This window comes from Streptomyces sp. NBC_00207, assembly GCF_045160965.1.
In the GTDB taxonomy this organism is placed as follows: domain Bacteria; phylum Actinomycetota; class Actinomycetes; order Streptomycetales; family Streptomycetaceae; genus Streptomyces.
In genome coordinates, this window is record NZ_CP130715.1 from 4,245,032 (window position 1) to 4,302,702 (window position 57,671).

The following is a 57,671-nucleotide window of genomic DNA, read 5'->3' on the forward strand; positions in this document are numbered from 1 at the left end:
TGGTGTCGCCATCGAGACGCAGTCAGGCCTGTTCCCAAGGTGCGGGATTCGGGCGGCGGTGCCACCACCAGCCGACCGGCGTCTGCTCTGCGGAGCTGCCGGTCAGCTCTCTGCGGAGACTCCCTGACGGGTCATCCTCTGTCGCAGCGGCAAACCGCCTGTCCAGCTGCTCCAAGGCCTCGTCGAGTAGCTCAGTGACATCACGCGGCAGGTGGGCACCAATTCCGGCCAGCTCGTCACGCGATTCCAGCCGCTCCCGGTAAAGGTCGGCCGGATACCACCCCGACGGCGCCCACCCGGATTCCATTTGCGTGATGACCCTCTCCCAAACCGCCAGGTTGCCCTTCGCGGTCCAGACGGGGCCGCCGGTGCCGTCGTCGAGGGAAAGCCTCGCGAGGCCCGAGGCGGCCTGCCGCACCTTCTCCACCGATGCCGCGAAGGCCCAGGCCACCGGCGTGTCCGGCCGCTGTTCCCGTACGATCTCGGCGAATCTCGTCACGGTCGCCCCGGGCAGTTGCGGCACTGGCGCCTCGACGGCGGTGATCGTGTAAAGGGGAGGCTCGTCGTCGGAGAGTTCGAGCCGGGCTCGGGTGAGAACGCCTTCCGGCGTCACCGCCCAGTAGGCACTGGGTGGTGCTTCCTCAGCGGGAAACAGGACGGTCGTCATGGCGGCCTTCGCGAACCCTGCGGCGAGGTCGGACTCGGGCGGCTGATCAGCGACGTGTTCCTGGGCGTAGACGTCTAGCGACCAGGCCACATCACCTTGAACTGCCCGGTATTCGCACGAGACGGGCGCATCCCAGTTGCGGAGGTCGGGGTCGCCGTCAGAATCCGCCACGTCCATGTCACCTACCGCGATACCGAGGCATCCGGCAAGTGCGAGGGCCATGGTTTCGGGGCTGACGGGGTCGACGGTAAGGAGGTTGTATGTCACGGATACGTCCCGTTGTAGATGGCCAGCGCTTTCTCGACGATGCCTGGATTGTTCGTGAATCGCGGATTCTTAGTCAATTGCGGCGCGGCGCTGAGGTCTCCTTTCGCTTTGGCTATCTGCTGCAAGGCGGCATACTCGTTCCTGTCGAGCTTCACAATGCCTGGGCCGGAGTCCGGATAGACCCTTCCCGAACCTTCTACGCCATAGGTGCGCCCGTTCACCTCATAGCGGTCAGTCTCCGGGACATATTTCGCCTTACCGCTGGCTATGTCAGCTATGTCCTTGGAAACAGACTCCTGTTGGCCCCGCAGGATGACGCTGTTGTCTTTTTTCACCTCGCCGCTGGCCGACCCCGAGACAGTGTGCCGCGCGTTGGGTGGTTTGAGCTCCTTCCCTGCGGCAGGTCCTGCGAGCTCGCTCGATGCCGGCCAGGGACCGCGGCCGGGGCCCGACCCGCTGGCAGCCCCGGAAGACGTCCCCGTTCGGAAGGCGTAGGGGTCACCAGCAGGGAGCCCATCGGGAAGACTGGCGAAGGCGGTCCGAGGCCCACCGAAACCGTTCGCCAGCCCAGGAAACAGCCCGGCGAGTCCGCCTCCCTCCTGGGCGAGCTGGAACGCCTTTCCGGCGCCGCCGAAGGCTCCACCAGTCAAGGTTCCGTAGAATGCTGCGTCCTTCGCCTCATCGAGATTGATGCTGGTCTGGATGCCGGCCGCTACCTTGAGCGGTTGGGCGACGGCGAGGTCGACGGTGACGGATTCGATGCCCGCGATGGCCGCAGTCGCGAAGACAGTGCCAGCGATGGTGGCGACCTCGGTGGTGAGGGCCACGCCCACAGTCGCGGCAAGCTCGACGATGGTGGCGGTGGCCGCAGCCGCGGCGACTTCGGTAGCACCCAGGGTGAAGAACGCCAGGCCTGTGCCGGCGACGATCACGGCGCCGGCGATCTCCAGTTCGCGGTCGAGCTTCTTCTTCGCGTCGGCCACTGCATCGGCGTACTTGTCGATCCCGTCCGCAAGCGAGCGGGGACCATCGACGAGGTCCTGGAGCCACCCCTTCTTGTCGTGGTAGTAGCGGGCCCAGAAGGGGTCGGCGAACGCGGAGATCGCCTCTCCGCTGTTGTTGTGAATCAGCGTCTGAGCCGCCTTGTTGGCGGCCGCCGTGACGTCTTCCATGTCGTCGGCGAACGTTCGCCACGCGTTGGCGATGTTACGCAGTTTGCCTACGTTGCCGGCAGGCCACTCGATTCCGGTGACGTCGGTGACGATCTCCCGGACCTTGTCACCGGTGCTCACTGCTGGCGCCCTGGGGCATCGGGCTCGCCGTGGGGCTGAGGTGTGATCTTGCGGAACATGGCGCCGATCAGAGCGTCGTTCTCTATGTGCCCGTCGGCCATGTCGGTCATCGCCGTGTGGATGCTCGCCAAGCCATCCCTGATGATGCCAGCAGACTCCTCGATCCGGGCCACGATCGGCCCGTACTTGTCGTGGAACTGCTTCCCCGGGTCGTCATCTCCCCAGGCCGCCCCCGCTTTCGCCAGCGACGTGCGAAGCGTACCCAGAGCCTTGCCAAGCGCCTCGCTCTGATCGTGGAACGTCGGTGCTGTCGCCTTCAGATCCGCCATCTTGATGTCAAGGATCTTGCCATCGTCGCCCACTTATGTCCCCTCCCGTTGCACTCGCGACCATTTGACCCTAACCGCGCCTGATCGTTCGCAACTATGAAGAGCTCAAAGAACAAGCAAAGATCAACTACGCGGACGCCGACGACCGCCGTGCCGACCCGTCGGGATGGAACGGACACCGAGGTGGGCCGAGTGGTCGCCTAGTTGTGCACCTGCCGAAGCTTGGTTACATCCGGGTCTGGGTCTTTGAGCGCTTGCGAGTTGTCCTGGCTGCCGGGGCCAGCACTTCATCAGGGCGTCCGAACTGCTCGACTTCGTTCCCAACCCCGCGGTGTCACCTGCTCCTGCTTCGCCTGCTCCAGCAGGCGCGCGCGAGCTGGACTACGGCTACTGGTGATTGATCACCCGGAGGAGCCGAAGGCAGTGTGCGCGTTCTCGCCGCCCCAGCCGGTCGGGCTGCGCCAGATGACATTGACACGGAAGACGTCGCGAATCGTGTCTACGGACCAGTCTTCGGCAGGCGGTTCGGAGAGGACAAGGTAGAGACCGTCGGCTGGCGCGGGCAGCGTGTGGTTGATCTCGAGCAGGCGGGTCGCGCCCGATCGCAGGTCCGCATAGGTGGAGCAGCCTGCGCCCAGGGCCTCGTAGAGGAAGAGACCCTGCTGGGTGACGCAGCTGACGTCGACGACCGAGGAGTCGGCCGGCTGGAGGTCCGCCCAGAGAAGTGATGCCTTCAGCGCATGACGGACCGCCTCGTGCTTCCTGCACGTACGGTCGGCCCCGGCAGCCGCTTCCAGCGCGCGGAGGAAACCGTCCTTCGTAGTCGCAGCCGGTGTTGCGGCGGCGGTGTCCACGGTGGTCATCTGCACCTCTTCCTTCTGATCTGGTTGCGTCGGGGCGACGGGGATCGGGCCGTCAGAGTTCGGCTTCATCGCCATGCTGAAGCGCTCCTGGAGCTCTCGCCGTGCTTCAGCGAGGGGCCCTGCCCAGCCGGAAGCATCCAACCCCTCCGCGAGCCGACCTGCGTCGAAGGTGCCCTCCTTGAGCGCACGGTTGGTTGTCGCGGCAAGGTCTCGAAGAGCTCCGAGTCGTTCTCTGTCCGGATCACCGAACAGGTGAAGGACGTCAACCCAGTCGGCTTGGTCCCGGCGAAGGATGCGGTTGGCCATGCCCTGGAGTTCGGAGAGGCGGCTGCGGGCGTCTGGAACGTCGCCGTCGCTGCCGGTCAGCTCTCCCAGCACGTCCAGCGCCGCGAGATAGCGTCCCGCCATCCGCTCCGAGACGGGCGACCGGCCGCGCTGATCGGCGGTGAGCACCGTCTGACTCGTGTCGTTCGCGAACACCCAGCAGTCCAGCGCGTCACCCCGCCGCGGGGGAACCGTGCCCTGGCGGACGGTGAGCACGAGCGGCCGACCGATCACCGGAGACAGCGGCCTGACCTTGTACCGACCGCCAGAGACGTGGCCCACGACCTCGACCCGGACATCGCTGCCGATCCGGGGAAGGCTTTCCGCCGCGCCCACAGGCCGGACGTCCGGTGCCGCGGGTTCAGAGTCGTCCGCGGGGGCGGTGAGCGCCTCCGGCAACGCGGCGGTGTGCAGGACGGTCAGGCTCTGGGTGCTGCGGGTGAGGGCCACGTACAGCTGGCGCAGCCCGGCCGGACCGCGGTCGGCGATCGTCGCGGGCTCGACGACCAGGACGTGGTCGTACTCCATTCCCTTGGCCTGCGCGGCGGCCAGTACGGACACGGCATCGCGATCGCGGTCGGCGATGTCGCCGCCCTCGTGGATCCGGTGGCTGATGGTGTCCAGCCAGTCGGAGTCGTCGGGGACGATGACGGCAACGGAGCGGGGGTTGCTGCCGTCGCTGGTGCGCACCAGTTGTGCCACGTGGGCGACGGTGTCGTCGAGCAGCTTCCACGGTTCGGTCGCCACGGTCCGCACGGCGTCCGCGCCTGCCTCACGGACAGCCTGTGGATAGGGCAGGGACGGGGCGACCACGCGGGCGAGAGGGGCGACGAACTCCATGATCTCGGCGGGGACGCGGTAGCTGGTGGTGAGCTGAGCCACGCTCCAGTCGCCGTGGTCGGAAAGGAGTGTGCCGAGCGGGTCCCAGCTTGTCGGGATATGGGCGCCCGTCGCCTGCGCGAGGTCGCCCAGGATGGTCATGGAGCCGCCCACCGCACACCGTCGCCGCAGGGAGCGGGCCTGCATGGGCGTGAGGTCCTGGGCCTCGTCGACGACGATGTGGCCATATCGCGGTGGGGTGTCGCCGCTGATCAGCACGCGAAGCTCTTCGAGGCAGACGTGGTCGTCGAGGGTCCACGGGTCGGCGTCGGCGCTGGCAGCGCGGGCTCGCAGCAGGGCCGCCTGCTCTTCCTCGTCGAGGATGCCGTCGGCGCAGTCCCGCAGGAGGTCGGCCGAGTCGTAGAGGCTGCGCAGAGCCTCCCGGGGTCCTGGGGACGGCCAGACGCGTTCGACGAGGCGCTCGACCCGGCGGTTGCGTTCCAGGTCGCGGCGGATCGTGCCGGCCTGTCCGCGGCGCGGTGCGACATCGGCGAGCTCTTGGAGAAGCCGGTCGACGAACAGGCCACGGAAGCGGTCGCGCCGCTCTCGGAAGGGCCCGTCGCCGGCGTGAGCCTGGTCGAGGAGGGCGAGGACCTCAGACTTCGGCACGCGGAGGGTCGTACTGCCGGCGGTGACGACGACCCCGGGCTCGTCGCCCTCGAAGGAGGGGACGACGGTGAGGGCGTCAAGAGCCTCTGGGCGGTAGTCGCTCTCGACCCGGCGCCGCAGCACGGCCGCCATGCCTTCACCCGACTTCGCCAGACGCGCCTTCGGCGAGTCCACACCTAGGATCTCGCCCTCCCACAGCCTGTCCAGCTGGACAGCGTTCACATCCCGGGTGCCGAGGGTGGGGAGGACCTGGCCTACGTAGTCGAGGAACCGCTGGTGGGGGCCGATGACGAGGATGTCCTGGGCCTTGAAGTGCTCGTTGTTGACGAGCCAGGTCACCCGGTGGAGACCGACCGCCGACTTGCCGGTACCAGGGCCGCCCTGCACGACGAGGATGTCCGAGGGCGAGCCGGTGACCAGCTCCATCTGGTCACGGCGGATGGTCTCGACGATGTCCCTCATCCAACCGCCGCGCGACCGCTGGAGCTCCTGCAGCAGGAAGTCGTCCGGCTGGAGTGCCTTCCAACGCTGCCGTCGGACGACATCGTCGGGCGTGGGGGCCGACGTGCGTTCCGGGGCGGGGGACGCGTCCGTCTCCTCCGCCGCGCTGTCGTCGGCGGCCTGACGGGGCACCGGTACGGCGGCGGGCTCGGGTACGGACAAGGGCACGGGAGCGGGCGTCGCCAGGGAGATCTCGTCGAAGTAGCTCTCGACGATCCGCTGTACGCAGCGGAGCTGCCGGCGCAGGACCACCTCGCCCGGGCTCTCGGGCCGGGTCTCGATCCAGGTCTTCGCCTGGGGGCTGGTCCACGGCAGCACCACCAGCTCGTGCGAGGCGTCGTGCACGCTGCGGCGCCCGATGTACCACGGTCGGGGCTCTCCGCCCGGGTCCTCCGGGGCGTCGATGCGGGAGAAGACCAGCGCCTCGTCGCCCAGTCCTCCGTAGGCCTCGGCCCGCGCCTCCGCTTCGGCCCGGTTGGCGATCCCGTCCTTGCCGCTCGCTGAGGCGGTGGCCGCCGAGCTGCCGCTCAGTTCGGCCAGTTTCGTGGTGTAGCAGTCGTACGCGTGGTCCACCGCCCGCTGCTCGCCGGCGAGGGTCTCGTCCCGAGTGGTGGTGCTCATGTGCGTCCTCCCTGCGGTGCCGGGGGACACCGCCACGGGCATGCGCCCGTACCCCGTGAAACAACTATCAGAAAACGGACGGTGACGAACAATCAGTTGCCGAGTTCCCGGACTAGACCGCCGGCCTCGGCCCGCCAGACCCGCACCTGGTCGTACGTGGGTCCGAGCTCGTACAGGTGGTAGTGGCATCCCAGACTCAGCTGGGACCAGAGGGCCTTCGCCCGCCGGGCCGTTTCGGCCGGCGCGACGGAGTGCAGGAGGAGCAGCTTGGCGCGCCCTGTGGTGCGGGGCAGACCGGGCATCACGGCGTCCAGCACCCGGTCGACGCAGAGCTCCAGCGCGGTCCGCAGCGCGAGGCAGGCGCCGCGGTGCCGGCCGGCGGTGGTGGCGTCGGCGAGTTCGCTGGCGAGGAGGCGGTCGGCCGTCAGCAGCAGACCTTCGACCGAAGCAGGGGCAGGGGTGGTCATGCGGTCACCTCCGGCTTGCGGATCTTCTGCGCCAGAGCCTCGACGTCCGAGACGAAGCGGTGGGGGTCGGGGATCGAGGCGCCGCTGGAGTGGAACCCCTTCTGGCACTGCTGGATCAGCGACCATGCCGTGCTTCCGTAGCGGCGGAGCACCTCCCCCGTGACGTCGGCACCGCGCGTCACGTCGCCGAAGAGGGCGAAGGCCGCGACCTCCAGGAACCTCTCCGCGCCGCCGATCGCGGTCTGGAGGTCGTGTTCCGATCCGCCGGTGCGGTGGTGGCGGATCCAGGCGGCCTCCAGGAACGCGTTCTCCAGGGCGATACGGCACAGGCCGGGCAGCACGTGGCTGTACGTCTCGGGGGGAAGCCCCGGAGTGGCGGCAATGGCCCGGGCGTCGCCGATGGCCTGCGCGACCGGGTCGTCGACGCAGTCGACCTTCACCCGGGACCCCTCGCCACGCGTCACCTGGAAGACCGTGACCGGCAGCTCCTGGTCGGTGAACGCCTTCTGCAGACGGGGGTCGTGGGTGAAGACGACGACCTGCCGGTGCCTGCCGATCTCGTGCAGCACCTGGGCGAGTCCGTGCACCTTGGTCGGGTCCATGGACTGCACGGGATCGTCGATGACGAGGAAGCCGAACGGGCTGTCCGCGGTCGTGGCCCTCGGCAGGAAGAGGGAGAGCGCGAGGGAGTGCAGCTCCCCCTGGCTCATGACGTCGAGCGCGGGGGCGTCCTGGCCGTCGACGGAGGCCGCCATGACGAGCTTGCGGACGTTCGCCTTCTCGCTGCCCTTCAGGCTCACGGCAGTGAGGTCGACATTGCTCTCCTGCCGCAGGCGCTCCCAGATGGCCTGCGTGGCGTCGGTGAAGCGTTCCATGCGCTGCTCCCTCAGCTCGGCGGAGAGGTCCTTGAGCCACTTCACCGCCTTGCGGAGGTCGCGCAACAGGGACTTGTCCCGCTCGGTCTCGCGGGCCTTGTCCGCCCAGGCGGCGAGCCGGGTGACGAGCGCGCGCCACCGCTCGTCGCGCGCCTCAAGCTCCTGGGCCGCATGCCTCCTGACGGTCTCGCAGGCGTCGACGAGGACCGTGGCGGCTTCTTCGGCGCTCCGGGCGAGTTCGGCGGGGTCGGTGATCTGCCGGCAGTCGGTCCACGCCTTCCACGGGCCGGCCAGTGCAATGGGGATCCGCTGGGGGTTCTCGATGAGGTTGTGGAGGTTCCGCTTACCGGTCCGGACGGCGGTGCGGGCGTCGTCGGCGGTCTTCGCCTCGTGGCGCAGCTCCGCGACCTGCCGGGAGGCGCGGTCGTACCACTCCCGTCCGAGGACCCGCTCCGTTCCGCACGTCGGGCAGACGTCGTCGTCGGGGTGCCGGTCGGCGTGGGCGAGGGCCTTCTCCAGCAGATCGGCGCGCAGCCGGGCGTTCTCGGCGTTGGTGCCGTGGAGGTCCTCCACGTCGGCGAGGGCGATCCGCAGCCGCTGGACGGCCTCCCCAACCTCCACCAGATCGGGTCCGTGCACCCCGGCCTCGATCTGGAGCTCGGCGAGCCGGCTGTCGTCGGCCGGGGGGAGACCGGCGACGAGCGCGTCGATGGTGTCGAGGTCCAGGTCGCCCGAGGTGTCCACGGCGAGCAGGGCCTGTACGGCACGGTCGTCGTCCTCCAGCGCGTAGAGGGCTTCCTTCAGGCCGGGCAGGGCTTCCCTCGTCTCCTTCGCGACGGCAGCGAGGGCCTTCTCCTGCGCGCTCAGCCGGTTGATCGCGGTGGAGAGCAGCTCCATGCCGAGGATGGTGGCGATCGCGTCGTACCGCTCGGACGGCTTGCCGGTGAGCATGAGGTCGAGGTCGGTGTAGGAGAGGAACGGCCGGTGGTCGGCGAGGGGCGCGTCCCAGCCGGCCTCGGCCACGGGGACGGCTGCATGACCCGGGCGCTTGAAGGTGGCCTCGGAGCTGCCGAACTCCTGGCTCCCCCAGGTGCGGGTGAGGGTGCTGTTGCCGGTGTCGCCCTCGATCGCGAGCTTGAGCTCGATCTTGGGGCTTTCGGCGTTGTGGAGGTTGTACCAGTGGCCGCCGCGCGCGGCGTCCTGGCCCGGCCGGTGGGCCCGGGTGCCGGTGAAGCCGACCTCGATGGCGTCGGCGAGGCTGGACTTGCCGGAGCCGTTGCGGCCCACGACGAGGTTGACACCCGGACGGGGGCTGAGGCTCAGCCGGGCACGGGGGCCGATGCCGCGGAAGCCGTTGACGGCGAGGGAGCCGAGGTAGACGCGTCCGACCGGGGAGGTTCCACGGGGCTCGTTCTCGCCCAGCGCCTCCTTCAGGAGCGCCTTCACGGGCTCGGTGAGTGCCGCCTCGCCCAGACGGGTCCGTACCAGATCAGCCAGGGGCGGGGGCTGGTCGGCGGGGTTCGGCCGAGTGGGGTCGGTGGGTTCGTCCGCGTTCCGCTGGGACTGTTCCGTCACGGTCATGTGCTGTCTCCCGGGGGCCGGATGCTGGTTCGGGGGATGGGGCGGACACCGGCACGCGGTCGGTGCGGATGGTGCCCCGGCGTTCGCGTGGGGGTGGTGGTGGGCGGCGTGGTCCCCCGTTGAGAGGGAGGGGACATGTGCGGTGGGTGGCGACTTCGGTGCGGAACGGATCCGGCGAGGGCGCGGCCCTGACGTGTCGCGTTGCGATGAGTAGGGACTGACAGAGATCGGATGCGTGACGCGGTACGGCTACAGGGCGCTCCACAGTTCGGTGGCGCAGTTAGCGTCACGCTTCCACTCGGAACCATTACTAGATAAGCATGGCACTGAAAGCACTGTCAAACGGCTTGACGAATTTGACGACCGTTGTAATGTGTTAACCGTCCCCGTCCGACTGGCCCGAGAGGTGCGGAACCCCACGCCATGCCCCAGCAGCCACCAGCCCAACCGGCACCCTCAGCGCATGTGACAGCCGCCGAGATCTCCCGTATCGCAGGGGTCACGCGCGCCACCGTCAGCAACTGGCGCCGCCGCCACGACGACTTCCCGGCTCCCAGCGCAGGCACGGAAACCAGTCCGCTCTACGACCTGCCGGCCGTCCAGGCATGGCTGCGGGGACGCGGGCACACCTCCACCGCCTCGCCGACCGAGGAACTGCGTACGGCGCTCCGGCTGCTGGGACCCGGCTCGGGAGTGGCCGCGCGACTGTTCCCGCTGGCGGCTGCCGCGTCCCGGCGCACACCGGAGGAGCTGACCGAACTCGCCGCCTTGCCCGACGACCAGTTGATCGCCCGAGCGGAGAAGACCACGGGCGAGCTTCCGGCCGCCGTGCCCGAGGCCGAGCCGGTCCGCTACGGTCCGGACGACGCGGACGCGGTCCGCGCGCTGCTGGGTTGCATCCGTGAGGCGGGGCCGCAGGCCGCCGTCGACGTCCTCGCCGAACGCGAACTGGACGAGGGCGCCGCCAGCGGCGTCTACCAGACCCCGGAGGGCCTGGCCCTCCTCATGGCACGGCTCCTGCCCGCCGACCCGTCCCGCGTCCTCGACCCCGCCTGCGGCAGCGGCACGCTCCTGGCTGCCGCCGCCCGGCAGGGCGCGCGGGAGCTGTTCGGGCAGGACTCGCTCCCCGTCCAAGGCCGGCGCACCGCAATCCGGCTGCTGCTCGCCGCACCCGAAGCCGAGACGACGACCCGCGTCGGCGACAGCCTGCGCGAGGACGCCTTCCCCGATGTCACCGTGGACGCGGTCCTGTGCAACCCGCCGTTCGGTGACCGGGACTGGGGTCACGACGAGCTGGCCTACGACCCGAGGTGGGCGTACGGACTTCCGCCGCGCTTCGAGTCCGAACTGGCGTGGGTGCAGCACGCTCTCGCGCACGTGGAGCCCGGCGGCTACGCGGTCATGCTGCTGCCACCCGGGGTTGCCTTCCGCTCGTCCGGCCGCCGCGTCCGCGCGGAACTCATCCGCGGCGGGGCCCTGCGCGCCGTCGTCTCCCTTCCGGCGCGTGCCGCGTATCCGCTCCACATCGGCCTGCAGATCTGGGTGTTCCAACGCCCCGAGCCGGGCGGCACGGACCGTACGACGGTGCTGTTCGTCGACGGGGAGGGCGAGCAGCGGGACGGCGCCCCGGGCACGGCGTCCGCCACCGAGACGGCCACGGCCGACGCCGGCACCCGTGGCGGCTCACGCCCCCGCCGCTCCGGCTCGTCCTCTTCCGCCGCCCCTTCCTCCGCCGCCTCCTTCGACTGGGCGGGGCTGACCGACCGGGTCCTCGGCCAGTGGGCCGCGTTCACCACCGGACCCGACACCTACGCCGACGAGCCCGGCGTCGCCCGCGCGGTGCCCCTCGTCGACCTCCTCGACGACGTTGTGGACGTCACCCCGGCCCGCCATGTCCGGGCGACCGCGGGCGACATCGACCCGGCCGGCCTGTCCCGCCGCGTTGACGACCTGTACGGGCAACTGGCCGAGCAGGTCGCCGCGCTGGCAGCCTCCTCCGCCTCCGGCGGGTGGCAGCCGTCCGGGGCCTCGGCCCGCGAGTGGCGTACGGCGACCGTCTCCGACCTGGCACGCGGCGGAGCCCTGACCGTGCTGCGGGCGGCGACGCCCGGCACACGAGGCTCCAAGGGCTCCGGCGCCCCCGCCGTGGAGCGGCCGGTCCTCGCCGCCCGCGACATCGCGGCCGGAAACCCGCCGTCCGGCACGGCTGTCGACATCCACGCGGACGCCGCGCAACCCGTAGCCGCCGGGGACGTCCTCGTACGCGCCGTCGCGAACGGCGGCAACGCGGCGGCGATGACCCGGGTGGCGGACGACCGGGACGCCGGCGCCCTGCTGGGTCAGCACATCCACCTCCTACGCCCCGACCCCGCCCGCCTCGATCCGTGGTTCCTGGCCGGGTTCCTCGGCGCCGAGGACAACATCGCCTCCGCATCGACCGGCAGCAGCCTCGTGCACGTCACACCGGGCCGCCTGCGCGTACCGCTGCTGCCCCTGGAGGAACAGCGGCGCTACGGGGAGGCCTTCCGCCGCGTGCACGAACTGCGCGCGGCCGTCCGCCGAACCGCCGACCTCGCCGCCGACACCGCGGCCACGCTCACCACCGGCCTGACCGCCGGCGTACTCCTGCCACCGGCCGGACCGACCAGCCCGGGCACACCGGGCAGCCGTTCTGTCTGAAACGCCCCACGAGTCCCACCGCACACGACCACACTGAATCCCAGCCGTCCCACGCCCGGACGGTGTTCTTCGGAAGGAAGCCGGGACCTCTTGAACAGCAGCAAGCACACGGAGCTGGCGAACCATGCCTGGTCCGTCGCCGATCTCCTGCGCGGTGACTACCGACAGTCCGACTACGGCAAGGTCATCCTGCCGTTCACCGTGCTGCGCCGCCTGGAGTGCGTCCTGGAGCCGACGCGCGAGAAGGTCGCCGAGACCGTCGACAAGTTCGCGGGCCAGGAGATCGACACCGACCACTTCCTGCGCAAGGCCGCAGGCCACTCGTTCTACAACAAGAGTGACCTCACGCTCAAGAAGATCGCGGCCGACCCGCAGAACGCGGCGAAGAACCTGCAGATCTACGTCGGCGCCTTCTCCGACAACGCCCGCGAGGTTCTCGACAAGTACGAGTTCAACCAGCAGGTCAGGAAGCTCGACGGCGCGAACCTGCTCTACCAGGTCATCGGCAGGTTCACCGACCTCGACCTGCACCCCGACGTCGTGCCCAACCACAACATGGGCTACATCTTCGAGGAGCTGATCCGACGCTTCGCCGAGCAGTCGAACGAGACCGCGGGTGAGCACTTCACCCCGCGCGAGGTCATCAAGCTGATGGTGAACCTGCTGGTGGCGCCCGACGCGGACGCCCTCAGCCTGCCCGGTGTCGTCCGCACGGTCATGGACCCGGCCTGCGGCACCGGGGGCATGCTCAGCGCCGCCGACGACCACATCCTGGCCCTCAACCCCGACGCGACGGTCGAGGTGTACGGGCAGGAGCTCAACCCTGAATCCTGGGCGATCTGCCGCTCCGACCTCATGATCAAGGGGCAGGACCCGGAGAACATCCGCTTCGGCAACTCCTTCTCCGACGACGGCCACGCGCGCCGGAAGTTCGACTACATCCTCGCCAACCCGCCGTTCGGCGTGGAGTGGAAGAAGGTCAAGGAGGAGGTCGAATACGAGCACACCTCGCTCGGCGACGCCGGCCGCTTCGGCGCGGGCCTGCCGCGCATCAACGACGGCTCGTTGCTCTTCCTCCAGCACATGATCTCGAAGATGAAGCCGGTGGACGTGAACGGCGGGGGCGGCTCCCGCGTCGCCGTCGTCTTCAACGGCTCCCCGCTCTTCACGGGCGCGGCTGACTCCGGCGAGTCCAAGATCCGCCGCTGGATCCTGGAGAACGACTGGCTGGAGGCGATCGTCGCCCTCCCGGACCAGCTCTTCTACAACACCGGCATCTCGACTTACTTCTGGATCCTCACCAACCGCAAGGACGCCGACCACAAGGGCAAGGTCGTCCTGCTCGACGCGCGCGACCAGTGGGTGAAGATGCGCAAGTCGCTCGGCGACAAGCGCAAGGAGCTGGGCGACGGGACGAACGGCCGCCCCGACCACATCGGTGACATCACTCGGCTGTACGCGGAGGCCGCCCACGTCGCCAAGGACCCCGAGCACCCGCTGCACGGCAAGGTCAAGGTCTTCGCGAACGAGGACTTCGGCTACCAGCGCATCACCGTGGAGCGGCCGCTGAAGCTGCGCTTCGAGGTGACGGAGGAGACGTTGGCCGCGCTGGCGGAGGCCAAGCCTGTGGCGAGGCTGGAGCGGAGCGAGGAGTTCGTGACGGCCGTACGTACGTTGCTCGGCTCGTCCTGGACGACGAAGTCCGACGCGTTCATCGCGCTCAAGGACGCGGTGGTCGCGGCCGGGCTGACGTGGCCGTCGGGAGCGCCGTTCGCGAAGGCGGTACGGGAGACGATCGGCGTCCGGGACCCGGAGGGCGAGGTCCAGAAGGTCAAGGGCGCGCCGGAGCCGGATGCGGACCAGCGGGACTACGAAAACGTGCCGCTCGGCGAGGACGTCGAGGACTACCTCAAGCGCGAGGTTCTGCCGCACGTGCCGGACGCGTGGATCGACCACGCGAAGACGAAGATCGGCTACGAGATCCCGTTCACGAGGCACTTCTACGTGTATACGCCTCCGAGGCCGCTAGCGGAGATCGACGCGGAGCTGAAGTCGCTGGAGGCGGAGATTCAGGCGCTGCTGGGTGAGGTGACCGAATGACCGTTGAACTTCCCGCGCTGCCTGCGCACTGGGGAAAAAGCCGAGTTGACCGGGTGGCGTCGGTCAACGCCCGGATTGGCTGGAAGGCTCTCACTGCGGCCGAGTATCAGCCACAAGGGTTCACTTTTCTCTCGACACCCAACATCAAGGGCCGTGAGATCGACTTCGATAACGTTAACTACATCACCGAATTCCGGTATCAAGAGTCGCCGGAACTGAAGCTACGGGAGGGCGATGTTCTACTCGCCAAGGACGGCAATACGCTTGGCATCGTCAACATTGTCAAGCATCTTCCTCGACCAGCGACGGTAAACGGCTCAATCGCGGTTATTCGACCCATTGGGGTTGACGGGGCGTTCTTGCGCTACGTCCTGGAAAGTCGAGTAACGCAAGCCTCGATCAATATGCTGAAGGGAGGGATGGGTGTTCCGCATCTCTTCCAATGGGACATTAACCGCCTCCCCATCCCCGTACCCCCGTTGAAAGAACAGCGGCGCATCGCCGAATTTCTCGACGCCGAGACGGCCACGATTGAGTCATATGCCAACCTGCATGAGCAGCTTTTCTCAGCCCTCCGGGAGAAAACCTCTGGAGTCATCGAATCCTTGCTCCTCTACGGCCACACCCAGCCGCAGAACGATGTACCCATCGCCGACTCGGCGCCGTTCCCTTCGAGGTTTCCAATTGGACGCCTCAAGAATGTTGCAGCGCGTGTGGACGTAGGGATCGCCGAAGCAGCGACACACGCCTACGCTAGTGACGGAGTTCCCTTGATCCGCTCGACGAACATCAGGTCGAACTCCCTAGACGTGCGTGACCTGCTCCACATCACCCCACCCTTCGCAGAGCGCAACCGGTCGAAGTATGTGTTCGCTGGGGACATCCTCACTGTGCGCACCGGGAACGCCGGAGTTAGCGCGGTAGTCCCGCAGGATCTCAACCGATCGCAAACATTCACTCAGCTCATCACGACGCTCAGAGATGAGAACTCCCCCGAGTATTTCTGCCAGTTCCTCAACTCTCGAGTTTGCCGACAATATTTTGAGCTCGTCAGCTGGGGCAGCGCACAGAAGAACATCAGCGTGCCGCTATTGGCCAACACTCCGGTTCCCATCCCCCCTATCGAATTGCAGCGGGAAATTTCCGCGTCAATTGAAAATTACTCTGAGGCGGCCTCATCGCTGGCTTCAAAAGTAAACAAGGCCAGACAGTTGGCCAGCGAACGCCGCCAAGCCCTAATCACCGCCGCCGTAACCGGCCAGTTCGACGTATCCACCGCCAGCGGGCGCAACGTAACGGACGGAGTCACCGCCTAGCCATGAGCCCCATCCACACGGAGTCCGCCTTCGGGGACGCCATCGTCGCCGCCATGGTCGAGCGCGGCTGGCGCGAGGCGCGCCCGCAGGACTACCAGGCCGATCTCGGCCTGGACACCAACGAACTCTTCACCTTCATCGGGGCGACCCAGCCCGACGAGTGGAGTGAGTTGCTCACCGTCTACGGCGGTGACCCGAACGAGGCACAGCGCGGGTTCGCCGCCCGCCTCGACCAGGCCATCGCCACCAACGGGCTCCTCGACGTCCTCCGCAACGGCGTCAAGGACCGCGGGGTCCTGCTCCGCGTCGCCTACTTCAAGCCCAACCTCGTCGCCCACGACTCCGTACTGGACGGCTACCGGGCCAACCGCCTCACCGTCGTCCGCGAACTCGAGTACGCGACGAAGCAGGCCGACTGGGGCAACCGGCTCGACCTCGCCCTCTTCCTCAACGGAATCCCGGTCGCCACGGCCGAGTTGAAGAACCCGCTGACCAAGCAGGGGGTGGAGCAGGCCAAGGAGCAGTACCGCACCGACCGCGACCCCACCGAGCTGATCTTCACGCGCCGCGTCGTCGCGAACTTCGCCGTGGACCCAGACCTGGTCTTCGTCGCCACCCAGCTCAAGGGCAAGAACACGCGCTTCCTGCCGTTCAACACCGGCTCCAACGGCCCCGGCCAGCCCGGCGGCGCCGGCAACCCGGCCCCCACCGCCTACGGCACGTACGCGACCTCCTACCTCTGGGAGCAGGTCTGGCAGCCGGACAACTGGCTGGACCTGCTCCAGCGGTTCGTGCACCTGCACAAGAGCAAGACGCCAGGCGGCGGCACGACGAAGGCGATGGTCTTCCCGCGGTTCCAGCAGTGGGACGCGGTCAAGAAGCTCACCGCGCACGCCGCCACCCACGGCGCCGGCCACGACTACCTGGTCATGGCCTCGGCCGGCTCCGGCAAGTCGAACACCATCGGCTGGCTCGCGCACCGCCTCAGCGACCTGCACACCCCGGCTGACCCGCGCGCACTCGACCCCGAGGCCATCGCCAAGGGCCTCAAGCCGGGCGTGCCGGTCTTCGACAAGGTCATCGTCATCACCGACCGCCGCAACCTGGACGCGCAGCTCCGCGAAACGGTCGGCAACTTCGAGCAGACCGCCGGCCTGGTCGTGAAGATCGACGAGAAGTACGGGGCGAAGGGCGAGCAGCTCGCCAAGGCGCTCTCCCGCGACACCGGGAAGATCGTCACCGTCACCCTGCACTCCTTCCCGGCGCTGCTCGACTACCTCCAGCGCAACCCCACGGAGATCCAGGGCAGCAGCTTCGCGATCATCGTGGACGAGGCCCACTCCTCGCAGTCCGGCGACGCCGCCACGGCCGTACGGTCCGCGCTGCGCGACCTCGGCCTGGACTCCGACTCGGACGACGCGGGCGCGACCACGGTCAAGGCCCCGGCCGCCGCAGCCCTCGACGAGCAGCTCAAGAAGAGGGCCGAGCAGCGTTCCCGCGCCGCAAACCTCTCCTACTTCGCGTTCACCGCCACGCCAAAGGCCAAGACCCTCGAACTCTTCGGCACGCTCGAGGACATCGACGGCAAGGCGGCCTACCGGCCCTTCCACACGTACTCGATGCGGCAGGCGATCGAGGAGGGCTTCATCCTCGACCCGCTGCGGAACTACGTCACGTACAACACGTACTGGAAGCTGGTGAACCAGAACCCCGACGAGCGGGAGGTCGACCCGTCGAAGGCGAACGGCCTGCTCGCCCGGTACGCGCTCACCCATGACTCGACGGTCGCCCAGCACGCCCAGGTGATCGTGGAGCACTTCGTGGCGCACAGCCGGGGCCGTCTCGGCGGCCGGGCCAAGTCCATGGTGGTGACCGCCTCCCGGCAGTCCGCCGTGCAGATGGCGCGCGCGATCAAGAGCTACATCAAGGATCGGGACTACGACACCAAGTACCCCGACCTGGGGGTCCTCGTCGCCTTCTCCGGCTCGCTCACCCTCGACGGCGAGGAGACCACCGAACCGAAGGAGAACGGCGGGCTGTCGGAGAGCGCGCTGCCGAAGGCGTTCGCGTACACACGTGTCGACGACAAGGCCGCCCGGGCCGGCGGTACGGGCCAGCGCGAGTACCGGATCCTGGTCGTGGCGGAGAAGTACCAGACCGGCTTCGACCAGCCGCTGCTGACGACGATGTACGTCAACAAGTCACTGACCGGCATCTCAGCCGTCCAGACCCTGTCCCGGCTGAACCGGACCGCCGAGCGCAAGAGCCAGGCGGACCTGGCGGTCCTGGACTTCGTCAACGACGCCAACGACATACAGGACGCCTTCCGCCCGTATTTCGAGGAGGCGAACACCCTCCCCTCCGACCCCAACCTGCTCTACACCGCGCAGAGCCGGGTCATGCAGGCGGCGATCCTGTCCGGGCAGGAGATGGACGAGTTCGCCGCCGCGTACTTCGCCGCCAAGGAGAAGGCCGCGGGCTCACAGTCCAAGTGGGAGAAGCTGCACGCCGAGCTGTACCGGCTGCTCTCCCCCGCCGTCGCCCGCTTCACGCCGCTGCTCGAAAGCGAGGAATCGGACGACCAGGAGGCCGCGGAGGACTTCCGCGCCGCCCTCAACGACTACGTCAGGAAGTACGGCTTCCTCGCGCAGATCGTCCCGTACCAGGACGCCGAGTTGGAGCGGCTGCACCTCTATGGCCGCTACCTGCTCAACCGGCTGCCGCGCCGGGCGGACGGCGGCGTGGACATCGGCGAGATCGACCTCAGCCACATGCGGGTGGAGAAGACCGGCGAGTACGACGTCTCCCTCACTTCGGAGGGGCCGACGACGATGCAGGGCTTCGGCGACGGCTCGGGCGGTGCCAAGGAAGCGGAGAAGTCGCTGCTCTCGCAGTTGATCGACAAGTTCAATGAACGCTTCGGCACCGAGTTCACCGAGCAGGACGTCATCCGCCCGTTCGAGGAGGCCAAGGCCGACCCGAAGGTGCGGGCAGCGGCCGTCGTCAACGACGAGGAGAACTTCGGCCTCGTCTTCGACAACGTCTTCGCGGACAAGATGGCCGACCACATCGACACCATCGCGGGCATGGGCCGCCAGTACTTCGGCCCCGACAAGGGCTTCAAGTCCAGTCTGGACCGCAGTGCCCGCAAGGCCGCCTGGCGGATGATCCGCCGCGAAGAGGGCCTGGACGACGACTTCTGATGTGTGCGCCCCGGTCGGAAGCACCGGCCGGGGCGTCCTTTGGAGGAAGACCTCGGCTCCTGCACGGCGATCGCCGTGCTCACCCCACTACCCCTCAACTGCGAAAAGCCACTTCAGGAGCGGGCAATGGACAACGCGATTCAGCTGATCAGTGATGGTGATGGACTGGCGGTCATCGGGAATCCGACGGATGTCGAACGCTTCCTCGCCTCGGAGGGACTGCCGTCGAAGGACCTCGGAGCAGGACGGCTCAAGTCCGTCTTCGACACCGGGGTTGCCGTCGCGCAGGCAGGTTCGGAGATAGCAGCCAACTCCGGTCGCTGGGTGAAGCTGACCACGGAGTCCGCGCAGCGTCTCAAGAAGTTCGGGCTGATGGAAACCAAGACGCCAGGCGTCAGCCATGCGATGTTGGGCAAACCCGGCTCGATCAAGTCATGGCTCCAGATCGAGAAGGGGGCCGGCTCGTTTCTGACCAACCCGGCGCGTCTGGCTGGTGCCGCGGGCATCATGGCGCAGCTCGCGATGCAGCAGACCATGGACGAGATCACCGACTACCTCGCCGCGATCGACGAAAAGGTCGACGACGTGCTCCGCGCCCAGAAGGACGCCGCGTTGGCCCGCATGATCGGCATGGACCTCGTGATCGAGGAGACCATGACCATCCGCGAGCAGGTGGGTCGGGTCTCCGATGTCACGTGGTCAAAGGTGCAGGCCGCACCGGCGACGATCGCAGAGACCCAGGCGTACGCGTTGGGTCAACTCGACGCACTCGCAGAGAAGGTGGAGCGCAAGAGCCAGTCCAAGATCGGCGATCTCGCCACGGCGGCCAGCGAAGCCGAGTCCAAGGCTCAGGAGTGGCTCGCCGTTCTGGCTCGTTGTTTCCAGCTTCAGGACGCGATCGCCGTGCTCGAACTCGACCGAGTGCTGGACACGGCTCCGGAGGAGCTGGACCGGCATCGCCTCGGGCTTCGGGCTGCCCGACAGAACCGGCTGGATCTCATCTCGCGGAGCACCGAGCGTCTGGTGGCCCGGATGAATGCGGCTGCCGCCACCGCCAACGCGAAGGTGCTGCTGCACCCGACCAAGTCCCCGGCCATAGTCCAGTCGAGCAATCATGTCGCAACCGGCGTCCATGACTTTCACGGGCGGCTCGGGATTGAGTCCGGCCGCCGGTCATCGGATGCGAGACGATGGGTGCACGCGGCCGCGGAGGCGAGGGACAAGGCGCTCGAGACAGGGGCAAAGGGCGTCGGTGCCGCCAGAAGCCTCGGCAACGAGACCCTCGACCGGGCCAGCTCGATGAAGGGGAAGGTCTCCAGCGGGATCGCCGAGCTGGCGCGCCGTCGGCGCGGGGACGAGGAGGGACGCGCCCAGGACGGCTGAGCCCGATCCGTCGGTCGGCTTCCAGATCTCCGAAGTGGTGGCGTTCTTCGACTCGGCTCACCGTGCAGAAGGCGCGTGCCGGTCCCAGCGGTCGGCGGCCCCGTGGCCTCTCGCGCACCGTGATCGCTGGACGGCAGATCGACGCAGCGGCCACACTTGACCCCTGACCGTGACCGTTCATCACGCACACCGGGGGCAAGGTGCCGCAGGAGGCGATCTCAGACCGTTACGAACTCCTGGAGGAGCTCAACCACGGCGGCATGGGCGACGTGTGGCGCGGCTACGACGCCGTGCTCGACCGACCCGTCGCCGTGAAGCTCATCCGGCAGGCGTCGGTCACCTCCCCGCAACTGGCCGAGGAGTTCGCCAAGCGCTTCCGCCGCGAGGCCCGCATCACCGCGCGCATCCAGCACCCCGGCGTGCCGCAGGTGTACGACGCGGTGCTCGACGCGTCGTACGAGCGGCTGTTCCTGGTGATGGAGCTCGTCGACGGTGTACCGCTGTCCGCCTACCTGAACCCCGGCCGGCCGCTGCCGGTCAGCTGGGCGGCCGCCGTCGCCGCGCAGGTCGCGACCGTACTGTCGTACGCGCACGACGTCCCGGTGATCCACCGCGACCTCAAGCCGGGCAACATCCTCGTCGCACGCGACGGCACCGTGAAGGTCCTCGACTTCGGCATCGCCGCGATCCTGCGCACCGATGTCACCAAACTGACCGCCACCGGCAGCCCCATCGGCACCCACCAGTACATGTCGCCCGAGCAGGTGCGTGGCGGACGCATCACCCCGCAGACCGATCTGTACGCGCTGGGCTGCGTGCTGCACGAACTCCTCAGTGGACGACTCGCGTTCGAGGCGGACAGCGAGTACATGCTGATGTACCAGCACGTCAACGCCGCCCCCACCCCGCTGCGGCAGCTGCGGCCCGACGTCCCCGAGGCGTTGGAGGAGCTGGTCCTGCACCTGCTGCGCAAGGCGCCCGAGGCGCGGCCCGCCGACACCCAGGAGGTGTACGCGCGGCTGCTGCCGTTCCTGCCGCCTCCGGGCCAGGAGCCCGGCACGGCCGATGCCGGGCCAGCCGGCGCGCCCGACCCGACGGGCGTCTTCCGTCGTCCTTTCGCGCCCCGCGCCCGCGCCCAGTCGCCCGTACCTGATGATGTGCCGCCCACGGCCGTCCTCCCGGGGGCCCGGCCGGTGCCCGTTCCCGCCCAACTGCGTGAGGACATCAAGGCGGCGTACGCCCATTCCGACGCCCTGCTGGAAGAGGAGCGGTTCACTCAGGCCGCCGAGGTGCTCGGCGAGATCATCGAACCCGCGGCCCTCGCCCTCGGCTCCGAGAGCAAGGCCGTTCTGGCGCTGCGCCGCCAGCGAGCGGCCATCCGCCTCCTCGGCGGCGACTACCGGGCCGCCCTGCCCGAGTTCGAGGCCCTCTCCGACGCCTACGCCCGCATCGCCGGGCCCACCGGCGAGCAGTCCCGCGCCTGCCGCGCCCAAGCTGCCCGGTGCCGCGCCGAACTGGGCCAGGTCACCGACGCGCTCGCCGCGCTCCAGGGCGTGCTGAACGTCGTGCGGGCCGTCGACAGCGACGTGAGCGAGGAAGCGGTGGAGCTGCGGCACAACATCGGGATGCTGCTGCTCGCCCAGGGCCGAGCCGCCGAAGCCCGGCAGGTCCTCGAACCGCTCCATCAGGACATGTGCATGGTGTTCGGCCCCGACGACGAGATGACCGTCGAGATTGCCGCGGCGCTGGCCCTGATCCGCCTGGACCTCGACGGCGACGCTGCCAGGTAACCCGCTCGTACACCTCGCGGGCTCGGCTGGAGTCACTGAAGCAGGCCAGGCACCCGCACGTCCGCACCATCCGCATCGCCCAGGGGATCCGCGGCGGCGCCCTCGCTCCGGATAGTGGCGACATCTTCGTACTGCTACGCGTGATGTCGCACGACAAGGCCATCACCTGGGCGATCAAACAGCGCGCCAGCCTCACTGCAACGCTTGTGAGGTACGGAACACGCACACCTGCATCGAGGCCCTTCGGCTCCCCTGTGCCGGTCGCCAGGTCCAGCTCCGCGACGACCGCCTTCGAACCGCCCACCCGGGGTGAGCGTGACCCAGCCGTCCGGGATCCAGCCTTCGAGGTAGCCCTCCACGAACAGCTCAAGTTCTGGGATACCGAGGTACGCCACTTCACCGACGGCCTGCCGCCAAGGAACCCACAGCATCGGCGGCCGGGAGTCACCTCCGACGTGCACCGTGTACAAACGCGCGTTGCGACGCACGCCGTCTCCGCACGACGGAAGGTCCAGCCGGGCGACCGTTCCGCCGAAGCGGAGAACCGGACCGACAGCGAGCCGACAAGCAGCTGCTCTGTACGACTCTCCCAATGCACACGCAGCCATGGGGAGACTCACAAGCCCAGGCGGGTCCCGAACAAGACCTAGCCGGTGAACCTCGTCAAAGCACACGAGGTACACCTCACGCCGCACCTTTGGTGCATACATAGCCACAAGAAAAAGAATGCCCCGCCAGGAGCGTGGCGCACTCCGGGCGGACCGAACGGGTTGGCAGCCGACGAACTCAGGACTCGGGCGGCGTCGGCGGCAACGCCGCCGGCCCAGGCCAGACCTGGAAACCAAAGGCCGCTTCAATGCGGGCGAGCGTGCCCGAGTCCGGCATGACCCTGCCGTTGAGCACCCTGCTGATCGTCGAATGAGTCAGGCCCGTCACTTCCGCGAGGCTGCGCAGAGTATGCCCGGTAGACGACATGGCCCGTGCAAGGTTCCTGGCGAGGGACTGGCCGTAGTAGGCACTGACCGGCGCATCAGGAGCGAGAGCGGCATGAGGCCAAGCGCCGTCCACGACGTAGTCGCGCGGCTGCTTGTCGTTGCTGCTCCGGGGCATGCCGAGATCATCCCACGTACCCATGGGGCCGACCCTTCCCCTATCTCGGATCCCGCCGCGGAGACCTATCTGCTGTTGCAAGTACGGAACAGCATAGAGGTCCGCGGCCCCTCGGTACGGCACATTTGAGGGTCCGGGAGTGCCGCATGGCAGTAACGGGAGTGCCGCATGGCAGTAAGCGGCACCACCCGGGCCGCCGCACCCGCCTCCCCACCCCCCACTCGGGGACTACGTGCGTCCGACGTGCCGCTCCACCAAGCACTCTCAGATGTACCGCCGCCGGGGCATCGAGAAGACCACAGAAGACATGACGCCCAACTGAGCACGCTTCCTGAGGAGTTGCATCCAGGGTCCAGAGAATCCGCATGCTCGCATCTATGCATTCCCCTGCGGAGCGCGCGAAGGCTCGCTAATTTGTGGGTGGATCACCAGAGGGGGCGGAGCATGACCACACCAGGCGCAGGATCCACGCACCCTCTCGTTGAGCATCTGCATGGCATCTGGGCTGGGGAACGCGCCAAACGGGCAACTGCACAAGAGGCGTTGACCGAAGTGCAACGTGAGCTGGCCGACGTCCAGCGCCGCTTTCACGATGCCGAGCAATCCTTCCTGGCGGCCGACGTACGGCTGTCAGCCGTGAGCGACACGATTCGCCAGGCCGAGGAGTTCTTGGGCGTGGACCCGCCCTCGTGTCTGCAGGCGGATTCAGGTGAACGCCCGAATGCCCCAGGCCCAGAGAGCTCCGACTCCCGCGCCGATGAGTCCGGTGAGCCACAGCAAGCGGCCGCCCAGCCAGGCGCCGATGCCGCCGCAAAGCCGAGGTCCCTCGAGAAGCTGATCATCGAGGCGCTCACAGACGGCCTGGAGACGCCCGTCTCGGCGATCGTCTCCCATGCCCAGCTGAACCGTCCGGGCACGACCCCTCGGCAGATCACCAACTGCGCGAGCCGCCTACAAGGCAAGGGGAAGATCCTGATCATCGGTCGCGGGCTCTACCGACTGGCCAACAAGGAGCCGCGTAGGTAGAGATCGCCATCTGCCACGCAGACAAAAGGCGCCGCCCGGGTGGGAAGACCCTGGCGACGCCGTGACACGTCAGCTGAGGGCCCACGCGCCGCCTCCAGGCTAGGCCATGGAACGGCGGCACACCCGGCCCTCGGGAATTTTGTGCATTCCGCACTTGATCACCAATGAGGGCCCACACCATGCTTATGGATGCATCTATGCACCGATGCGAGCAACAGACTGGTAGTAGCCGAGCGCTGCCGCACTCCCACGGGGGCACCCGATGACCACCGAGAGCGCCGCCCGCACAATGCTGCCCGGTGGTGGCTTCACCACCCTTCGCCAGCTACAACTACTCGATGCGGTGGCCGAACTGGGCGGCAGCGACCGGCAGAGCACGCCGGTCGCAGAGATCAGCACCAAGGTGGGCCTCAGGGCCTCGACCATCTCCGCCGCACAGGGCTTCCTTCGTCAAGCCGGCCTGCTGGAGACATACCGCGGAGCTCTTGCCGTAACCCCAACCGGCCTCCAGCTGACACGGCTGCGCACAGAAGACTCCGCCCGCGCCCGCCTCTTCCTGCGCGACCACTGGCGATCTGCCTGGTTCACCAAAGCAGCCACACGCCACCTGCGACAAGGGCCACTGGAAAGGACCGCGCTCGCCGAAAAACTCGGCCACGCGCTGTCTCCGACACGTGAGCGCTCGCTGTATCTCGTGGACTGGCTCGACTACGCGCTGATCGTCCACGTTGGCGAGGACGGGCTGACCCGGCTCCCCGACTCCGCCCCCGCCGACGAAGCCCCGTCGGCAAGCCTGCCCCTCACCTCTGTCGAGGAGGTCTTGGCACTGCCCGACGACACGTTCGTGGCGGTCATGCGGGCTTACGGGACTCTCCTCACCTCGCTCCGAGGGCCCGCGACCCGCGCCTAGCCAGGCCGACTCGCCCCACCGCACCGAATGACGCCCCGGGCCACCGCGCCCGGGGTGGCCTTCGGTGCGCTCTCATCCATTCGCCCACGCCGGGTTGCAGCGGAGATCACTCATGCCGACCGTAATGGTGCAAGTACGGAACACAATGAATCGTTCGAATCTTCCCAGTCGCAGGGTCGAGGGAGGGGTCGAACTGCTCTCGCCAACCCTCCGGAGGACCGTCATCATGGGAAGCGACCTGTCCCTCACTCACGCCATCGACCTCGTCATCGACTCATGGCGGGAGATGACCGCCCGCGACGAGATGTCCGAGCAGAGCTTCGACAAGTTCGGTCTCCTCATCAGGAGGTTCGGCCGGTACGCCACCGTGCAGGGCGCGCTGCTGCTCTCCGACGTGACCAGCGGCATCGCCGAGGACTTCGTCAATGCCAAGGGCCGAAGCCGCCACGGCCACGTCGCCGACTCTGCAGTAGCCACCCGTCTGGTCCGCCGGAGCGTCCTGAGGACCGCCTTCCGCACCCTGCGCGAGCTCGGGCTGAGCGACCAGGATCCGACCCGCGACATCGTCCTGCCGACCCGCAGCCACGAAGGGGTCCGGCCACTGACAGAGGACGAGGCCGTACTGCTGCGTCACCACGCCGCATACGCGACCCGGCCGACCCGGCACGCCGCCGCAGCCGCACTTGCCCTCGCTGGCGGACACAGCGGCGAGATCGGCCACACCGTCGTCGCCGACCTCGATCTGCCCCGCAGTCGCGTCTGGATGCACGGAGCGCGGAAGTATGACCCCCGCTGGTGCCGGCTGGACGCCTGGAGCCGCCACGTACTGACCGAACGAGCCCGCCACGTACTCGCTCAACACCCGAACAAGAGCACCGCGCGCCTTGCCGTGTCCTGCGCTCCGGCACCCGACCCGGCCCTGCAAGCACGTTCGTGCGTCGCCCTCCGCGATCTGCTGCGCAGGATCGGCCTCGCCGGGGAACCCGACGTCACACCGGCTTCCGTCACCACCCGGGCCGCCGTCGAGGCCTTCGAATCGACCGGACGTATCGAAGAGTCCGCCCGAAGTCTCGGACTGCGCTCTCTGGACCGGGCCGCCGCCATCATCGGCTACGACTGGCAGAACGACCGCATCCACACCGACGGGGGCCCGGCCCGTGCCTGACGACGTCTTCGGATCCCCCAAGCCCCAGCTCGAACGCCCGAATCGCAAACGCCAGCTCGCCGACCACGAACAGCGCAGCACCGCCGAGCGCGTCCGCGACTGCCTTGACTACCCGCTCCTCTACGAGATGGCAGAACTCCTGCCGCCACCGAACGCCGTTGGCTGCCCCCGCGAATACCCGGGCATCGTCTACCTCATCATGGCCGCCCTCACGCCCGTGACGAAGTCCAAGCGCTCCACCACAGGACTACTCGCATCACCCCAGGACTGGCGCAGCGCACGGGCCTACATCCGCCGCCACTTGGGCCGCCGGGCAGCGGCCGCCCTGCCCCTCACCGCGCCCTCCCGAGGCCAGTACCAAGACGCCCTGAACAATCTCCTCGTACCGGCCGCCGACCTCCTGGAGGAAGCGTTCCGCAGGTACGCCGCCCAGCAGGCGCTCAGCCAAGGACTCTTCCCCTCGGACGCCCCCAAGGTGTGGAGCCGTCCCGAGCGCCGGCAGCTCCTGGTCGGTGACGCCACTGTCCCCAAGGCCCCCTCGAAGGCCCGCTCGGTGGAGATCCACGACGAGGAAACCGGCCTGATCCGGAGCCACCGCGTCGACCCAGCCGCCCGCATCTACTACGAGAACGGAGAGAAGACGAAGCGGAAGGTGCGCGGCACCAAATGGTTCTTCGCATCCGGACGCGACACCGGTTATTGGACCCGCGTCATCCTGAGCTTCGCCCACGTAGCCGGCGGCGAGTACGAGGACGAAGCCGCCATTGCCGTCAGGCAGTTCCGAATGCTGAAGGAGTCGCTGCCCGACTGCATGGGCGTCGTGTACGACGGCGCCTTCCGCGGCGTCCACCGTGATGCCCTCGCACGGAACGGCCTACTGGCCATCAACAAGCAGCACGGGTCCGTCGCCCCCGTCTTCTACGAACGCATCACCCCCTGCCGAAGCGGCCACGAGCTTTGGTGCGACCAGGGACGCATCGCCGAGAGCATCCGCATCGACGACGGCACCCGCGTCCTCGAACCCGTCCCGATCATCAAACTCGAGCACCGGGCCGGAGCCACCAAGAGCCGCTGGTACCACCTCCTCAAGATCCCCTGCCGGCACGGCGACCACGACTACCGCGTCCCCGTCGGCATCACCACCACCCCAACCGACCGGACACTGCGCTGCGCGGACAGCGGCAAGCGCATCAAGAGCGACACCGAGCGCGGCTTCCACCGAGCCGAATACCTCCAGCAGATCCCCCAGGCCAGCCTCACCCACCAACTGCTGTACCCGTACCGGGCCGACTCCGAGTCCGTGCACAGCCAGTTCGACCTCAGCCTCTGGAACCGCCGCATGATCGCCTACGGCGTCGAACGCCAGAAGATCTTCGTCCTCGGATTCGCCCTCTCCCAGAACGCGACCAGCCACCAGATCCACCTCCAAGCCCGCAGCAGCGCCCAGCAGAAGCTCCGCGTCGCCTGAGGCACTCCGACCCAACGACGGCCGCACCCACCCCAGGGCGCGGCCGTCGCCGCATTTGCAGCCCCTCCAGGGGCAAGCGGAGCAGAACGGACACTCCAGCCGCCCCTCCTCGCACCCGCGACGCCCCGAGTCTCCCGGCTCTACACCTCAGACCCTCAGAACATGCAGGTCACGGCCATGCCTTCACCCCAGCCCCGCTCCCGCGGGAAACCATGCGCCCACTCCCAGCACGATCCGCTAGGCTGTCAGCGGTCAGTTGGCTACCAAGCGCGTGCTCGGGAAAGTGTCCGCGAGGGCATCTTCACCTGAGTGTGCGTACATCATCTGACCAGTGCGTTTGTCGAGGCAGTGCGCAGAACCCCTCTGGGGTTTCCGGCAAGGTTTTCGACAAGCCCCGCCTTCGTAGCTCAGGGGATAGAGCACGGCTCTCCTAAAGCCGGTGTCGCAGGTTCGAATCCTGCCGAGGGCACACTCCGAGGACCTCCAGCCGGAAACGGCTGGAGGTCCTTCTTCGCTCTGTGGTTACATGGCGCACGTGTCGCGTGACGCCGCCTACTGAGATGTGGGCCGGGCGGTGGTTGGGCAGGCACCTGTCGTTGAAGGACCGGGCCCATGGGCATCTACGCCACCGGCTACGGGTGATCTCCCTCGGTTTTGCCGCTGCCATCGCACGCACACACCGTGAGGAAATCCACACTCCGTGTCATCTTCGTTCAATCAGACTGTCATTGATGAGTTCAGGGCCAATGCCGGCCGCGTCGGCGGGCCCTTCGAAGGGTCCGAGCTGATCCTGCTCACCACCACCGGAGCCAGGTCCGGGAAGCCCCACACCGTCCCGCTCGGGTTCCTGCGCGACGGAGGCCGCGACGCCGGGGATCTGCTCGTCGTGGGGTCCGCGGCCGGGGCCGACCGGCATCCCGCCTGGTACCACAACCTGCTCGCGCGCCCCCTCGTACGGGTGGAGACCGGGGCCGAGGAGTACGAGGCCGTCGCCGTGCCCGCCGAAGGGGCGCGGCGGGACGAGCTGTTCGCGCGCGTCGTGCGCGAGGAGCCCGGGTACGGGGAGTATCAGGCGCAGACCGGGCGGGTGATCCCCGTCGTGGTGCTCCAGCGGACGCACGAGGCGGCCTCGGGCGAGGGCGGGATCGCCGGGAAGCTGCTCGACGTGCACGGGTGGCTGCGGGCGCAGCTGGACCTCGTACGCGAGCTCGTACGGGACCGGGCGCGCGAGGAGCCGCACGGTGGCGGGGCGCTGCCGCTCGGGCTCCAACTGCGCCAGCACTGCCTCGCGTTCTGCCACTCGCTGGAGTTCCACCACAAGAGCGAGGACGCCGGCCTCTTCCCGTACCTCGCGCAACAGCACCCCCACATGCGGGAGTTCTTCCGCAGGCTCGACGCCGAGCACCGCGGCATCGCACGGCTCCAGCAGGAGCTGGTGCAGGCGCTGGACACGCCGGGCGGTGCGGGATTCGGTGAGCGGATGGAGCGGCTCAGCCGGGAACTGGAGGCTCATCTCGACGCCGAGGAGGCGCAGTTGATCCCCGTCTTGCGGGCCCTGGGAGCGTGACGCGGGCCTCGGCGCCGCCCTCCTTCCGGTTGCGGAAGGCGAGGGTGGCGCCGAGGGCCCGCGCCTGGCCCACGGCGATGGTCAGGCCCAGCCCGTGGCCCTTGTTCGTGCCCTCCGTACGGAACCGCTGCGGGCCGCAGGTGAGGAGGTACTCCGGGTAGCCGGGGCCGGCGTCGGTCACGGTCACGGTCCGGCCGTCGACGGTGACCGTGACCGGGGCCGCGCCGTGACTGTGCGCGTTGGCCACGAGGTTGCCCAGGATCCGCTCCAGGCGGCGCCGGTCCGTCTCCACCCGCGGGGAAGAGAGCGCTTCCAGAACCGTGTCGGTGCCGGAGGCCCGGATCGTGCGCGCCGCCAGATCGGCCAGGTCGTACCAGTCCAGCTCCACGCTCTCGCTGCGCGTGTCCAGCCGGGAGATCTCCAGCAGGTCCTCGGTCAGCGCGCGCATCGCCCGTACGCGGTCCCGTACGAGCTCGGCGGGACGGCCCGGTGGCAGCAGCTCGGCGGCCGCGTTCAGGCCGGTCAGGGGGGTGCGGAGCTCGTGGGCCACGTCTGCCGTGAACCGCTGCTCCGCTTCGAGCTTGCTCTGGAGCGACGCGGCCATGGTGTCCAGGGCCCGGGAGACCGCCGCCACCTCGTCCTTGTGCCGCGCGCTGTCGTCGACCCGCGCGTCCAGGTCGCCCGCGCTGATCCGGCGGGCCACCTGCGCGGTCAGGTGCAGCCGCCGGGTGATGCGGGTGACGCCGAACGCCCCCATGAGGAGGGTGGCGCCGATGGCCAGCCCCGAGGAGCCGAGGATGGCCCGGTCCAGTTCGGCGATGGTCCGCTCGCCCGCCCGGAAGTCCACGGACACGGCTATCGCGGTGCCCTCCTCGGCGGGCGCGGCCGCCCACATGGCGGCGCGGCCGCGGTGCTCGCCCAGCGCCGTGCCGCGTTTGCCGCCGGCGGCCTGTGCGCGCAGCTTGGGAGGCAGGCCGACCGGGTCGATGCCCTCGCCGCGGGGCAGGCGCGCACCGGTCTCGTAGGCCCTGATGGTCCGTTCCAGCTTCGTCTGCGCCTTCTCGCGGGCGGTGGCGAGGGTCTGGTGGGTCATGGCGCGGTGCACGAGGACGCCGAGGATGGCCGCCAGCCCGCAGCACATGAGGGTGATGAAGACCGCGGCCTTCCAGATCAGGGTGGAGGTCCAGGCGGGCAGCCGCGGGCGCGACGGCCGCGCTCTCATCGGCGGGGCTCCGCCGGGGTGCCCGTGCCGACGACGATCTCGGTCACGGTGAGAGTGACAGCGACCGTGACGGAGCACATGGCCGTGCCTGAGGGCATGGCTGTGCCCCTGCCCATGTCCATTCCCATGCCTGTGGCCATGCCTGTGCCCATGGTGCTGCGCCGGATGTTGCTCATGGTCCCCGTTCCCCGTCCCCTGTTCGCGGTCCCTGCTCCGCGTCCCCTGCTCCGCGGTCCCCGTTCACCGTTCACCGTTCCCCCGGTGAGCTCACGGTAGTGCGCCCGTTTCGGCGGGTGGTCGGCGGGATCGCGCCGAATCAGGCCACGAGGTCGGCGTAGAAGATGACGTTGTTGGTGCGGTGCCCGTCCTTCACCTCGCCGCCGCAGGTCAGCAGGCGCAGCTCGGGCCGGTCGGTGTCCCCGTAGACCTTGCCGGTCGGAAAGTCCTTCTTGTTCACGTCCTCGATCTCGCGGATCTTGAACCTGGCCGTCTTCCCGTCCTCGCGCGGAACCTCCACCACGTCGCCGAGCCCGATCTTCTTGACGTCCTTCATCAGCGCCGGCCCGTGCCTGGTGTCGAAGTGCGCGACGAGCACGGAGACGCCCTTCTCGCCGGGGGTGACCCCCTCGGTCCACCAGCCGGGGGTGTCCGCGTCGGTGTCGGCGTTCGGCACGCCGAGCTCGCCGGAGACCGGGTCCACCGCGAGGTCGACCATCCGCTTCGCGTCCACGCCCGCCGCGTCGATCCTCATGCCGGTCGGCCTCGACCTGGGCAGTGCCGGGGCGGCGTCCGCCACGGGGGCGAGGGCGGGGGCGGCGGTGCTGCCGACCTTGGGGTCCGGCGGCAGCTTCGTCCCGCCGGCGCAGCCCGCGAGGCCCCCGCAGGCCGCGACGGCGAGGACGGCGGTCGCCACGGCACGGCCGGTCCGGCGGGCGGTCCCGCGAGCGGTCCGGCGGCCGGTCCCGCGGGCGAGGCCGTGGGCAGCGCCCTGAGCGGCGCCCTGGGCGGTGCGGGCGCGGCGGACGGGGGCGAGGGTGCTGGTCATGGCGTGCGTACTCCGTACGGGCATGCGGACGGGTGGGACGGCCATGACGCTACGGGGGACATATGTGGGTGTTCCGTCGGGGATGTAACGGTTCTCCGGCCGCCACCCGGCGAACAGGCTCCGACGGAAAAGGCCCTCCCGGCCGAAACCGGAAGGGCTACGTCCAGCAAAGACTCGACTCGGTCAGCTCAGGCCACTGGTGCGTTCGCCGATGCGGTCACCCTGCGGGGTGCCGGCCCGCTTGAGCGCGGCCTTCGTGTGCGGCCCGCCCTTGACCTTGCTCCGTACCGGACCGTCGAAGCCGTGCCCCGGCATACGCGGCGGCTGCGCCTGTTCCTGCGCCTTCGCGATGGCCGTCCGGACGTCGCGCTTCTGCTCTTTGTTCATCCCGTCGTCAACTCCCTCGGGAAGCACCCAATCGGACTACTGGGATCGTATGCATATATACGGACCAACGCACCCGGACCGGCACGTAAAGAATTCCGATCACGGGTTCCGGATCAGGTCCGGATCAGGTCCGGATCACCGGCGCGGCGGGGCCGGCAGCTTCGGCTGCCCCAGCGTCTGGTGGACCAGATCGTCCGGGCAGGGCGTTCCCCGCGGCAGCTGGTACTTCGCCGCCACCCGGTACTCCCCCGGCGCGGGCGCCAGCAGCTCCGTCCACACGTCGCCGGTGTCGTCCGGCGCCGCCTTGAAGAGGCATCCGGCGGTGTTCGCGTACTCCTTCCGGAGCGCGCCGCCCTCCCCGCTCCCGCCCCGCGCCTTCGACGCGAAGGTCTCCTGCGGCGGCGGTACGGGCTTCCCCGCCGCGTCCACCAGCCCCAGCCACGGGGAGTGCGGGATCCGCACCAGCACCCGCCCGGGCTTCTTCACGTCGATGACCAGCCGGTCGGCGCTCGCCCGCAGCACGGTTGCCGGTCCGGCCACCAGGTCGGTCGGCTCGTGGACCTTGAACAGCTGCCAGTTCGCGTCGCCCCACACCTGCTGGAGGTACGGGAGCCCCTCGCGCACGAGCTTCGCCTCGTCCTCCCCGCCCGAGTCGGGTTTGTCGGCCGGCAGCACCACGTAGTGCACGGCCCAGCGCTCCAGCCAGACCCGGTAGCTGTCGGCGGTGAGGGTGTCGTCGTAGAAGAGCGGGTTGCGCTCCAGGTCGGCCTGCCGGTTCCAGCCGCGCGCGAGGTTCACGTACGAGGGGAAGGCGGAGGACTCGCGGTGGCTGCTGGCCGGGACCACCTCGACCCGGCCACGGTCGGCGCCCGCCTTCTGCAGCTGGTCGACGAGCGGGGCCAGCTCACGGTTCCATGCGGCCACCGGGGTGGTGCGGATGATGTCCGTGATGCTGTTGGCGGTGATCCAGGCGTTCAGCCCGACGAAGGCGAGCAGCACCCCGTACCAGCGCCGCGAGCGCGGGAGCTCGTACGCGAGGGCCGCGAGCAGCACGGCCCCGCCGAACAGCATCACCAGCCGGGTGACGTTCGAGCCGACCTGGGAGTCGATCACCCAGGTCAGGAAGACCCCGAGGGCGTAGACGGCGGCGGCGATCCGGACCGTCTTCCACCGCTTCGGTACGAGGAACAGGATCAGCAGCGCGAACACGAACGGCAGCCCGGCCGAGCCGATCTTCATCGGCTGCGTCCCCGAGAACGGGAAGAGCCAGGCCGACAGCCCGACCACGGCCACTGGGGCCAGCCCCAGCGCGTACGCACCGGGGCGCCGCCCGCTCAGGAACAGCGCGGCCGCGATCACCCCGAGGAACAGGCCCGCGACGGGGCTGGCGGCGGTCGCGAGCCCGGCCAGCGGGGCCGCGACCGCGGCCTTGGCCCAGCGCCGCCGCGCCCACTTGCGGGGCCAGCAGAAGACGGCGGCGACCGCGGCCAGGGCGAACATCGCGCCGAGACCGAAGGTGACGCGGCCCGACAGGGCGTTGCAGAGCAGCCCGTACACCCCGGCCAGGGCGGGCCACAGCGGCTCGCGCACGGCGCCGCGGCAGCGGGTGAGGATCAGCGCGAGCAGCCCGGCCGAGACGGTGCCCGCGATCATCATCGTGGTCCGGACGCCGAGCATGTGCATGAGGTACGGCGAGACCACGCTGTACGAGACGGGGTGCATGCCGCCGTACCAGGCGAGGTTGTACGCCGAGTCGGGATGGCGGCCCACGAACTCGGCCCAGGCGTCCTGCGCGGCGAGGTCTCCGCCGCTGTTGGCGAAGCTGAAGAACCAGACGACGTGCAGTACGGCGGCGAGCGCGGTGGCGACGGCCACGGGGTGGCGCCGGGCCCCGTCGAGGGCGGCACGGACCAGACCGGCGCGGGCGGTGCGGCGGGGCCGTATGCCGCCGGGGTCGGAAGTGGCGCCGCAGTCGGGGCTGGCGCCGGAGCCGGGAGTGGCGCCGAGGTCAGGAGTGGCGCCGGGGTCGGCGGACGGCGCGAGTACCCCCGGGCCGGCGGACTGCTCGGGCACGCCGGAACCCCGGCCCTCGCTCTCGCCCCGGCCCTCGCCCTCGGCGCCCTCGCCGTCGGTCGGCGGGATGGCGTCCTGACGCCGGCCCTGCTGCTCAGCAGTGGTCACTGCCGCTCTCCCCAACACTGAGTCCACACCCGCACACGTCCCGGGTGCCAAGACGCGCCCCGGCGCCCCGGGGTTGCCCGGGGCGCCGGATCCACGCTCTCACCGGATGTCAGCCGACGCGCGTCAGCTTGCTGCCGATGCCCGGCGCCGCCAGGTCGCTCTGCAGCGCCACCGGCACCTTCACCTGGCTGGCGCCCTCGCCGACGGTCAGCACGCCGACCTCGGTCCCGGCCGTCGCCGTCTGCGGCATCTTCGCGCCGCTGTCCGCGAGCTTGACGTCGACGGTCAGCGAGGCCCAGCCGACCGCCTGCACGTCGGCGGTGGCCACGACGGGCGTCCGGCCGCCGAGACCGTCGTCGACGTAGCCCACGACCTCGCCCTTCTTCACGACGGTCGCGCCGTCGAGGACCTTCTGGGTCTCGAGCATCAGCTGCTTGCTCGCGGCGAGCACGCTGTCGATGATCGGCGCCTTGTGCTGGCCGAGGACGGCTCCGACGATCAGCTGGTTGGTCTTGCCGACCTTCTTCTGGGCGGCGAAGAGGAGGTTTCCGCCCGCCTTGGTCGTCGTACCGGTCTTGATGCCGAGCGCGCCGGTGGGTCCGGTCAGACCGTTCCAGTTCCGCCAGTTCTTGCCGGACGGGTCCACCCAGCTGGTCTTCTTCGTGATGTCCAGCAGTGCTTCCATCTCGACCAGCTTCAGGCCCAGCTTCACCTGGTCCTCGGCGGTGCTGACCGTGGTCGCGTCCAGACCCGAGGGGTCCGTGTACGTGGTGTTGGTCATGCCGAGATCCTTGGCGGTGTCGTTCATCTTCTTGACGAACGCCTCCTGGGAACCGGAGTCCCAGCGCGCGAGCAGCCGCGCGATGTTGTTGGCCGACGGGATCATGAGGGCGGCGATCGCGTCGTACTCCGAGATCTTCTCGCCCTCCTTGACCGTGTCGAGGGTGGACTCGTTGTCGGTCGAGTTGTTCTTCTTGCCCTCGGTCTCGGCCGTCTTGTCGACGTCGATCATCGCGCCCTGCTCACCCTTCTTCATGGGGTGGTCGCGCAGGATGATGTACGCCGTCATCGACTTGGTGACGCTCGCGATCGGCACGGGCTTCTGCTCGCCGGACTGGCCGAGCGAGCCGAGGCCGGCGGCGGCCATGTAGGCCTGGCCCTCGGCGGGCCACGGCAGCTGGGGCTTGGAGCCGTCGAAGGTGTACGAGGACTTCGCGGTCATCACGAGCTTCGGCTCGGGCAGCGGGCGCACCAGCTGCACGACGGCCAGGATGATCGCCACGAGCACGACGAGCGGGGCGTAGATCTTGAACCGCCGGACGGCGGTGCGCATCGGGCTCGGCGGCGGAGGCGGGTTGTTGGTGAGGTCCGCCAGCATGTCGAGCGGCGGCTTGGGCGGCAGCGGCTGCTGAGTGGTCCGCTCGGACGGGTCAAAGGCTGCGGGCAGCTTCGGCCGCTGCCTGACCTCGGGCGCCGGCGCGACGCCTTCCGGACGCAGCGGCACGAAGGTGCTGCCCTTGGGCGCCTCGGCCGCGGGCTCTGCCTGGGCGGGCTTGGCCTCGGTGGGCTTGGCCTCGGTGGGCTTGGCCTGGGTGGGCTTGGCCTGGGCCGGGGTGAACCTGGCTTCGGCCGGCTTGGCCAGGGTCGGCTTCGGGGTGGCGGGCTTGGCGGCGGCGGGCTTGGCGGCGGGCTTCGGAGTCTCCGCCTTGACCGTATCCACCTTCGGGACCCGGAAGACGGCGGTGCGCTCGCTGTCCGCGGGCTTCTCGGGCGCGGGCTTGCCGGCTGCGGGCTTCTCGGGCGCGGGCTTGCCGGCGGACGGCTTCGCCTCATCGACCGAAGCCGAACCGGAAGGCAGCTTCACCGCGCGGAACACGGCCGTACGCTCGCTGTCCGCGGGCTCATCGGCAGCGGGCGCGGGCTTCGTCCGCTCCGGGGCGGAGGCCGAACCGGAATCCAGCTTCGGCGCCCGGAACACGGCGGTGCGCTCGCTGTCCGCAGGCTCTTCGACCGCGGGCGCGGGCTTGGGCTTCGATTCGGGTCCGGCTTCGGGCTTCCCCGCGGCGACATCCGGCTTCGGCGCCCGGAAAACGGCGGTGCGCTCGCTGTCGGCCGGCTTCTCGGCAGCGGGTGCCGCCGGGGCAGCGGTGTCGGCATCGGGCTTCACCGCACGGAACACAGCGGTGCGCTCGCCGTCCGCGGCCTTCGGCTTCTCCGCCGCCGAACCGGAAGCGGAACCGGAGTCGGAAGCAGAAGCGGAACGAGAAACGGAAGCAGAGACGGGCTCCTCGGAACGGTCGTCCGAAGCGGCCTCGCGCCGCGGCGCGGCAGCCGGCACCTCGGCCTCGGGCTCCTCCGCCGGAGCCCCTGCACCCGCGTCCGCACCCGCGTCCGCATCCGTGGCCGATTCCACCCGTTCGGAGGTCTCCGCGGGCTCGTCGGCCTTCGCGATCCATGCCGCCACCGCCTCGCGCAGCGGATCCGGCGCGCCCTCGGTTCCGGCCGCAGGCTCGTGCTCGGTTCCGGCCGCAGGCTCGGGCTCGGCAACGCGCTCGGCAGTGGCCTCGGCATCCGCCTCGACCTCGGCCTCGGCATCCGCCGCCGTCTCGGCCTCCGCCTCGCCGACGCGAGCGTCCCGGCCCTCCGGGTCCCTCGGCCGGAACACCGACAGCCTCGGATCACGCTCCGCGGACGACTCCGCCGCCCCCGGCGCTCCTGCATCTACCGACTTGTCGGGGGACTCGCCCGCCACCGTTCCTCCTCCATCGCCGCCACGTCCGGCTGTCCGAATGTCTAACAGTGTCCCGTCTCGGGGGCATCGCCCCCGTGCTAGACGAGAACGACATAGCTGCGGGTTCCCCCACAAAGCGGCCACGCGCTCTCGACAGATGAATGTGAGAGGCGTCACCCTGTCACTCATCCACGCGGGGAGGCATGGATGGGCAGGAGCCGCAGAACAATTCCGGAGGAGCTTCTGCTGCTCGCCTTGGACCCGACCACGGGTACCACGGCGCAGCCGCAGTCGCTCGACCTCGGCCTGGCCGGGGCACAGCTAGTGGAGCTGGCTCTGGCAGGACGGATAGCCCCTGATGGGGATCGTATCGCCGTGGTGATGCCACGGCCGACAGGAGATCCGACTCTGGACTCCGCACTGGAACTGCTGCGCAGGCGCGGCAGCCCGGTACGGGCCGTCCACTGGATCGGCGGACCCCGACTGGGGCTCCGTCAGATTTACCTCGCTCATCTGGAGCGCTGCGGCATGGTCCATGCCGTCGCGGGACAGATGTGCGGTGTGTTGCCGACAACTCGCTACCAGGCGACGGACACGGAGATCAGCCGGGAGATCCGAGCCCGGCTCGACAGTGCGATCCGCACCGGCGTACCGCCGGACCCGCGGACCGCGGCGCTTGCCGCACTGGCCCACGCGGTCGGACTCGGCAAGCACCTGTACCCCGGCAACGAGGGGCGGTCGTCCAGGTCCCGGCTGCGGGACCTGATCCGGCACGACCCGATGGGCGGACTCGTGGCGCATGCCGTGATGGACGTCCAGAACGGTGTGGCCGCACAGCCGCGCCGTGACCGCGCACCGGCGCCACCTGCCCGGGCCACGGCGAGCAGCGTCCCGCTGCAGCCGCGCCGGACGGGTGCGATGGCCCGCGCGGCCGCGCACTGATCCACCGGTTACAACCAGTTCGGGTCCACGGTCCATCCCGGATCCGGCTCAGCTCGATCGCAACGCCATCGCCGTGACCGACGTCCGCAAAGACCCGGTTCGGGAGCCGCCAGCGCGCGGGGTGGTGGGGCCGGTTCGCCGACCCCACCACCCCGCGCGTCTGTGTTTTCCCTGCCGTTCCCCAGCGGCGGCGCCCGCTTCGGTGGCAGTCTGCTCGACATCAGACACGCAGAGAGATCGCTGCACGACAGAAGAAGGCGGAGGTGCCGTTCCCGTGGCGTCCAATGTCAATCCCACCGTCCGACGCCGCCGACTGGGTATGGAGTTGCGCAAGCTCCGCGAGGACAAGGGCATGACGGCCGAACAGGTCGCCGAGCGCCTGCTCGTCTCCCAGTCGAAGATCAGCCGGCTGGAGAACGGCCGCCGTTCCATCAGCCAGCGCGACGTCCGCGACCTGTGCGACGTGTACGAGGTCGAGGACCGCCGGCTCATCGACTCGCTGATGCAGATGGCCAAGGACTCCCGCCAGCAGGGCTGGTGGCACGCCTTCGGCGACATCCCGTACAGCGTGTACATCGGCCTGGAGACGGACGCCGCCAGCCTGCGCACGTACGAACCCCTGGTGATCCCGGGCCTGCTCCAGACCACGGAGTACGCCCAGTCCCTCGTCCGCGGCGCCTGGCCGGAGACCGCCCCGGCCGACGTGGACAAGCGGGTCCAGGTCCGGATGCACCGCCAGAAGCGGCTCTCCGAGACCGACAACAACAACCCGGAGCTCGGCCCGCTGCGCCTGTGGGCGGTCATCGACGAGGCCGCGCTGCGCCGGCGGGTGGGCGACGCCCAGCTCATGACCCGGCAGCTGGAGTACTTGATAGAGCAGTCCGAGCAGCCGCACGTCACCGTGCAGGTGATGCCCTTCTCGCTCGGCGCCCATCCCGGGGTCAACGGCCAGTACGCGATCCTGGAGTTCCCGGACGCGTCCGACTCGACGGTCGTCTACATCGAGGGCGTGACGAGCGACCTGTACCTGGAGAAGGCCAACGACGTGCAGAAGTACAGCGTGATGTACGAACACCTGCGCGCCCAGGCCCTCAACGTCGACCAGACCCGGCAGTTCATCTCCGGGATCATCGACGAATATGCCGACAAGGGCGAATAGAGCGAATAGCGCGGCTAACGCCGTGATGTGCCGGGGTGGGTGGCGGAGGGGTCGGCACCGTACACCGTCACTCCCCGGCCACATAAGGCCTGAATGAATATGCCACTCGGTCGGGTGAACGCTTCGTTCACCTATCAGGAGGGCCCGGTAGCGTCGATCAGGTCAGCCGGAAATGGCCGACAAGACACCGGCACTACTCGCTCACCGGAGAGAAACATGGCTATTCGTCAGGGCGCCACGGTCAACTGGGTCAAGTCCTCCTACTCTGCCAACGGCGCCTGCGTCGAGGTCAAGTCACCCGTCATGGAGGCCATCGCCGTCCGCGACTCGAAGGTGCAGGACGGCCCGTCCCTCACCTTCGCACCCGGCTCGTGGACCTCTTTCGTCGCCGACGTCACCGAGGGCCGGCTGGGACGCCTCGCCTGAAGATCACGGCGCGTCCCAACCGTTGCGCCCTCACCGGCAGCAGCAGTGCTGCTCACCGCTTGTGCACCACTGACTGGAGCCCTCTCGACCGGTCCGCCGTCTTGGCCGAGGGGGCTCGGCCATGCCCGCGCACGGACGCCCCGTACGGGCCCACGTACGGCCACAGGCCCATGTACGGCCACGGGCACGCCCGCGGCCACGGGCGGCGCAGGCTCGGCCGGTGTCACGGTCAGCGCAGCTGGTCGACGTACCGGTCCGTCCCCGGCACCGTGGGGATGAACGGCGCCACCAGCTCCACCCTCCCCAGCCCCGCCTCGGCGACCTCCGCGTCCAGTCCCCGGAAACGGTCCCAGCACTCCCGCGGGTCGGCCTCCAGGAACCACAGCAGCGTCAGCCGGGTGTCGACCCCCTCGACCTGCTTGACGTACGTCATCCGGTCACCGGGCAGCGGGGTCGGCCGGAAGACCGTCACCATCGCGGCCGGGGAGCCGTGCAGCCGCTTCGGGAGGGCGCGCGAGCGCAGCCACTCCAGCAACTCGGCCCGCTGCCCGGGCCCGTCGGCGTCGACGACCTGGACCACGAGGCCGGCGTACGGGTGGTCGAGGGCGTGGAAGTCCCGCGGGCCGGCGGCGCCGTCGCGGTAGACGGTGGCCACATGGTCCTGGAAGGCCGTGAAGACGTGGGTGCGGTCCTGGTAGACCCGGCCGTCGCGGTTCAGGCGCTTGTTGATGCCGACGGTCCACTTCATGTGCTCGTCGTAGCGGCCCTCGGTGACCCAGTACGTCGATATGTAGCAGCCCGCGGTGACGGGCTGGGCGACGGCCGACTTCTCGGGGTAGCGCAGCTCCTGGAGCTCGCGGGTGGCGACCCAGCGGCGGCCCGCGTACATCCAGGGCATGGCCATGGCGCCGGCGTAGTAGTGGTCGTCCTCGTACCAGCGGTTGTACGCGAACTCGTGGCCCGGGTGCGGCTCCACCATGGTGATCAGCGCGTGGCCGGGGCGGACGCCGTAGGGGCCGACGGACGCGAGCGCGGCATAGTCGTCGGCGCGGGTGTCCTGCTGCGGTTCCTGCTCTCCTGTCGTCATGGGAACGGTCTAGCTGATGCAACGTCAGATGGGGAGAGGTCCGTCCACCACCTGATATATACATGCCGTCTACAGCTTTCCCTGGCTACGATGCGCGCACCCGTCTCCGGAGGAGCGCTCATGCCTGCTGCCGCCGTGCCCACCACCACCGTTGCCCCCGCCATCCCGGTCGGGCCCGCATCGCCGCCGCCCGCTTTCGCCGCCCGCGCCACCTCGGTCGAGGGTTCCCCCGTACGCGAGATCCTCGCGCTCACCGAACGCCCCGGGATCATCTCCTTCGCCGGCGGCCTCCCCGCGCCCGAGCTCTTCGACACCGAGGGCCTGCGGGCCGCGTACGACGCCGCCTTCGCCGCATCGGCGCGGCGCGCGCTCCAGTACTCGACCACCGAGGGCGCACCGGAACTCCGCGCGGCCGTGGCCGCCCGGGCCACGGCGCGCGGCCTGCCGACCGACGCCGACGACGTCGTCATCACCTCGGGCTCCCAGCAGGCCCTCACCCTCATCACCACCGCCCTGATCGAACCCGGGGACGTGGTGCTGGTCGAGAACCCCACCTACCTGGCGGCGCTCCAGTGCTTCCGGCTGGCGGGAGCGCGGGTGGTGGCCGTCCCCTGCGACGGGGAGGGCATCGTCCCCGAGGCCCTCGCGGAGCTCGTCGCGCGGGAACGCCCGAAGCTGCTGTACACCGTCCCCACCTTCCAGAACCCGACGGGACGCACCCTGCCGGCCGCCCGGCGGGCGGCGGTGGCACGGACGGCGGCGCGCCTCGGGCTGTGGCTGGTGGAGGACGACCCGTACGGCGAACTGCGCTACGAGGGCGCGGACGTCCCGTGGCTGGCGGCGCATCCGGGGGCGGAGGACCGCACGGCCCTGCTCGGCAGCTTCTCGAAGATCATGGCGCCGGGGCTGCGGCTGGGCTGGCTCCGGGCACCGGCAGCGCTGCGCCGGGCCGCGGTGGTCGCGAAGCAGGCGGCGGACCTCCACACCTCCACGGTGGACCAGCTGGCCGCGGCGCACTACCTGGCGACGGTGGACCTGGACGCCCACATCGGCACGGTCCGCGCGGCGTACCGCGAACGGCGCGACGCCCTGCAAGGCGCCCTGAGCCGGACCCTCCCGGCGGACTGCGAGTGGAACCTCCCCGAGGGCGGCATGTTCGTCTGGGCCCGCCTGCCCGAGAACCACGACGCGACCGCCCTGCTCAAGACGGCGGTCACGCACGGCGTCGCCTTCGTCCCGGGCGCCCCCTTCCACGCAACCACCCCGGACCCCCGCACCCTCCGCCTCTCCTTCACGACCCACACCCCACCGGAGATCACGGAGGGCGTGGCCCGCTTGGGACGGGCTCTGACGGAGTATGGACATGACGGCTCCGTGAGTTGACCGACATGTGGCCCCTCCGCCGCGTTTCCCCTGCGGAGACCGGATCAGAGGAAACAGATGAGCAGCAGCGAAAGCGCCTGGCAGGAGACCAGCGAGGAAATGCACTCCCTCTGGAGGGACGTGTTCAACAGCGAGGCAACGACCACCGACCTTTCTGCGCTCTGCCCGTCCTGCCGGCACAAGGATCTGCATCGATGGTTCGTGCTCGAATCCGCAAAGCCAAGGACCGTACTTGGCGTGGAGCACGCCGGCCGTGGACGGGTCTGGGAATGGTGCGGCACCTGCCATACCTTTGAGCACTACATGGATGGATTCGTTCCCACTTGGTGGGCAGAGCCCTACCGTGTCGATGCCGCCGAGCTTCGGTACGACCCCGGCCCTGTCGAAGCCGCTCGCCTCCGACACGACAGGCAGGAACGCCGATCCAGCGGAGGCGGCGTTCCCGGCGAAGCGGTACCTGGCGAATGAGCGCCTCTCGGGGGAACCTCCGAGACGGATTTTCGCATCCTCGCCTCGAAGGAGATCGTTCCGATCCTCCAGGCCATTGAGGATGCAGCGCCCAAGGCGTCGGCGTGAGGCGGGAAGGTGACATGGCGAGCTTCACGGGGCTGCTCGGGACCGATTTCGACGGGCGGCGCACCGACGATGTGGATGACGTGATCTACGGGGGCTACGACCATGCCGAGCACCGGGGGCGCGTGCCCGGGCTCGTCCGGCTGCTCGGTGACGTGTCGGCAACGGACCGCGAGAGGTATCTGGCCTGCCTGACCCTCGTGGCCTGGGGTGAGCCCGTGGGATACCAGACGGTCCGGGAGGCGACCCTGGACCCGCGGGCCACGCCTTGGTACGAGCTGCTCATCGACCGCAAGTTCTCCGTGGACAGCAGCTACGGGCAGTTCTCCGCAGCCGCCGCCGACAGCCGGGAGCTGGCCGAGGAGAAGGGGTCATCGGAACTCCGAGTGGAGACCTTCCGTTCGCTGATACGGATAGCCGACCGCGAGTACTTCGAGGAGAAGCTCGGGGACTACCTGGACGAAGCCGTGGTGCGGGCCTGTATTCCCGACATCCGCGCCGTCATCGGCCGAGGCCTCGGGTCCATCGCGGCGGGGGTCCCGTTCCGGTTCGACGTCGCGACGCAGCTCGTCGATCTCGCCAACTCGGTTGTCGTCGTCGACGAGGAAGGGGCCGTGGAGCTCGTCCTGCGGATCCTGCGGGCCGCCCCGGCGGGCCGCACCATGGCCCATGCCGTCGCCGCGGCGCACCGGGCCAAGGGGCCGGCCGGGCAGGTGCTGGCCGGTCATCTGTACCGCAGCGGCAACGCGCACGTACGGGCCCTACTCGAGGAGGGGGGCGTCGCATGGAGATGAATCGCTCGATGGCCCGTCTGCTGGGCCGGGTCGACACGGAGGGCGTCACCCCGGACGAAGCTCCTCCGGGGTTTCTGCGGATCGCGGAAGGCGGCTGGGAGGTCGCCCCGAGCGGAGCGCACGTCCTGTCGGCACTGAAGTCCGCTCCGCCGGGACCGTTCTCGGACGTGGTGCACGAGGAGTACACCGTCAACGGTCGCGGGATGACGGACTACGACCTTCCGGCCTCCGGGGAGGAGCGGGAGACGAGGCTGTTGCGGCGCTGCGTGGCGTACGCGAGCAGCGCTCTCCTGCGTGCGGACGCACTCCGCTCGACCGTGGAGATCTCCGCCTACATCTCCCTGTCCTACGGCGGCCTGGCCGACGACCACCTCACGGCGAACGTCACCTTCTGCGGCGACCACCCGGGCGTACGGCCCTATGCGGCCGACCTGGAGGCATTCGCCACCGAATCCATCCTCAAGCTCCGGCGCACGGGTCTGTGATGGTGGTGACCCATGGATGACGAACCCGTAAGCCGCCCGAGGCAATGGAGGACCGCCGGTGAGGTTCCCGAGGGTTCGGGAACCGGCCGGCAGTTGGGCCTCCTGCGGAGGCTGTCCCGCGCCGAGATCGAGCCGGAGAGATTCGCCAAGCAGTGGTTCGACGCCCGCAGGGAGGCCCTGCGGGAAGGCGAGCGCATCGGGGAACACCTCGGCCGAGCACTCGATCAGGTCTTCTACGCCTTGGACGACTACCCGATCGACCCGGCCTTTCGGGAGGACGGAGACACCACCGACGCGGAGCTCCTCGGCATCGTCGACCGGACGCTCGCGTGGATCGCCGCGGCCGGGGACCGGCGGCGGCCCCCGCCCCCGCCATTCAGCGGATCCCCACCCCTTCACACCGCCGCGCCCGCGCCGTAGCCTGACGCACCGTCAGATACGCCGTGCCGTCCGGAGGTCCGTCATGCTGTTGCGAGGGAAGACCGTCATCGTCTCCGGCGTCGGGGCCGGGCTCGGGCATCAGGTGGCTGCCGCCGTCGTACGGGACGGGGGGAATGCCGTGCTCGGGGCGCGGACCGAGGCGAATCTCGCCAAGTCCGCCGCCGAGATCGACCCCGAGGGGGTGCACACCGCGTACCTGGCGACCGACATCGGCGACGAGCGGCAGTGCGAGGCCCTCGCCGAGCTGGCCCGGGCGCGGTTCGGGGGCGTGGACGCCGTCGTGCACGTGGCCGCCTGGGACTCGTACTTCGGGGGGCTGGAGGACGCCGACTTCGGGACCTGGCAGCAGATCCTCGACGTCAACCTGCTGGGGACGCTGAGGATGACCCGGGCCTGCCTGCCCGCGCTCAAGGAGCGCGGGGGATCCGTGGTGATCATCGGGACGCAGTCCGCCGTGGCCGCGCCCAACGAGGTGCAGCAGGCCGCCTACGCCGCCTCCAAGGGGGCCCTGACCTCCGCCATGTACTCCATGGCCCGTGAGCTCGGCCCCCACCGGATCCGCGTCAACACCGTGCTGCCCGGCTGGATGTGGGGCCCGCCGGTGCAGGCGTTCGTCACCTTCACCGCCCACACGGAGGGCGTTCCGGAGGCCGAGGTGCACGGTCGGCTGACCCAGCGCATGGCCCTGCCCGATCTCGCCACCGACGGGGACGTCGCCGACGCCGCCGTCTTCTTCGCCTCCGACCGGGCCCGGGCGATAACCGGCCAGTCCCTGCTGGTCAACGCCGGTGAGCTGATGAGATGAGCCACTCCACAGCCACCCCACCGCCGGAACGTCGGATCGTATGCTCGGCCCATGACCACTCCGAGTGACGCTCCGACCGACAACGCGATGCGCCGCGCGCTCCGGCGGGCGCGAGACGGCGTCGCCCTCGACGCGACCGAGGCGGCCGTGCTCCTCCAGGCGCGCGGCGAGGCCCTGCGGGACCTCGCCGCGTCCGCCGCACGCGTAAGGGACTCCGGGCTCGCCGCCGCCGGGCGGCCCGGTGTCATCACGTACTCGCGCAAGGTCTTCATCCCGCTCACCCGCCTGTGCCGCGACAGGTGCCACTACTGCACCTTCGTGACCGTGCCCGGCAAGCTCCGCAAGGCCGGCCACGGCATGTACCTCTCCCCCGACGAGGTCCTCGACATCGCCCGCCAGGGTGCGGCGATGGGCTGCAAGGAAGCACTCTTCACCCTCGGCGACCGTCCCGAGGACCGCTGGCCCGAGGCCCGCGAGTGGCTCGACGCGCACGGCTACGACGACACCCTCGCCTACGTGCGCGCCATGGCGATCCGCGTCCTGGAGGAGACGGGGCTGCTCCCGCACCTCAACCCCGGTGTCATGTCGTGGTCCGACCTCCAGCGGCTGAAGCCGGTCGCGCCGAGCATGGGCATGATGCTGGAGACCACCGCCACCCGCCTGTGGTCCGAGCCGGGCGGCCCCCACCACGGCTCCCCCGACAAGGAGCCAGCCGTACGGCTTCGGGTGCTGGAGGACGCGGGGCGTTCGAACGTCCCCTTCACCACCGGGGTGCTGATCGGGATCGGCGAGTCGTACGAGGAGAGGGCCGAGGCCTTCTTCGAGCTCCGCCGGATCCAGCGCAGCTACCACGGCATCCAGGAGGTCATCGTCCAGAACTTCCGCGCCAAGCCGGACACCGCCATGCGCGGCATGCCGGACGCGGAGCTGGAGGAGCTGGCCGCCGCCATCGCCGTCGCCCGGCACATCCTGGGCCCGAGCGCCCGGATCCAGGCCCCGCCGAACCTGGTGGACGCCGAGTACGCCCTGCTCATCGGCGCGGGCATCGACGACTGGGGCGGGGTGTCGCCGCTGACCCCCGACCACGTGAATCCCGAGCGTCCCTGGCCGCACATCGAGGAGCTGGCCGAGCGCACCCGGGCCGCCGGTTTCGAGCTGCGCGAGCGCCTCACCATCTATCCGGAGTTCCTGCAGCGCGGCGAGCCGTGGCTGGACCCCCGCCTGCTGCCGCACGTACGGGCGCTGGCCGACCCGGAGAGCGGGCTGGCCGACGAGTCGGCCACCGTCGAGGGGCGGCTCTGGCAGGAGCCCGACGAGGGGTTCGTCGCCTACGGGCGCACCGATCTGCACGCCACCATCGACACCGAGGGCCGCACCGGCGACCGCCGCGACGACTTCGACCACGTCTACGGCGACTGGGAGGCGCTGCGCGAGGCGGCGGCTCCCGGGATGGTGGCCGAGCGCATCGACACCGATGTGCGCGCCGCCCTCGCCCAGGCCGCCGACGATCCGACCGGGCTGACCGACGCGCAGGCGCTCGCCCTGCTGCACGCGGACGGCCCGGCCCTCGACGCGCTGTGCCGGATCGCGGACGACCTGCGCAAGTCGGTCGTGGGCGACGAGGTCACCTACATCGTCACGCGGAACATCAACTTCACGAACGTCTGCTACACCGGCTGCCGTTTCTGCGCGTTCGCCCAGCGCCGCACGGACGCCGACGCGTACACGCTGTCGCTGGACCAGGTCGCGGACCGGGCCGCCCAGGCCTGGGACGTCGGCGCGGTCGAGGTGTGCATGCAGGGCGGCATCCACCCGGACCTGCCCGGGACGGCGTACTTCGACATCGCGCGCGCGGTGAAGGAGCGGGTCCCCGGCATGCACGTGCACGCCTTCTCCCCGATGGAGGTCGTCAACGGGGCCACGCGGACGGGGATGTCCGTACGGGACTGGCTGGCGGCGGCCAAGGAGGCCGGGCTGGATTCCATCCCGGGCACGGCCGCGGAGATCCTCGACGACGAGGTCCGCTGGGTGCTCACGAAGGGGAAGCTGCCGACGGCGGACTGGATCGACGTCATCACGACGGCGCACGAGCTCGGCATCCGGTCCTCGTCGACCATGATGTACGGGCACGTGGACCAGCCGCGGCACTGGCTCGGCCACTTCCGCACGCTGGCCCGGATCCAGGAGGCCGCACGGTCCAAGGACGTGGGCGGCTTCACGGAGTTCGTCACGCTGCCCTTCATCCACACCAACGCACCTGTGTACCTGGCGGGCATCGCCCGGCCCGGCCCGACGGTCCGCGACAACCGCGCGGTGACGGCGATGGCGCGGCTCCTGCTCCACCCGCACATCACGAACATCCAGACGAGCTGGGTGAAGCTGGGTGCGGAGGGCGCGGCCGAGATGCTCCGCTCCGGCGCCAACGACCTGGGCGGGACGCTGATGGAGGAGACCATCTCCCGGATGGCGGGCTCGAGTTACGGCTCGTACAAGTCCGTGCAGGACCTGATCGCCGTCGCCGAGGCGGCCGGGCGGCCCGCGAAGGCCCGTACGACGCTGTACGGGGAGGTGCCGCGGGAACGGCAGGACGCGGCCCGCGCCTCGGACGGGCACCTGCCGGAGCTGCTGCCGGTACTGGACTGACGGCGGCGCGCGGGCCCGGCCGGTGTGGCGTCCGGCCGGGCCCGCGCGCTCATGGCGGCGGTCAGCCGACGAGCAGGTCCTTCTTGAGCCGGCGCAGCTCGCGGGAGTCGATGCCGAGGCCGTCCTTCAGGTACCGGTCGAAGGAGCCGTACTCCGCCTTGACCTCGTCGTAGCCGGAGTTCAGGTACTCGGGGCGCACGTCGAGCAGCGGCTTGTAGACGGCGGCCTGCTGCGGGGGCAGGTGGGAGAGGACCGCGTCGTTGGCGGCTTTGCGGTAGTCGTTGCTGGCCAGGTAGTCGGCCATGACGGTCTCGCCCGGTACGCCGAGGGCGGTCAGCAGGGAGGCGTTGGCCCAGCCCGTGCGGTCCTTGCCGGCGGTGCAGTGGAAGAGGACGGAGCGGCGGTGGCCGTCGCTTATCCCGTCGAAGACCTGGGTGTACGCCTTCTTGCCGCCGTCGCCGCTGACCATCGCCTTCTCGGCGTCGACCATGGCCTTGACCGCCTCGTCGGGGGTCTTCGGCAGGGTCCGGAAGGAGCCGGAGCCGGCGAAGACGTCGGCGACGACGTAGGTCGCGCTGGCCGGGACCTTGTCGGCGTCCTTGGTGCGCTCGTCCTGCATCCGCAGGTCGAAGACGGTCTTGACGCGCAGGCGCTCCAGCTTGGCCAGGTCGTTCGCGGTCAGCTTGTTGAGGGCGTCGGAGCGGTAGATCTCGCCCATCTTGACCCACTGGCCGGTGGTGGTGCGGTAGCCGCCGGCGTCACGGAAGTTGACCGCTCCGTCCAGCTTGACGAGGCGGTCGGCGAGGCGCAGGCTCCCACCGCGCTCCGGGTTGAACTCGAACCACTGGCGGTCGGCGGCGGGCAGCCCCGTGACCACGGCACGGCCCTCGGCACCGCCCTTGGCGACGACCTTGCCGTTCGCCTTGATCTCGACCCGCCTGGTGCCCCGGGCCTTCCACTGCAGGGTGAAGGAACCGTCGGCAGCGGCGGTGACGGTGGCCTCGGTGAAGGGGATGGCGGAGCGGTCGTTCTGGTGACCGGCCCACGGGAGGTGGTCCAGGCCGGAGGCGGTGGCGGAGGGAGCCACGGCCAGGGAGGCGGTGAGTGTGGCGGCGACGGCGGTCGCGGCGAGGAGGGCCTTCTTCATGCGTTCGAGGCTCATCGGCCCCGGAGAACGTCGGATGAACGAGGTGTGGCCGAAACCAACCGGCTCGAAGGCAAGTGGCAAAACGTGCCACGAGCCAAGCGGCGGCTGGAAGTATTCGCAATCTGGCCGTTCTCCGATCACTTACGGGCCTCTCGGCGAACCACTTCCGGATTCGATCGAAGTTGTCTACTACAGTGCGGGTTTCGCATGCGCGGCGGATACGAGTGCAGTGCCGGGCGCGGGCGTCGGGTGAAGTGGTCAGCGGGGGGCGCGTTTCCGGGGGTGGACGAAGTGATCGGTACGAACGGCGGGGCGCATGCACCTGGGGTGGGCCCTGCAGCAACCGCCGGGCCGGCGCCGGACCCCGGAGCCGTGGCAGGACCCGGAGCCGGATTCCTGCACGGGTTCGTCGCCGGGCCGGGAGCCGGAGCCGCGCCTGCGGCCGGACCGGGATACCCGGGCGTACCCGCAGCACCGATGGCCGGCAGCGGACCCGCGACAGGCCCCCTGGCCAGATTCCCGGCCGGACCCCCGCCCCTCGCCGCACCGATGGTCGGCTACGAACCCGCGGACGGGACCGCCGACGTTGCCGCGACAGGACCCCTGGCCGAGGTCCCGCCCTTCACCGCAGCCGAGCCCGCGGCTCACCCCGTAGCCGGCTTCACCGCCGGGCCCGGGTTGGGAACCGCACCCTTCGGATACGTGCCCGCAGCCGAACCCGCAGGGCAGGGGGCGGGCTTTGCCTCCGGATACGTGGGCGTACCCGTCGCGCCGATGGCCGGCTGCCAACCCGCGGACGGGACCGCCGTCGGAGCCGCGGCAGGACCCCTGGCCGGGGTCCCGGCCGGACTCCCGCCCCTCGCCGCACCCACCACCGAGCCCGTGGCTTGCCCCGCAGCCGGCTTCGCCGCCGGGCCCGGGATGGGAATCGCCCCCTTCGGGCACCTGCCCGCACCCGCTGGCGCAGCCGGACCGGCGGGCGAACTCGCCGCGCCGATGGTCGGCTTCGAACCCGCGGACGGGACTGCCACCGGAGCCGCGGCAGAACCCCTGGCCGGGGTCCCGGCCGGACCGGCACCCGTGCCCCCGCCCCTCACCGAGCCCTCGGTGGGCCCGGCGGCCGGGTTCGTCGCCGGGCCGGGAGCCGGAGCCGCGCCTGCGGCCGGACCGGGACACGCCGGACACCCACACGGACACGGGCCCACGTACGATCCCGCAGCCGGACCCGCAGGGCAGGGGGCCGATGCCGAGCCAGGGCCTGTGGCCAGAACCCCGGCCGGACCGGGACCCGCACCCGCACCCGCACCCGCCGTAGCCGGACACGCCGGACACGGGCCCCGGTTCGCCGCAGGGCCCGCGGCCGGTGCCGGATCCGGAGTGAACCCCGTGGCCGGTGACGGGCACGCCGGGCAGGGGACGGGCCCCGTAGCCGGCAGCGGACACCCTGCCGCACCCGCCGGCGGCGACGGCACCGCAGGGCAGGGGGTGAGTCCCGGAGCCGGACAGTCGGCCGGACGCGCCGCGCCCACGGGCGGACCCGGGCACGTGCCCGCGCCCACCGCCGCAGCCGGACCCGCAGGGCAGGGGGCCGAGCCCGCCGCAGGCGAGGGGCGGACGCTCGGGCGGGCCGTCGTCACCGGGCTCTGGGGGCGCATCGAGCAGCAGGACTTCCGCGGACGGGTCCGCGGCACGCTCCTCGGCTCCGCGCTCGGGGACGCCCTCGGCGCCCCCCTCGCCGGCCTCACCCTCGACGGCATTCGCGAGGCCCACGGCCCGGACGGCCTGACCGCGCCCGCGCCGGCCGACGGCCGCCGCGGCCGGGTGACCGCCGCCACCCAGCTCACCCTCTTCACCGTGGACGGGCTGATACGGGCCCACGTACGCCGGGACACTGGCGCCTGGCACCCGCCCACCGACCTCCACCGCGCGTACCTGCGCTGGGCCGCCACCCAGAACGACTGGGGCCCCGACGAGCGCCGCAAGGACAACGGCTGGCTCGCGCAGGAGGAATGGCTCTACGCCCGCCGCAGCCCGGACCGCGCCTGCCTGACCGGCTTCGCCGACGAAGCCGTCGGCACCCTCGACCAGCCGAAGAACCCCGCCGCCCGCGACGCGGCCGCCGCCGCCCGCTCGGCCCCCTTCGGACTGCTGGTCGGCTGGGAGCCGGCCCTCGTCCTCCAACTCGCCGTCGAGTGCGCCGCGCAGAGCCACGGCCACCCCACCGCCTCCCTCTCGGCCGGCGCCCTCGCCGTCATCGTCCACGGCCTGACCCGCGGCGACTCCCTCGACTCCGCCGTCCAGCGCACCCTGGGCCTGCTCGGCGCCCGCCCCGGCCACCAGCCCGTCACGGACGCCCTCCAGCGCGGCCTGTCGGCCGTCACGCAGGGCTCGCCGGGCCCCGGAGCCGTCGAAACCCTGGGCCGGGCGGCCGACGGCCCCGACGCCGCGGACGCCCTCGCCGTCGCCGTCTACTGCGCGCTGGTCGCCGAGGACGTCGCGCACGGCCTGCGCCTGGCCGTCAACCACGGCGGCGACTCCACCGCCGTCGGCGCCCTGTGCGGGGCGCTGCTCGGCGCCCTGCACGGCGAGACGGCCCTCCCGGCCGCCTGGCTCGCCGAGCTGGAAGGCCGCGCCACGCTGCTGGAGATCGCCGACGACTTCGCCTTGGAGATGACTCAGGGCCCGTCCCTCCACAGTCCGACGGAGGCCTCCCCCGGCTGGCTGGCCCGCTACCCACGAGGCTGACGCACCGCAGGCGTACGGCCGAAGCACGCCCCCGCCGTCTGACGCACCCTCAACAATCGCGGGTCCAGCCCGTACCGTTGCGGGTCCCACGTCTCGGAGGTGCCAGAACCCATGCGGATCGCCACGACCATCTTCCTCACCGACCGCACCATCTCCCCCGTACGCCTGGCCCGCAGCCTGGAGGAGCGCGGCTTCTCCGGCCTCTACCTCCCGGAGCACACCCACATCCCGGTCGCCCGCGACACCTCCGCCCCGATGGGCGGCGAACTCCCCGAGATGTACGGGCGCACCCTCGACCCCTTCGTGGCCCTCGCCCAGGCCGCCGCCGTGACCGAGCGCCTGCACCTCGGCACCGGCATCACCCTCGTGGCCCAGCACGACCCGATCGACCTCGCGAAGCAGGTCGCCACCCTGGACCACCTCAGCGGCGGCCGGCTCACCCTGGGCATCGGCTACGGCTGGAACGTCGAGGAGGCCGCCGACCACGGCGTGGAGTGGCACACCCGTCGCGAGCTGGTCCGCGACCGCATGGCGCTGATGCGCGCGCTGTGGGCCCCGGAGCCCACGGCGTACGTCGGCCAGTACTGCTCCGTCCAGGCCAGCAGCGCCCACCCCAAGCCGGTCCAGCCCCCGCGCGAACTCGGCCCCGGCGCCCCCCTGCACGGCCCCCGCACCCTGATCGGCGGCGCGGCCGGCCCGAAGCTCTTCGCCGCGATCGCCGACCACGCCGACGGCTGGCTCCCGATCGGCGGCCGCGGCCTCACCGAGTCCCTCCCGGTGCTGCGCCAGGTATGGGAGACCGCCGGACGCGACCCCAAGTCCCTCCAGGTGGTCCCGTACGCCGTCCAGCCCACCCCCGGCAAGCTGAGCCACTACGCCGACCTGGGCATCGAGGAGGTCGTCCTCCAGCTCCCCTCCGAGCCGAAGCCGCAGGTGCTGCGCACCCTGGACGAGTTCGCCCAGTACCTCTGAACGCGCCCGCCCGGCCGCTGCGTAGGCTCGACCGGACTGCCCGCGGCGGACCGGAGGAGAGAGCGACATGGACACGGCCGGCACGGCCCGGACATCCGGGCCCCTGGGGAAGGCCGCCCCCTCCGGGGCCCGGCGCACACGGAACTCCCTGTTCTGGGCCGCGCTCATCGCGGGAGGGGGCACGCTGGGCGGCTTCGTCTCCCAGTTCCCGTACGGCCTGTTGTTCGTAGGCGTGCTCATCGTCCTCGCCGCGGCCGGACTCGGCGCGGGCGTCGCCGGCACGTTCTGGAACCGGGCGGGAGCCGCCACCCTCGTGGGCTTCGGCACCATGGCGCTCGGCGTCTTCGCCGGGTCCAACCTGAACGAGTCCTACCTGAAGCTGCTCGGCGAACGGGTGGACGCGGTGGTGGTGGAGTCCCGCGAGTACACCAACTCCAAGGGAGACTCCCGCTTCTACTGCCGCGTGGTCGAGCCCTCGGGCGAGAGCCACGAGCTCGACGCCATCCACCACTGCTACGCACAGGTGGCGCCGGGCGGGCACGTCGTCCTCTTCAAGGACCGGCTCGGCGGCCTCGACCCGTGGATGGAGACCTCCGGCAGCCGCGCCCTCGACCCGCTGGGCCTGGGCATCACCGGCGGTCTGTTCCTCCTCATCGGCGGCACGATGTTCACCGCCGGTCAGCGCCGCCGCTCGGACCAAGAGATCGCCGAGCTGCGCCGCCGCAGGTACGGCCCGCCCCGGCGGTCCCGCGAGTAGCCCGGCGAAACCCCTTCGACGGCTGCGGACCGCAGATGACGAAGCGACAGGGCCTCCCCGGCTTTCCGGGGAGGCCCTGTCGTGTTCCGGCGACTGGTGGAGCCCTACGACGTGTAGTAGCCGGCCACGTCAGCGATGAGGTCGACGGATCCGGCGTTGTTGTAGAAGCTGACCTTCCCGTTCACCACGGGAACGACCACCAGGTTCGGGATCGTCTGCCCCGCCGTGAAGTTCAGGTTCGACGCACTCGTCCGCGTCGTCCCATTCGGGTACACCGACACGTAGCTGCCTTCGGTGGGGTCGGTGGCCGTGACGTTCAGAACGACCGCCGTCACCCCCGACGCCGGAATCCCGGACGTACCCGCGACCTGCAAGGTCACCGTTCCACCCTGACCCACCTTCGCCTTCGGCACACCGAGACCGCCACGCGTGTCCATCAGGCGCGTCGGCGTGATCGGCTTGTACGTGGAACCCGAGCCATCCGTCGTGTAGTAGCCGGCCACATCCGCGATGAGGTCGACCGAACCCGCGTTGTTGTAGAAGCTGACCTTCCCGTTCACCACGGGAACGACCACCAGGTTCGGGATCGTCTGCCCCGCCGTGAAGTTCAGGTTCGACGCACTCGTCCGCGTGGTGCCGTTGGGGTACACCGACACGTAGCTGCCTTCGGTGGGGTCGGTGGCCGTGACGTTCAGAACGACCGCCGTCACCCCCGACGCCGGAATCCCGGACGTGCCCGCGACCTGCAAGGTCACCGTTCCACCCTGACCCACCTTCGCCTTCGGCACACCCAACCCACTACGGGTGTCCATCAGGCGGGTCGGCGTGATCGGCTTGTACGTGGAACCCGAGCCATCCGTCGTGTAGTAGCCGGCCACGTCAGCGATGAGATCGACCGAACCCGCGTTGTTGTAGAAGCTGACCTTCCCGTTCACCACGGGAACGACCACCAGGTTCGGGATCGTCTGCCCCGCCGTGAAGTTCAGGTTCGACGCACTCGTCCGCGTCGTCCCATTCGGGTACACCGACACGTAACTGCCCTCGGTGGGGTCGGTGGCCGTGACGTTCAGAACGACCGCCGTCACCCCCGACGCCGGAATCCCTGCCGTACCGGCGACCTGCAAGGTCACCGTCCCGCCCTGACCCACCTTCGCCTTCGGCACACCCAACCCACTACGGGTGTCCATCAACCGCGTCGGCGTGATCGGCTTGTACGTGCCCTGGCCGGAGCCCGCGGGCGGCGTCACCGTCAGCGTGCCCTGTGCGTACCGGGAGTTGAGCGCGACGACGTTGATGTTCCAGATGCCGGCGGGTGCCGTGCGCAGGTCCACGGTCGCCTTCAGCGTCCGGGCGTCGTCGGAGACCGAGACGGTCGTGGCCGTCAGCGGTGCCGGGCCGCCGGTCAGCTCGACGGTGGTGTTCATGCCGAGCGCCGTGCCCTGCACGGTGAGGGTGGCGACCGTGCCGCTCTGCGCGGTGGTCGGCGTGACCGTGCCGACGGACAGGTCCTCGGGGCCGCAGGGCGCGTTGGTGCAGACGAGCTCGGCGCGGTAGGCCGTACGGCTCTCCCGTTCCGGCAGCGCGAGCACGAACAGGCTCTGGTCGGTGGCCTGGCAGTCGTACGGGGACGAGGTGCCGCTACAGAGGTTGCTCCAGGCCTTGTTGTAGAGCGTGGGCTCCGGGGTGGCGGTCCCGCCGTCCGTGGCGGTGATGTCGGCCCTGAACCGGTCTCCCGAGACGCTCGACAGGACGGCGCACGTGCCGGTGCGCTCCTCGGAGAGGGTGCCGGTCAGCGGGCCGTACCCGTACGCCACCGATCCGGACCGCGCGCACTCCGGCGCGGGGCCGGCGGCCGTGGCGATGCGCCAGGCGTCGAGGCGGTAGGAGCCGGGGAGGGACCAGCCGTCCGGGACCTGGGTGATGACCTGGTAGCCGGTCGAGCCGGTGACCGTGCACGCGGAGGTCTTCTGGTGGCAGGCGATGCCGCCGGCGTCGTCCATGACCAGGGTGTGGGTGCTGTTGTGGGCGTCCCGGACGTTGACGCGCAGCCGGTCGGTGGCGGCGGCCGTGGTGATCCGGTGGCAGCGCAGGGAGCCGTTCTGGCCGGACGTGCCGGTCGTGGCCGGGGCGCCGACCGCCGTCGCGGCGGAGGCGGCGCAGCCCTTGGCAGTGGCGGTGACGTCGCGGCGGTCCAGGGTGTGGGTGCGCGGGACGTTCTGGCCCGCCACGAGCACGGTGTACGCCTTGCCGGCGGTGAAGGAGCAGCTGGTGAGGCCGTCCGTACGGATCGGCTGGCCCGGGGCGGGGTGGGTGTAGCAGGAGGGCCCGTCGCCATCGGTGTCGATCAGGCTGATGGCCCAGTCCGGGCGCAGGTCCAGGTCGTCCGGGTAGGCGTAGCGGATCCGGAGGAGTTCGTCCGTGGAGTGCGCGCCGGCCGGGATGGTCAGGCAGTGCGAGAAGACACCGTTGCCGGTCTCCAGCCGCACGGCGCCCGCGTCGTCGGCGAAGCTCGCCGCGGGCAGGACCTGGCAGCCCGCCTGGAGTACGTCCGTACGGACGAAGTGGACGCCGTACGGACCTGTCGCGGCGGCGTCGTCGGCGTGCACCAGCGCACGGAACGGCGCCGTTCCGGTCAGGGCGCAGGCGCCCTGGACGAGATCGCCGGTGGTGCACTGTGCGGTGCCGTTCCGGTCGACCACCTCGACCTGGACGGTCACGCCCGCTCCACCGCGCGAGGTGAGGGCTGCGATCCGGGCGCCCTGCGGGCTCGGCAGCTCCAGGCAGTGCGTCTGCCCGGCCGTGGTGAAGTTGCCCGCGTACCGCCCCTCGGCGACGCCGACGCAATCCTCGGCTGCCGGTGCGGCCTGAGCGGCGCTCACCGGCAGGAGGACCGCGGCGAGGACGGCGAGGACGGCGAGCAGACAGGTCACTGCGGTGGAAATCGGGCGTCTCTCGGACGCCGAAGCGATTGGCATGAACCCCCCAGGGTGATGTGCGACGAGTGATCGTCGCACACCCCCTCCACCGCGGTCCGAGGTTTATTCGGCGCTCGCCGTCGCCCGCGGAAGGGCCGCTAGCTCATCAGCGGCGAGCCGACCAGCTGCCAGGTGATGGGGCCCTTGTTGTCGCCCTCGATGTCGTAGACGACCGTCGCGTCGCCGGACCACTGCTTGCTCGGGTCCAGGGTGGCCGAGGGGGTCAGACAGGCGAAGGCGCCGTTGGGGGCCGCGTTGATGTTGGCCGTGAGGTCGCAGGTCTTGCTGGTGACCACGACGTCGGTGCCGCCCGGCGCACGGCTCTCCAGCCGCGCCGTCACCTTGAACGAGGTGTAGCGCTTGCTGGTCATGTCGGACTGACCGTCGTTGATGAAGCCCCAGTTGACGGTCGCCTTCCCGCGGACCTTGTTGTCCGGGAGGGCCTCGACGCAGGTCGGCGCGCTCAGCTGCGCCTCGGGGATGATGCCGGGCATCGCGTCGATCCGGGCGTTGGCGCCGGCGGCCGAGCAGGTCTGCGCCGCGCTGGCGGACTGCGAGACGGAGATGATCCCCGAGAAGGCGACTGCGGCCGCGGCGACCGCGGAGGCGCGGAAAAGGTTCTTGTTCATGACGAGTCTCCCCCATGTGAGTGGGGGCCGATCTTAAGCGGCCACATTCGGCCTGAAGAAATCCTTTTCGCAGGTCAGACCCTGTGTGGCCGATAATCGCCCCTCGCCTGGACCGAGGGGAAGCGGCGCCGGAACCGTGCCGCGCAGGCGCCAGCACGGTCCCTGCGTGCAAGCGGAATACGGACACGGCGAGGCAGGGCAATTACTGGCCAAAGCTTCGCCGTGGCCGGAGTTCCCGTGCCCCGGCCGGGTTTCGTACGCTGCCCGGCATGATCGATTCACGCACCCACGTCCGCGTCGCCCGGCCCTCCCTCGACCTCAAGGCCGCCGAACGCTTCTACGTCGACGGACTCGGCCTGGAAGTGCAGTGGCGCACCACCGGGAGCGCCCCCGGGGAGCACGACCTTCTGATGGTCGGTCCGGCGGGGGGCGGGTGGCACTTCGAGCTGACCCGTGACGCCTCGAACCCGATCCTGCCCGCGCGGACCGTCGACGACCTCTTCGTGGTCTATCTCGGCGAGACGCCCGACGAGGCCCTGGTCCAGCGGCTCGTCGAGCACGGCGGGACGCGCGTCACCGCCCACAACCCGTACTGGGAGGAGTGGGGGGTCACCATCGAGGACCCCGACGGCTACCGGCTCGTGCTCTGCTCCCGTACCTGGGGCTGAGCGGCCGGGCGCGGACCGGCCGAGCCGGGGTCACTTGACCGACGGGGTCCTGGGGAGGTGGTCCAGGGGCGCCTTGAGGGAGGCGTCCGTGGCCCCCGTGGCGGTCCCGGCGGCGGAGGTGGTCACCGCGACGGCCGTCTTCGCGTCCTGAACGGTCTGGGCCGGGTGGTCGACGATGTCGACGACGCGGCCGACGACCGGGGGTGCCTGGGCGGGCGCCTCGTCGGCGTGCGCGGCGACGGGGGTGAGGGCAAGGGCGGCGCCGCCGGTGACGACCAGGGCGGCGAGGGTGCGCTTCATGGCGTTCATGCCCCGCCCAACGACTCCCCCGCACCCGTGGTCACCGCCCGCGTCCACCGGGAACGCCGGCGGCCCCGGATCGGGGGGACCGGTCCGGGGCCGCGGGGATGACTCGGCGGGTGGTGCGCGGGGCGCGCGGGAGGGGGGTGGTCAGTCCTCGACCACCAGGGCCGGGGTGGACT

43 protein-coding genes and 1 tRNA gene (1 of these 44 cut by a window edge) are annotated in these 57,671 nt (G+C 70.2%); 26 read left to right on the forward strand and 18 right to left on the reverse strand.

The window, feature by feature from the left end; genetic code table 11:
• Positions 1-22 precede the first annotated feature (22 nt).
• From OG472_RS20080 to OG472_RS20105, 6 genes are all read right to left on the reverse strand, one after another.
• On the reverse strand, positions 23-934 hold the full coding sequence (locus OG472_RS20080) for a hypothetical protein (protein WP_405941820.1): 912 nt from the start codon (positions 932-934) through the stop codon (positions 23-25).
• Positions 931-2,226, reverse strand: a complete 1,296-nt coding sequence (locus tag OG472_RS20085) for a hypothetical protein (RefSeq protein ID WP_405941821.1) — start codon at positions 2,224-2,226, stop codon at positions 931-933. Before OG472_RS20085 ends, OG472_RS20080 begins: the two co-directional genes overlap by 4 nt.
• A complete protein-coding gene (locus OG472_RS20090; protein ID WP_266995120.1) occupies positions 2,223-2,588 on the reverse strand; it encodes a hypothetical protein in 366 nt (121 codons plus the stop codon). Before OG472_RS20090 ends, OG472_RS20085 begins: the two co-directional genes overlap by 4 nt.
• Positions 2,589-2,956: 368 nt before the next feature.
• On the reverse strand, positions 2,957-6,352 hold the full coding sequence (locus OG472_RS20095) for a HelD family protein (protein ID WP_405941822.1): 3,396 nt from the start codon (positions 6,350-6,352) through the stop codon (positions 2,957-2,959).
• A 92-nt stretch (positions 6,353-6,444) separates the two neighbouring features.
• The gene (locus OG472_RS20100; RefSeq protein ID WP_405941823.1) at positions 6,445-6,819 is read right to left on the reverse strand and encodes a hypothetical protein; all 375 of its coding nucleotides are present in this window, start codon (positions 6,817-6,819) and stop codon (positions 6,445-6,447) included.
• Complete coding sequence (locus OG472_RS20105) at positions 6,816-9,275, reverse strand: AAA family ATPase (RefSeq protein WP_405941824.1); 2,460 nt, start codon at positions 9,273-9,275, stop codon at positions 6,816-6,818. Before OG472_RS20105 ends, OG472_RS20100 begins: the two co-directional genes overlap by 4 nt.
• A 465-nt stretch (positions 9,276-9,740) precedes the next feature.
• Between OG472_RS20105 and OG472_RS20110 the strand changes: the two genes are divergently transcribed.
• The 6 genes from OG472_RS20110 (at position 9,741) to OG472_RS20135 (ending at position 21,746) form a co-directional block, all read left to right on the forward strand.
• Positions 9,741-11,954 (forward strand): N-6 DNA methylase, encoded by a 2,214-nt coding sequence (locus tag OG472_RS20110; RefSeq protein WP_405941825.1) that lies wholly within the window; start codon positions 9,741-9,743, stop codon positions 11,952-11,954.
• Between the two features lie 90 nt (positions 11,955-12,044).
• Complete coding sequence (locus OG472_RS20115) at positions 12,045-14,054, forward strand: N-6 DNA methylase (RefSeq protein WP_405941826.1); 2,010 nt, start codon at positions 12,045-12,047, stop codon at positions 14,052-14,054.
• Complete coding sequence (locus OG472_RS20120) at positions 14,051-15,370, forward strand: restriction endonuclease subunit S (protein WP_405941827.1); 1,320 nt, start codon at positions 14,051-14,053, stop codon at positions 15,368-15,370. The genes OG472_RS20115 and OG472_RS20120 overlap by 4 nt, the downstream gene beginning before the upstream one ends.
• Positions 15,371-15,372: 2 nt before the next feature.
• Positions 15,373-18,573 (forward strand): type I restriction endonuclease subunit R, encoded by a 3,201-nt coding sequence (locus OG472_RS20125; protein ID WP_405941828.1) that lies wholly within the window; start codon positions 15,373-15,375, stop codon positions 18,571-18,573.
• A 126-nt stretch (positions 18,574-18,699) separates the two neighbouring features.
• Positions 18,700-19,956: a hypothetical protein gene (locus OG472_RS20130; RefSeq protein WP_405941829.1), complete on the forward strand. Its 1,257-nt coding sequence runs from the start codon at positions 18,700-18,702 to the stop codon at positions 19,954-19,956.
• Between the two features lie 200 nt (positions 19,957-20,156).
• Positions 20,157-21,746 carry a protein kinase domain-containing protein gene (locus OG472_RS20135; RefSeq protein ID WP_405941830.1) on the forward strand — a complete coding sequence of 530 codons (1,590 nt, stop codon included), beginning with the start codon at positions 20,157-20,159 and terminating at the stop codon, positions 21,744-21,746.
• A gap of 786 nt (positions 21,747-22,532) precedes the next feature.
• Here the strand turns inward: OG472_RS20135 and OG472_RS20140 are convergent.
• On the reverse strand, positions 22,533-22,880 hold the full coding sequence (locus tag OG472_RS20140; RefSeq protein WP_405941831.1) for a helix-turn-helix domain-containing protein: 348 nt from the start codon (positions 22,878-22,880) through the stop codon (positions 22,533-22,535).
• A 420-nt stretch (positions 22,881-23,300) separates the two neighbouring features.
• Here OG472_RS20140 and OG472_RS20145 point away from each other — a divergent pair, with 420 nt between their 5' ends.
• The 6 genes from OG472_RS20145 (at position 23,301) to OG472_RS20170 (ending at position 28,992) form a co-directional block, all read left to right on the forward strand.
• Positions 23,301-23,882 (forward strand): hypothetical protein, encoded by a 582-nt coding sequence (locus tag OG472_RS20145; protein ID WP_405941832.1) that lies wholly within the window; start codon positions 23,301-23,303, stop codon positions 23,880-23,882.
• A gap of 262 nt (positions 23,883-24,144) precedes the next feature.
• Positions 24,145-24,792: a hypothetical protein gene (locus tag OG472_RS20150; protein ID WP_405941833.1), complete on the forward strand. Its 648-nt coding sequence runs from the start codon at positions 24,145-24,147 to the stop codon at positions 24,790-24,792.
• 226 nt (positions 24,793-25,018) lie between these two features.
• Complete coding sequence (locus OG472_RS20155; RefSeq protein ID WP_405941834.1) at positions 25,019-25,957, forward strand: hypothetical protein; 939 nt, start codon at positions 25,019-25,021, stop codon at positions 25,955-25,957.
• Entirely contained in the window at positions 25,950-27,425 is a 1,476-nt protein-coding gene (locus tag OG472_RS20160; protein WP_405941835.1) for a hypothetical protein, read from the forward strand. The genes OG472_RS20155 and OG472_RS20160 overlap by 8 nt, the downstream gene beginning before the upstream one ends.
• Positions 27,426-27,821: 396 nt before the next feature.
• A tRNA-Arg gene (locus OG472_RS20165) sits at positions 27,822-27,894 on the forward strand.
• A 231-nt stretch (positions 27,895-28,125) separates the two neighbouring features.
• Positions 28,126-28,992 (forward strand): nitroreductase/quinone reductase family protein, encoded by an 867-nt coding sequence (locus OG472_RS20170; RefSeq protein WP_405941836.1) that lies wholly within the window; start codon positions 28,126-28,128, stop codon positions 28,990-28,992.
• On the opposite strand, the gene OG472_RS20175 is transcribed toward OG472_RS20170, so the two are convergent.
• The 5 genes from OG472_RS20175 to OG472_RS20195 form a co-directional block, all read right to left on the reverse strand.
• Positions 28,916-30,214 carry an ATP-binding protein gene (locus OG472_RS20175; protein ID WP_401608447.1) on the reverse strand — a complete coding sequence of 433 codons (1,299 nt, stop codon included), beginning with the start codon at positions 30,212-30,214 and terminating at the stop codon, positions 28,916-28,918. The genes OG472_RS20170 and OG472_RS20175 overlap by 77 nt on opposite strands.
• 316 nt (positions 30,215-30,530) lie before the next feature.
• On the reverse strand, positions 30,531-31,259 hold the full coding sequence (locus OG472_RS20180) for a sortase domain-bontaining protein (RefSeq protein ID WP_401608444.1): 729 nt from the start codon (positions 31,257-31,259) through the stop codon (positions 30,531-30,533).
• Between the two features lie 183 nt (positions 31,260-31,442).
• On the reverse strand, positions 31,443-31,646 hold the full coding sequence (locus OG472_RS20185) for a hypothetical protein (RefSeq protein ID WP_401608443.1): 204 nt from the start codon (positions 31,644-31,646) through the stop codon (positions 31,443-31,445).
• 135 nt (positions 31,647-31,781) lie between these two features.
• Positions 31,782-33,827: an MFS transporter gene (locus OG472_RS20190; protein ID WP_405941837.1), complete on the reverse strand. Its 2,046-nt coding sequence runs from the start codon at positions 33,825-33,827 to the stop codon at positions 31,782-31,784.
• A gap of 109 nt (positions 33,828-33,936) precedes the next feature.
• Complete coding sequence (locus OG472_RS20195; protein ID WP_405830567.1) at positions 33,937-36,579, reverse strand: hypothetical protein; 2,643 nt, start codon at positions 36,577-36,579, stop codon at positions 33,937-33,939.
• Positions 36,580-36,765: 186 nt separating this feature from the next.
• Between OG472_RS20195 and OG472_RS20200 the strand changes: the two genes are divergently transcribed.
• The 3 genes from OG472_RS20200 (at position 36,766) to OG472_RS20210 (ending at position 39,085) form a co-directional block, all read left to right on the forward strand.
• Positions 36,766-37,500, forward strand: a complete 735-nt coding sequence (locus tag OG472_RS20200) for a GPP34 family phosphoprotein (RefSeq protein WP_266384369.1) — start codon at positions 36,766-36,768, stop codon at positions 37,498-37,500.
• 274 nt (positions 37,501-37,774) lie between these two features.
• Positions 37,775-38,659 carry a helix-turn-helix transcriptional regulator gene (locus OG472_RS20205; RefSeq protein WP_361762318.1) on the forward strand — a complete coding sequence of 295 codons (885 nt, stop codon included), beginning with the start codon at positions 37,775-37,777 and terminating at the stop codon, positions 38,657-38,659.
• Positions 38,660-38,875: 216 nt separating this feature from the next.
• Positions 38,876-39,085 (forward strand): DUF397 domain-containing protein, encoded by a 210-nt coding sequence (locus OG472_RS20210; RefSeq protein WP_319722484.1) that lies wholly within the window; start codon positions 38,876-38,878, stop codon positions 39,083-39,085.
• A gap of 229 nt (positions 39,086-39,314) precedes the next feature.
• Here the strand turns inward: OG472_RS20210 and OG472_RS20215 are convergent, their stop codons facing one another.
• Positions 39,315-40,172, reverse strand: a complete 858-nt coding sequence (locus tag OG472_RS20215) for a hypothetical protein (RefSeq protein ID WP_401608432.1) — start codon at positions 40,170-40,172, stop codon at positions 39,315-39,317.
• A 120-nt stretch (positions 40,173-40,292) separates the two neighbouring features.
• Here OG472_RS20215 and OG472_RS20220 point away from each other — a divergent pair, with 120 nt between their 5' ends.
• The 7 genes from OG472_RS20220 to OG472_RS20250 all read left to right on the forward strand — a co-directional run bounded on the left by OG472_RS20220 (position 40,293) and on the right by OG472_RS20250 (position 47,296).
• Positions 40,293-41,555, forward strand: a complete 1,263-nt coding sequence (locus OG472_RS20220; protein WP_405941838.1) for a PLP-dependent aminotransferase family protein — start codon at positions 40,293-40,295, stop codon at positions 41,553-41,555.
• 57 nt (positions 41,556-41,612) lie between these two features.
• Positions 41,613-42,023: a hypothetical protein gene (locus OG472_RS20225; RefSeq protein WP_405941839.1), complete on the forward strand. Its 411-nt coding sequence runs from the start codon at positions 41,613-41,615 to the stop codon at positions 42,021-42,023.
• A gap of 122 nt (positions 42,024-42,145) precedes the next feature.
• The gene (locus OG472_RS20230) at positions 42,146-42,922 is read left to right on the forward strand and encodes a hypothetical protein (RefSeq protein ID WP_405941840.1); all 777 of its coding nucleotides are present in this window, start codon (positions 42,146-42,148) and stop codon (positions 42,920-42,922) included.
• A complete protein-coding gene (locus tag OG472_RS20235; RefSeq protein ID WP_405941841.1) occupies positions 42,913-43,407 on the forward strand; it encodes a hypothetical protein in 495 nt (164 codons plus the stop codon). Before OG472_RS20230 ends, OG472_RS20235 begins: the two co-directional genes overlap by 10 nt.
• A gap of 12 nt (positions 43,408-43,419) precedes the next feature.
• Entirely contained in the window at positions 43,420-43,827 is a 408-nt protein-coding gene (locus OG472_RS20240) for a hypothetical protein (protein ID WP_405941842.1), read from the forward strand.
• 43 nt (positions 43,828-43,870) lie between these two features.
• Entirely contained in the window at positions 43,871-44,653 is a 783-nt protein-coding gene (locus tag OG472_RS20245; protein WP_405830591.1) for an SDR family oxidoreductase, read from the forward strand.
• Positions 44,654-44,704: 51 nt separating this feature from the next.
• Entirely contained in the window at positions 44,705-47,296 is a 2,592-nt protein-coding gene (locus tag OG472_RS20250) for a bifunctional FO biosynthesis protein CofGH (protein ID WP_405830592.1), read from the forward strand.
• 61 nt (positions 47,297-47,357) lie between these two features.
• Here the strand turns inward: OG472_RS20250 and OG472_RS20255 are convergent, their stop codons facing one another.
• Entirely contained in the window at positions 47,358-48,443 is a 1,086-nt protein-coding gene (locus OG472_RS20255; RefSeq protein WP_405830594.1) for a tyrosine-protein phosphatase, read from the reverse strand.
• A gap of 1,653 nt (positions 48,444-50,096) precedes the next feature.
• Here OG472_RS20255 and OG472_RS20260 point away from each other — a divergent pair.
• The 3 genes from OG472_RS20260 to OG472_RS20270 all read left to right on the forward strand — a co-directional run bounded on the left by OG472_RS20260 (position 50,097) and on the right by OG472_RS20270 (position 52,917).
• Positions 50,097-51,188, forward strand: a complete 1,092-nt coding sequence (locus tag OG472_RS20260; RefSeq protein ID WP_405943196.1) for an ADP-ribosylglycohydrolase family protein — start codon at positions 50,097-50,099, stop codon at positions 51,186-51,188.
• Between the two features lie 111 nt (positions 51,189-51,299).
• Positions 51,300-52,160 (forward strand): TIGR03619 family F420-dependent LLM class oxidoreductase, encoded by an 861-nt coding sequence (locus tag OG472_RS20265; protein ID WP_405941843.1) that lies wholly within the window; start codon positions 51,300-51,302, stop codon positions 52,158-52,160.
• A gap of 67 nt (positions 52,161-52,227) precedes the next feature.
• The gene (locus tag OG472_RS20270) at positions 52,228-52,917 is read left to right on the forward strand and encodes a hypothetical protein (RefSeq protein ID WP_405941844.1); all 690 of its coding nucleotides are present in this window, start codon (positions 52,228-52,230) and stop codon (positions 52,915-52,917) included.
• 104 nt (positions 52,918-53,021) lie between these two features.
• Here the strand turns inward: OG472_RS20270 and OG472_RS20275 are convergent, their stop codons facing one another.
• Both OG472_RS20275 and OG472_RS20280 read right to left on the reverse strand, forming a co-directional pair.
• A complete protein-coding gene (locus OG472_RS20275) occupies positions 53,022-55,892 on the reverse strand; it encodes a hypothetical protein (RefSeq protein ID WP_405941845.1) in 2,871 nt (956 codons plus the stop codon).
• 98 nt (positions 55,893-55,990) lie between these two features.
• Positions 55,991-56,521: a hypothetical protein gene (locus OG472_RS20280; protein WP_401608409.1), complete on the reverse strand. Its 531-nt coding sequence runs from the start codon at positions 56,519-56,521 to the stop codon at positions 55,991-55,993.
• 269 nt (positions 56,522-56,790) lie between these two features.
• Here OG472_RS20280 and OG472_RS20285 point away from each other — a divergent pair, with 269 nt between their 5' ends.
• The gene (locus tag OG472_RS20285; RefSeq protein ID WP_405941846.1) at positions 56,791-57,189 is read left to right on the forward strand and encodes a VOC family protein; all 399 of its coding nucleotides are present in this window, start codon (positions 56,791-56,793) and stop codon (positions 57,187-57,189) included.
• 30 nt (positions 57,190-57,219) lie between these two features.
• On the opposite strand, the gene OG472_RS20290 is transcribed toward OG472_RS20285, so the two are convergent.
• Together OG472_RS20290 and OG472_RS20295 are read right to left on the reverse strand one after the other, a co-directional pair.
• Positions 57,220-57,498: a hypothetical protein gene (locus OG472_RS20290; RefSeq protein WP_401608405.1), complete on the reverse strand. Its 279-nt coding sequence runs from the start codon at positions 57,496-57,498 to the stop codon at positions 57,220-57,222.
• A 141-nt stretch (positions 57,499-57,639) separates the two neighbouring features.
• Positions 57,640-57,671, reverse strand: the end of a protein-coding gene (locus tag OG472_RS20295; RefSeq protein WP_401608402.1) for an APC family permease. 1,534 nt of this gene lie beyond the right edge of the window; only the last 32 of its 1,566 coding nucleotides appear in the window; its start codon lies off the right edge, out of view — the gene reads right to left on this strand; it ends in the stop codon at positions 57,640-57,642.

What these genes read in the sequence shown, in the direction of transcription:
- OG472_RS20095 (WP_405941822.1), bottom strand. Translation starts at nt 6,352, where the DNA reads ATGAGCACCACCACTCGGGACGAGACCCTCGCCGGCGAGCAGCGGGCG.
- OG472_RS20100 (WP_405941823.1), bottom strand. Translation starts at nt 6,819, where the DNA reads ATGACCACCCCTGCCCCTGCTTCGGTCGAAGGTCTGCTGCTGACGGCC.
- OG472_RS20105 (WP_405941824.1), bottom strand. Translation starts at nt 9,275, where the DNA reads ATGACCGTGACGGAACAGTCCCAGCGGAACGCGGACGAACCCACCGAC.
- OG472_RS20120 (WP_405941827.1), top strand. Translation starts at nt 14,051, where the DNA reads ATGACCGTTGAACTTCCCGCGCTGCCTGCGCACTGGGGAAAAAGCCGA.
- OG472_RS20125 (WP_405941828.1), top strand. Translation starts at nt 15,373, where the DNA reads ATGAGCCCCATCCACACGGAGTCCGCCTTCGGGGACGCCATCGTCGCC.
- OG472_RS20130 (WP_405941829.1), top strand. Translation starts at nt 18,700, where the DNA reads ATGGACAACGCGATTCAGCTGATCAGTGATGGTGATGGACTGGCGGTC.
- OG472_RS20140 (WP_405941831.1), bottom strand. Translation starts at nt 22,880, where the DNA reads ATGGGTACGTGGGATGATCTCGGCATGCCCCGGAGCAGCAACGACAAG.
- OG472_RS20145 (WP_405941832.1), top strand. Translation starts at nt 23,301, where the DNA reads ATGACCACACCAGGCGCAGGATCCACGCACCCTCTCGTTGAGCATCTG.
- OG472_RS20150 (WP_405941833.1), top strand. Translation starts at nt 24,145, where the DNA reads ATGACCACCGAGAGCGCCGCCCGCACAATGCTGCCCGGTGGTGGCTTC.
- OG472_RS20155 (WP_405941834.1), top strand. Translation starts at nt 25,019, where the DNA reads ATGGGAAGCGACCTGTCCCTCACTCACGCCATCGACCTCGTCATCGAC.
- OG472_RS20175 (WP_401608447.1), bottom strand. Translation starts at nt 30,214, where the DNA reads ATGAGAGCGCGGCCGTCGCGCCCGCGGCTGCCCGCCTGGACCTCCACC.
- OG472_RS20180 (WP_401608444.1), bottom strand. Translation starts at nt 31,259, where the DNA reads ATGACCAGCACCCTCGCCCCCGTCCGCCGCGCCCGCACCGCCCAGGGC.
- OG472_RS20185 (WP_401608443.1), bottom strand. Translation starts at nt 31,646, where the DNA reads ATGAACAAAGAGCAGAAGCGCGACGTCCGGACGGCCATCGCGAAGGCG.
- OG472_RS20200 (WP_266384369.1), top strand. Translation starts at nt 36,766, where the DNA reads ATGGGCAGGAGCCGCAGAACAATTCCGGAGGAGCTTCTGCTGCTCGCC.
- OG472_RS20210 (WP_319722484.1), top strand. Translation starts at nt 38,876, where the DNA reads ATGGCTATTCGTCAGGGCGCCACGGTCAACTGGGTCAAGTCCTCCTAC.
- OG472_RS20215 (WP_401608432.1), bottom strand. Translation starts at nt 40,172, where the DNA reads ATGACGACAGGAGAGCAGGAACCGCAGCAGGACACCCGCGCCGACGAC.
- OG472_RS20220 (WP_405941838.1), top strand. Translation starts at nt 40,293, where the DNA reads ATGCCTGCTGCCGCCGTGCCCACCACCACCGTTGCCCCCGCCATCCCG.
- OG472_RS20225 (WP_405941839.1), top strand. Translation starts at nt 41,613, where the DNA reads ATGAGCAGCAGCGAAAGCGCCTGGCAGGAGACCAGCGAGGAAATGCAC.
- OG472_RS20230 (WP_405941840.1), top strand. Translation starts at nt 42,146, where the DNA reads ATGGCGAGCTTCACGGGGCTGCTCGGGACCGATTTCGACGGGCGGCGC.
- OG472_RS20235 (WP_405941841.1), top strand. Translation starts at nt 42,913, where the DNA reads ATGGAGATGAATCGCTCGATGGCCCGTCTGCTGGGCCGGGTCGACACG.
- OG472_RS20240 (WP_405941842.1), top strand. Translation starts at nt 43,420, where the DNA reads ATGGATGACGAACCCGTAAGCCGCCCGAGGCAATGGAGGACCGCCGGT.
- OG472_RS20245 (WP_405830591.1), top strand. Translation starts at nt 43,871, where the DNA reads ATGCTGTTGCGAGGGAAGACCGTCATCGTCTCCGGCGTCGGGGCCGGG.
- OG472_RS20250 (WP_405830592.1), top strand. Translation starts at nt 44,705, where the DNA reads ATGACCACTCCGAGTGACGCTCCGACCGACAACGCGATGCGCCGCGCG.
- OG472_RS20255 (WP_405830594.1), bottom strand. Translation starts at nt 48,443, where the DNA reads ATGAAGAAGGCCCTCCTCGCCGCGACCGCCGTCGCCGCCACACTCACC.
- OG472_RS20265 (WP_405941843.1), top strand. Translation starts at nt 51,300, where the DNA reads ATGCGGATCGCCACGACCATCTTCCTCACCGACCGCACCATCTCCCCC.
- OG472_RS20270 (WP_405941844.1), top strand. Translation starts at nt 52,228, where the DNA reads ATGGACACGGCCGGCACGGCCCGGACATCCGGGCCCCTGGGGAAGGCC.
- OG472_RS20275 (WP_405941845.1), bottom strand. Translation starts at nt 55,892, where the DNA reads ATGCCAATCGCTTCGGCGTCCGAGAGACGCCCGATTTCCACCGCAGTG.
- OG472_RS20280 (WP_401608409.1), bottom strand. Translation starts at nt 56,521, where the DNA reads ATGAACAAGAACCTTTTCCGCGCCTCCGCGGTCGCCGCGGCCGCAGTC.
- OG472_RS20285 (WP_405941846.1), top strand. Translation starts at nt 56,791, where the DNA reads ATGATCGATTCACGCACCCACGTCCGCGTCGCCCGGCCCTCCCTCGAC.
- OG472_RS20290 (WP_401608405.1), bottom strand. Translation starts at nt 57,498, where the DNA reads ATGAACGCCATGAAGCGCACCCTCGCCGCCCTGGTCGTCACCGGCGGC.